This is a genomic window from Stenotrophomonas sp. ZAC14D2_NAIMI4_7 (genome assembly GCF_003086675.1).
GTDB lineage: Bacteria > Pseudomonadota > Gammaproteobacteria > Xanthomonadales > Xanthomonadaceae > Stenotrophomonas.
The window spans coordinates 3,787,980-3,844,517 of the sequence record NZ_CP025995.1; the positions used below are offsets into that span (position 1 = coordinate 3,787,980).

The 56,538-nt window shown below is 66.1% G+C and carries 50 protein-coding genes, 1 tRNA gene and 2 pseudogenes (1 of these 53 cut by a window edge); 23 read left to right on the forward strand and 30 right to left on the reverse strand.

The window, feature by feature from the left end; all coding sequences use genetic code 11:
* Together C1922_RS17275 and C1922_RS17280 are read left to right on the forward strand one after the other, a co-directional pair.
* Window positions 1-20 carry the 3' end of an ATP-binding protein gene (locus C1922_RS17275; protein ID WP_108750895.1) on the forward strand. The gene continues 1,594 nt to the left of window position 1, outside the view, so the window shows 20 of its 1,614 coding nt (coding positions 1,595-1,614); the start codon falls outside the window, past its left edge; its stop codon occupies window positions 18-20.
* A gap of 54 nt (window positions 21-74) precedes the next feature.
* Window positions 75-1,457 (forward strand): sigma-54 dependent transcriptional regulator, encoded by a 1,383-nt coding sequence (locus C1922_RS17280; RefSeq protein WP_108750896.1) that lies wholly within the window; start codon window positions 75-77, stop codon window positions 1,455-1,457.
* Window positions 1,458-1,554: 97 nt separating this feature from the next.
* On the opposite strand, the gene pilB is transcribed toward C1922_RS17280, so the two are convergent.
* From pilB to C1922_RS17295, 3 genes are all read right to left on the reverse strand, one after another.
* Entirely contained in the window at window positions 1,555-3,282 is a 1,728-nt protein-coding gene (gene pilB / locus C1922_RS17285; RefSeq protein ID WP_108750897.1) for a type IV-A pilus assembly ATPase PilB, read from the reverse strand.
* Window positions 3,283-3,372: 90 nt separating this feature from the next.
* The gene (locus C1922_RS17290; RefSeq protein WP_108750898.1) at window positions 3,373-3,783 is read right to left on the reverse strand and encodes a pilin; all 411 of its coding nucleotides are present in this window, start codon (window positions 3,781-3,783) and stop codon (window positions 3,373-3,375) included.
* 135 nt (window positions 3,784-3,918) lie between these two features.
* Window positions 3,919-4,371 carry a pilin gene (locus C1922_RS17295; protein WP_108750899.1) on the reverse strand — a complete coding sequence of 151 codons (453 nt, stop codon included), beginning with the start codon at window positions 4,369-4,371 and terminating at the stop codon, window positions 3,919-3,921.
* A gap of 357 nt (window positions 4,372-4,728) precedes the next feature.
* Between C1922_RS17295 and C1922_RS17300 the strand changes: the two genes are divergently transcribed.
* The 5 genes and pseudogenes from C1922_RS17300 to C1922_RS17320 all read left to right on the forward strand — a co-directional run.
* On the forward strand, window positions 4,729-5,988 hold the full coding sequence (locus C1922_RS17300) for a type II secretion system F family protein (RefSeq protein ID WP_108750900.1): 1,260 nt from the start codon (window positions 4,729-4,731) through the stop codon (window positions 5,986-5,988).
* Between the two features lie 8 nt (window positions 5,989-5,996).
* Entirely contained in the window at window positions 5,997-6,860 is an 864-nt protein-coding gene (locus tag C1922_RS17305) for an A24 family peptidase (RefSeq protein WP_108750901.1), read from the forward strand.
* Window positions 6,861-6,870: 10 nt separating this feature from the next.
* Entirely contained in the window at window positions 6,871-7,479 is a 609-nt protein-coding gene (gene coaE / locus C1922_RS17310; RefSeq protein WP_108750902.1) for a dephospho-CoA kinase, read from the forward strand.
* Window positions 7,480-7,665: 186 nt separating this feature from the next.
* The gene (locus C1922_RS17315) at window positions 7,666-8,151 is read left to right on the forward strand and encodes a tetratricopeptide repeat protein (protein WP_108750903.1); all 486 of its coding nucleotides are present in this window, start codon (window positions 7,666-7,668) and stop codon (window positions 8,149-8,151) included.
* 111 nt (window positions 8,152-8,262) lie between these two features.
* Window positions 8,263-8,493: pseudogene (locus tag C1922_RS17320) on the forward strand (dephospho-CoA kinase); the annotation flags it as partial.
* 165 nt (window positions 8,494-8,658) lie between these two features.
* On the opposite strand, the gene C1922_RS17325 reads toward C1922_RS17320, so the two are convergent.
* From C1922_RS17325 to rimK, 5 genes are all read right to left on the reverse strand, one after another.
* A complete protein-coding gene (locus C1922_RS17325) occupies window positions 8,659-9,045 on the reverse strand; it encodes a hypothetical protein (RefSeq protein ID WP_108750904.1) in 387 nt (128 codons plus the stop codon).
* Between the two features lie 479 nt (window positions 9,046-9,524).
* Window positions 9,525-10,895 (reverse strand): HAMP domain-containing sensor histidine kinase, encoded by a 1,371-nt coding sequence (locus C1922_RS17330; protein WP_108750905.1) that lies wholly within the window; start codon window positions 10,893-10,895, stop codon window positions 9,525-9,527.
* Complete coding sequence (locus tag C1922_RS17335) at window positions 10,858-11,535, reverse strand: response regulator transcription factor (protein ID WP_005410804.1); 678 nt, start codon at window positions 11,533-11,535, stop codon at window positions 10,858-10,860. The genes C1922_RS17330 and C1922_RS17335 overlap by 38 nt, the downstream gene beginning before the upstream one ends.
* A 25-nt stretch (window positions 11,536-11,560) precedes the next feature.
* The gene (locus C1922_RS17340) at window positions 11,561-12,034 is read right to left on the reverse strand and encodes a hypothetical protein (RefSeq protein WP_108750906.1); all 474 of its coding nucleotides are present in this window, start codon (window positions 12,032-12,034) and stop codon (window positions 11,561-11,563) included.
* 248 nt (window positions 12,035-12,282) lie between these two features.
* Complete coding sequence (rimK, locus tag C1922_RS17345) at window positions 12,283-13,161, reverse strand: 30S ribosomal protein S6--L-glutamate ligase (protein ID WP_108750907.1); 879 nt, start codon at window positions 13,159-13,161, stop codon at window positions 12,283-12,285.
* Between the two features lie 314 nt (window positions 13,162-13,475).
* Between rimK and C1922_RS20420 the strand changes: the two genes are divergently transcribed.
* The 3 genes from C1922_RS20420 (at window position 13,476) to C1922_RS20425 (ending at window position 15,120) form a co-directional block, all read left to right on the forward strand.
* Window positions 13,476-13,691 (forward strand): hypothetical protein, encoded by a 216-nt coding sequence (locus tag C1922_RS20420; protein WP_159092011.1) that lies wholly within the window; start codon window positions 13,476-13,478, stop codon window positions 13,689-13,691.
* A 57-nt stretch (window positions 13,692-13,748) separates the two neighbouring features.
* Complete coding sequence (locus C1922_RS17350) at window positions 13,749-14,588, forward strand: hypothetical protein (RefSeq protein ID WP_159092013.1); 840 nt, start codon at window positions 13,749-13,751, stop codon at window positions 14,586-14,588.
* 82 nt (window positions 14,589-14,670) lie between these two features.
* On the forward strand, window positions 14,671-15,120 hold the full coding sequence (locus C1922_RS20425; protein WP_159092015.1) for a hypothetical protein: 450 nt from the start codon (window positions 14,671-14,673) through the stop codon (window positions 15,118-15,120).
* A 508-nt stretch (window positions 15,121-15,628) separates the two neighbouring features.
* Here C1922_RS20425 and C1922_RS17355 read toward each other — a convergent pair.
* Both C1922_RS17355 and C1922_RS17360 read right to left on the reverse strand, forming a co-directional pair.
* Window positions 15,629-15,702: transfer RNA gene (locus tag C1922_RS17355), tRNA-Gly, on the reverse strand.
* Window positions 15,703-15,839: 137 nt separating this feature from the next.
* Entirely contained in the window at window positions 15,840-17,672 is a 1,833-nt protein-coding gene (locus tag C1922_RS17360) for an autotransporter domain-containing protein (protein ID WP_108750909.1), read from the reverse strand.
* Window positions 17,673-17,878: 206 nt separating this feature from the next.
* On the opposite strand from C1922_RS17360, the gene thiS reads away from it, so the two are divergent.
* From thiS to C1922_RS17380, 4 genes are all read left to right on the forward strand, one after another.
* On the forward strand, window positions 17,879-18,079 hold the full coding sequence (gene thiS, locus C1922_RS17365; protein WP_108751643.1) for a sulfur carrier protein ThiS: 201 nt from the start codon (window positions 17,879-17,881) through the stop codon (window positions 18,077-18,079).
* Between the two features lie 94 nt (window positions 18,080-18,173).
* The gene (locus tag C1922_RS17370) at window positions 18,174-18,968 is read left to right on the forward strand and encodes a thiazole synthase (RefSeq protein ID WP_108750910.1); all 795 of its coding nucleotides are present in this window, start codon (window positions 18,174-18,176) and stop codon (window positions 18,966-18,968) included.
* Window positions 18,968-19,702, forward strand: a complete 735-nt coding sequence (gene trmB, locus C1922_RS17375; protein ID WP_108750911.1) for a tRNA (guanosine(46)-N7)-methyltransferase TrmB — start codon at window positions 18,968-18,970, stop codon at window positions 19,700-19,702. Before C1922_RS17370 ends, trmB begins: the two co-directional genes overlap by 1 nt.
* A gap of 27 nt (window positions 19,703-19,729) precedes the next feature.
* Window positions 19,730-21,577 carry an SLC13 family permease gene (locus tag C1922_RS17380; RefSeq protein ID WP_108750912.1) on the forward strand — a complete coding sequence of 616 codons (1,848 nt, stop codon included), beginning with the start codon at window positions 19,730-19,732 and terminating at the stop codon, window positions 21,575-21,577.
* A gap of 198 nt (window positions 21,578-21,775) precedes the next feature.
* Here C1922_RS17380 and C1922_RS17385 read toward each other — a convergent pair whose 3' ends face one another.
* Complete coding sequence (locus tag C1922_RS17385) at window positions 21,776-22,114, reverse strand: Rieske (2Fe-2S) protein (protein WP_108750913.1); 339 nt, start codon at window positions 22,112-22,114, stop codon at window positions 21,776-21,778.
* A 177-nt stretch (window positions 22,115-22,291) separates the two neighbouring features.
* Between C1922_RS17385 and C1922_RS17390 the strand changes: the two genes are divergently transcribed.
* From C1922_RS17390 to C1922_RS17405, 4 genes are all read left to right on the forward strand, one after another.
* Window positions 22,292-22,576, forward strand: a complete 285-nt coding sequence (locus tag C1922_RS17390; protein WP_108750914.1) for a hypothetical protein — start codon at window positions 22,292-22,294, stop codon at window positions 22,574-22,576.
* A 70-nt stretch (window positions 22,577-22,646) separates the two neighbouring features.
* Entirely contained in the window at window positions 22,647-23,363 is a 717-nt protein-coding gene (locus C1922_RS17395; RefSeq protein WP_108750915.1) for a fumarylacetoacetate hydrolase family protein, read from the forward strand.
* 53 nt (window positions 23,364-23,416) lie between these two features.
* On the forward strand, window positions 23,417-23,821 hold the full coding sequence (gene mscL, locus C1922_RS17400) for a large-conductance mechanosensitive channel protein MscL (RefSeq protein WP_108750916.1): 405 nt from the start codon (window positions 23,417-23,419) through the stop codon (window positions 23,819-23,821).
* A gap of 354 nt (window positions 23,822-24,175) precedes the next feature.
* Entirely contained in the window at window positions 24,176-25,597 is a 1,422-nt protein-coding gene (locus tag C1922_RS17405; RefSeq protein ID WP_108750917.1) for a M28 family peptidase, read from the forward strand.
* A 218-nt stretch (window positions 25,598-25,815) separates the two neighbouring features.
* On the opposite strand, the gene C1922_RS17410 is transcribed toward C1922_RS17405, so the two are convergent.
* The 10 genes from C1922_RS17410 to C1922_RS17455 all read right to left on the reverse strand — a co-directional run bounded on the left by C1922_RS17410 (window position 25,816) and on the right by C1922_RS17455 (window position 40,275).
* Complete coding sequence (locus C1922_RS17410; RefSeq protein ID WP_108750918.1) at window positions 25,816-27,267, reverse strand: alanine/glycine:cation symporter family protein; 1,452 nt, start codon at window positions 27,265-27,267, stop codon at window positions 25,816-25,818.
* Between the two features lie 11 nt (window positions 27,268-27,278).
* The gene (locus tag C1922_RS17415; RefSeq protein ID WP_108750919.1) at window positions 27,279-28,265 is read right to left on the reverse strand and encodes a hypothetical protein; all 987 of its coding nucleotides are present in this window, start codon (window positions 28,263-28,265) and stop codon (window positions 27,279-27,281) included.
* Window positions 28,266-28,487: 222 nt separating this feature from the next.
* Entirely contained in the window at window positions 28,488-29,330 is an 843-nt protein-coding gene (locus C1922_RS17420; RefSeq protein WP_108750920.1) for a TrmH family RNA methyltransferase, read from the reverse strand.
* Window positions 29,331-30,839, reverse strand: a complete 1,509-nt coding sequence (locus C1922_RS17425; RefSeq protein ID WP_108750921.1) for an alanine/glycine:cation symporter family protein — start codon at window positions 30,837-30,839, stop codon at window positions 29,331-29,333.
* Between the two features lie 186 nt (window positions 30,840-31,025).
* Window positions 31,026-31,622 carry a GNAT family protein gene (locus C1922_RS17430; protein WP_108750922.1) on the reverse strand — a complete coding sequence of 199 codons (597 nt, stop codon included), beginning with the start codon at window positions 31,620-31,622 and terminating at the stop codon, window positions 31,026-31,028.
* Window positions 31,615-34,740, reverse strand: coding sequence for an efflux RND transporter permease subunit (locus C1922_RS17435; RefSeq protein WP_108750923.1), 3,126 nt, complete (start codon window positions 34,738-34,740; stop codon window positions 31,615-31,617). The genes C1922_RS17430 and C1922_RS17435 overlap by 8 nt, the downstream gene beginning before the upstream one ends.
* Window positions 34,737-35,843, reverse strand: coding sequence for an efflux RND transporter periplasmic adaptor subunit (locus tag C1922_RS17440; protein WP_108750924.1), 1,107 nt, complete (start codon window positions 35,841-35,843; stop codon window positions 34,737-34,739). Before C1922_RS17440 ends, C1922_RS17435 begins: the two co-directional genes overlap by 4 nt.
* A gap of 299 nt (window positions 35,844-36,142) precedes the next feature.
* Entirely contained in the window at window positions 36,143-38,209 is a 2,067-nt protein-coding gene (locus C1922_RS17445) for a TonB-dependent copper receptor (RefSeq protein ID WP_108750925.1), read from the reverse strand.
* A gap of 72 nt (window positions 38,210-38,281) precedes the next feature.
* Window positions 38,282-38,719, reverse strand: coding sequence for a DUF2946 family protein (locus C1922_RS17450; protein ID WP_108750926.1), 438 nt, complete (start codon window positions 38,717-38,719; stop codon window positions 38,282-38,284).
* A gap of 572 nt (window positions 38,720-39,291) precedes the next feature.
* The gene (locus C1922_RS17455; protein WP_108751644.1) at window positions 39,292-40,275 is read right to left on the reverse strand and encodes a LysR family transcriptional regulator; all 984 of its coding nucleotides are present in this window, start codon (window positions 40,273-40,275) and stop codon (window positions 39,292-39,294) included.
* A 206-nt stretch (window positions 40,276-40,481) separates the two neighbouring features.
* On the opposite strand from C1922_RS17455, the gene cysK reads away from it, so the two are divergent.
* Together cysK and C1922_RS17465 are read left to right on the forward strand one after the other, a co-directional pair.
* Window positions 40,482-41,441, forward strand: coding sequence for a cysteine synthase A (gene cysK, locus C1922_RS17460; protein ID WP_108750927.1), 960 nt, complete (start codon window positions 40,482-40,484; stop codon window positions 41,439-41,441).
* A 268-nt stretch (window positions 41,442-41,709) separates the two neighbouring features.
* Window positions 41,710-42,306, forward strand: a complete 597-nt coding sequence (locus tag C1922_RS17465) for an O-acetyl-ADP-ribose deacetylase (protein WP_108750928.1) — start codon at window positions 41,710-41,712, stop codon at window positions 42,304-42,306.
* 62 nt (window positions 42,307-42,368) lie between these two features.
* Here C1922_RS17465 and C1922_RS17470 read toward each other — a convergent pair whose 3' ends face one another.
* Complete coding sequence (locus C1922_RS17470; protein WP_159092017.1) at window positions 42,369-43,004, reverse strand: hypothetical protein; 636 nt, start codon at window positions 43,002-43,004, stop codon at window positions 42,369-42,371.
* 275 nt (window positions 43,005-43,279) lie between these two features.
* On the opposite strand from C1922_RS17470, the gene C1922_RS17475 reads away from it, so the two are divergent.
* Window positions 43,280-43,945: a hypothetical protein gene (locus C1922_RS17475; RefSeq protein ID WP_159092018.1), complete on the forward strand. Its 666-nt coding sequence runs from the start codon at window positions 43,280-43,282 to the stop codon at window positions 43,943-43,945.
* 10 nt (window positions 43,946-43,955) lie between these two features.
* On the opposite strand, the gene C1922_RS17480 is transcribed toward C1922_RS17475, so the two are convergent.
* The 5 genes from C1922_RS17480 to C1922_RS17500 all read right to left on the reverse strand — a co-directional run bounded on the left by C1922_RS17480 (window position 43,956) and on the right by C1922_RS17500 (window position 49,616).
* Window positions 43,956-44,726, reverse strand: a complete 771-nt coding sequence (locus C1922_RS17480; RefSeq protein WP_108750931.1) for a hypothetical protein — start codon at window positions 44,724-44,726, stop codon at window positions 43,956-43,958.
* 128 nt (window positions 44,727-44,854) lie between these two features.
* A complete protein-coding gene (locus tag C1922_RS17485) occupies window positions 44,855-45,859 on the reverse strand; it encodes a class I fructose-bisphosphate aldolase (RefSeq protein ID WP_108750932.1) in 1,005 nt (334 codons plus the stop codon).
* Window positions 45,860-46,044: 185 nt separating this feature from the next.
* The gene (gene pyk, locus C1922_RS17490) at window positions 46,045-47,511 is read right to left on the reverse strand and encodes a pyruvate kinase (protein ID WP_108750933.1); all 1,467 of its coding nucleotides are present in this window, start codon (window positions 47,509-47,511) and stop codon (window positions 46,045-46,047) included.
* A 261-nt stretch (window positions 47,512-47,772) separates the two neighbouring features.
* Window positions 47,773-48,441 (reverse strand): HAD hydrolase-like protein, encoded by a 669-nt coding sequence (locus tag C1922_RS17495; protein ID WP_108750934.1) that lies wholly within the window; start codon window positions 48,439-48,441, stop codon window positions 47,773-47,775.
* A complete protein-coding gene (locus C1922_RS17500; RefSeq protein WP_108750935.1) occupies window positions 48,441-49,616 on the reverse strand; it encodes a phosphoglycerate kinase in 1,176 nt (391 codons plus the stop codon). Before C1922_RS17500 ends, C1922_RS17495 begins: the two co-directional genes overlap by 1 nt.
* Window positions 49,617-49,969: 353 nt before the next feature.
* Between C1922_RS17500 and C1922_RS17505 the strand changes: the two are divergent.
* Window positions 49,970-50,062: pseudogene (locus C1922_RS17505) on the forward strand (IS3 family transposase); the annotation flags it as partial.
* A gap of 456 nt (window positions 50,063-50,518) precedes the next feature.
* Here C1922_RS17505 and C1922_RS17510 read toward each other — a convergent pair.
* From C1922_RS17510 to gap, 3 genes are all read right to left on the reverse strand, one after another.
* A complete protein-coding gene (locus C1922_RS17510) occupies window positions 50,519-51,895 on the reverse strand; it encodes a DUF3999 domain-containing protein (protein ID WP_108750936.1) in 1,377 nt (458 codons plus the stop codon).
* Window positions 51,892-54,540 (reverse strand): DUF2339 domain-containing protein, encoded by a 2,649-nt coding sequence (locus tag C1922_RS17515; RefSeq protein ID WP_108750937.1) that lies wholly within the window; start codon window positions 54,538-54,540, stop codon window positions 51,892-51,894. Before C1922_RS17515 ends, C1922_RS17510 begins: the two co-directional genes overlap by 4 nt.
* 128 nt (window positions 54,541-54,668) lie before the next feature.
* Window positions 54,669-55,673, reverse strand: a complete 1,005-nt coding sequence (gap, locus tag C1922_RS17520) for a type I glyceraldehyde-3-phosphate dehydrogenase (RefSeq protein ID WP_019660012.1) — start codon at window positions 55,671-55,673, stop codon at window positions 54,669-54,671.
* Between the two features lie 193 nt (window positions 55,674-55,866).
* Between gap and C1922_RS17525 the strand changes: the two genes are divergently transcribed.
* Entirely contained in the window at window positions 55,867-56,496 is a 630-nt protein-coding gene (locus C1922_RS17525) for an OmpW family outer membrane protein (protein WP_108750938.1), read from the forward strand.
* Window positions 56,497-56,538 lie beyond the last annotated feature (42 nt).

The window sequence follows — 56,538 nt, forward strand, 5'->3', positions numbered from 1 at the left end:
ACACCCTGCTTCCGACCTGATCCACCGCGTCAAGTATTTGTCGCTTCCGCCCCCCCTCGGCTATCTTTCCGCCCATGAACGAAACCCGCAGCGCTCTCATCGTCGACGATGAACGCGACATCCGCGAACTGCTGGTGCTGACCCTTGGCCGCATGGGCCTGCGCATCAGCACCGCCGCCAACCTTGCCGAAGCGCGCGAGCTGCTGGCCAGCAATCCCTACGATCTGTGCATCACCGACATGCGCCTGCCCGATGGCAACGGCATCGAGCTGGTGAGCGAGATCGCCCACCACTACCCGCGCACCCCGGTGGCGATGATCACCGCCTTCGGCAGCATGGATCTGGCGGTGGAAGCGCTGAAGGCCGGCGCTTTCGATTTCGTCAGCAAGCCGGTGGATATTTCGGTGCTGCGCGGGCTGGTGAAGCACGCGCTGGAACTGAACAACGCCGAGCGCCCCGCCACCGGCCCGGCCGCCGAACAGGCCGCGCGCCTGCTGGGCAGTTCGCCGGCCATGGACGTGCTGCGCACCACCATCGGCAAAGTGGCCCGCAGCCAGGCCCCGGTCTACATCCTGGGCGAATCGGGCGTGGGCAAGGAACTGGTGGCACGCACCATCCACGCCCAGGGCGCCCGCGCGGCCGGCCCGTTCGTGCCGGTGAACTGCGGCGCCATTCCCAGCGAGCTGATGGAAAGCGAGTTCTTCGGCCACCGCAAGGGCAGCTTCAGCGGCGCCCACGCCGACAAGCCGGGCCTGTTCCAGGCCGCCCATGGCGGCACCCTGTTCCTCGATGAGGTGGCCGAACTGCCGCTGCAGATGCAGGTGAAGCTGCTGCGCGCGATCCAGGAAAAATCGGTGCGCGCGGTGGGCGCTTCCAATGAAGAACCGGTGGACGTGCGCATCCTGTCGGCCACCCACAAGGACCTGGCCGAGCTGGTCGAAGACGGCCGCTTCCGCCACGACCTGTATTACCGCATCAACGTGATTGAACTGAGGGTGCCGCCGCTGCGCGAGCGCCGCCAGGACCTGCCGGACCTGGCCGGTTCCATCCTGGCGCGGCTGGCCCGCAGTCACGGCCGCGCGACCCCGCTGCTGGCCCCGTCGGCGCTGGACGCACTGGCCCAGTACGGCTTCCCCGGCAACGTGCGCGAGCTGGAGAACATCCTGGAGCGCGCGCTGGCGCTGGCCGAAGAAGACCGCATTGGCGCCGACGATCTGCGCCTGCCGCAGCACGCCCCGCGCGCCGCCGGCGGCGCCCATCCGGCCGTGGCCGTGGAAGCGGTAGCAGACCTGCAACCCGGCAGCGCCGCCCTGCCCTCGTACATCGAGCAGCTCGAACGCAGCGCCATCCAGCGTGCGCTGGAAGAGAACCGCTGGAACAAGACCCGCACTGCCGCGCAACTGGGCATCACCTTCCGCGCGCTGCGCTACAAGCTGAAAAAGCTGGGCATGGAATAAGGGCCGGAAGGCCCGGGGTCGGATCCCTTTCCGCAGGAAAGGGCTCTGACCCCATCGGGCCGGCGTTATCCACGCATGGCGTGGATCTACAACCGCATCAATCCTTGGTAACGCGGTTGATCTCAGCCAGGCTGGTCACACCCGCCGCTACCTTCTTCAGCGCCGACTGGCGCAGATCATTCACGCCGATCGCCTGCGCGGCTTCGGCAATCTGCAGGGCGTTGCCGCCGGCCAGCACGATGGTGGAAATCTCGTCGGTCATCGGCATCACCTGGTACAGGCCGGTACGGCCCTTGTAGCCCTCGGTGCATTCATCGCAGCCCACCGCTTCGTGCAGCTGGATACCCGCATCCAACTGTGCCTGGGTGAAGCCTTCGGCCAGCAGCGCATGCGCCGGCAGTTCCGCCGGACGCTTGCAGTTGTTGCACAGCCGGCGCGCCAGACGCTGGGCGATCACCAGGGTGACCGAGCTGGTGATGTTGTACGGGGCAATGCCCATGTTCATCAGACGCGCGATGGTCTGCGGCGCATCGTTGGTATGCAGCGTGGACAGCACCATGTGACCGGTCTGCGCCGCCTTGATCGCGATTTCCGCCGTCTCCAGGTCGCGGATTTCGCCCACCATGATGATGTCCGGATCCTGTCGCAGGAACGAGCGCAGCGCCGCCGCAAAGGTCATGCCGCGCTTGTTGTTCTGCTGCACCTGGTTCACGCCGGGCAGACGGATTTCCACCGGGTCTTCGGCGGTGGAAATATTGCGCGTTTCATCGTTCAGGATGCCCAGCGCGGTATAGAGCGAAACGGTCTTGCCCGAACCGGTCGGGCCGGTCACCAGCACCATGCCGTAGGGCTTGTGGATGGCTTCCAGGAACAGCTTCTGCTGGTCCGGTTCGTAGCCCAGCTTGTCGATTCCCAGCTTGGCCGCGCTGCCGTCCAGAATACGCAGCACCACCTTTTCGCCGAACAGGGTCGGCAGCGTGCTGACGCGGAAGTCGATCTGCTTGCTCTTGGACAGGTTCAGCTTGATGCGACCGTCCTGCGGCACGCGCTTTTCGGCGATGTCCAGCTGCGCCATCACCTTCAGGCGGGCCGCGATGCGCTGGTTCAACTTCACCGGCGCGCGCGCCACCATCTTCAGCAGACCATCGATGCGCAGGCGCACGCGGTAGTCGTCTTCGTAGGGCTCGAAGTGGATGTCCGACGCGCCCTTGCGGATCGCATCGACCAGCACCTTGTTGACGAACTTCACCACCGGGGTGTCGTCGCCCTTGGCGTCTACGCCGCTGTCGGAGGACGACATGTCCTCCTCACCGCCGGAGATGTCCAGGTTGGCCATGCCGTCGTCGTCGCCGCCCAGCGCGTCGCCCAAGGTGTCGTGGCTGGAATGCCACTGCTCCAGGGTGCGCCGGATCTGGTCCTCGTCCACCAGGATCGGTTCCACCACCAGGTTGGTGTGGAACTTGATCTCGTCCAGCGAATGGGTGGGGTTGCTGGTGCCGACGAACAGCTTGCCGCCGCGCTTGAACAGCGGCAGCACGTTGTGCTTGCGCAGCAGCTCTTCGCTGACCAGGCTCATGGCGTTCTGGCTGCTGTCGAACGTGGACACGTCGAACAGCGGCATGCCGAACTCAACCGAGTTGGCCGCTGCCAGCTGGGCGGCGCCCACCACCTTGTTCTGTGCGAACCAGGTCGGCAGGGGCTGCTTGGCAGCCGTCGCCTTGGCCATGGCATCGCGGGCGCCGGCTTCGTCCAGCGCACCGTCCTGCACAAGGCGACGGGCCAGACCGGTGATGCCGACGAGGTTGGCGTTAACGACTGTGTTCATCTATGCACTCCTACTCCCCTGCGCAGATTACCGGACTGACCTTGCAGGCGAAAGGACCGACTGACGTCGCAGGCGCTCGAACTGAAACGACTACCTGCATTCCGGCGGGATATGCTTGGGCTGGCCGGAAACCGTGCTGCACTGCCAGCGGACGACCTCGTTCGGGTTGTACGACGGCGTCAAACGCAAGGTCACCGCACCTGCCTTATCGGTCGTCAGGACGGTAAGCACCCCGTTTCCTGAGCAGCTCATGGATGCCACGTTCTCCGTCGCTGTCGTAACCGCGTCAACTCCTGAACACGCTGCTGCGTCCAAGACGTTCTTGTTGTTGACATTTTCAGTAACGGTGACCTTCGCATAAGACATAAGGACCACCGCCTCAGATACGCGCGCCCTGATCGTGTAGTCCTGATAAGCCGGAAGGGCTATTGCAGCAAGGATTGCGATGATTGCTACAACAATCATCAGCTCTATGAGAGTGAAGCCTCGTTGGGCGTCCATGTACAGTGCCTCCCCATGGCACGTAATGAAGTTGTACCGCTAAATGGAACCGATTGCCGATGCAATGATCCATCCAAAAAGAAAATGGGGAGCATTCGCCCCCCATTTCCTCGCTCAATAGGTCAGCAACACCGATTAGCTGTCACCGCCAGCAGCAGCAGCGGTACGGCACTCTGCCGGGTAGTACTTGGCAGCGCTACCGCTACCAACGCACTTCCAGGTGGTACCGACAGCACCAGCCTGCGCGGTCGGGGTATAGGTCAGAACGGTGCTCTTGCCCTTGTCCGAGGTCATGGTCACAGCAATTGCACCAGTGCCTGCAGTGCAGGTCATGGAAGCGACGTTCGGGTTGTTGGCGGGAATCGCCGTATCAACACCAACGCAGGCATCTGCCGGCAGCGCGCCGCCATTGTTGGCGATGTTTTCTGCGACGGTGGTCTTGGCACCCGAAGCCAGCACAGCAGCTTCAGACACACGAGCGCGGACGGTGTAGTCCTGGTAAGCCGGCAGAGCGATGGCGGCCAGGATGGCGATGATCGCAACGACGATCATCAGTTCGATCAGGGTGAAGCCCTTCTGGTTCTTCATGTTTACATCCCCAAGATAGATGGTGGTTGAGTTCAGTACGCAGGATCGGTCCGGCCATCGGCCGGCTGAGCAGGTCCTGCGCCCTGCGGGTGGATCAACGCAGGTTGCGTGCCAACCCCGGCACGCCTCCCCCTGGATTTCCCCGGCGCCAATGATGGCAGCAAATTCCTGTATGTGAAGCCCCCTGGGCAGGAAATGCGACGGACCCATCAATGTGACGCAGTGCGTCACCTACTGCCCCTGCACGCCGAAAACCCTGCGGCACGTCACGTTGGCGGCCCCCACGAATGCCCCGGAACCAGCTAACATCCTCGGTCATGATGCCCGCCTGGGGATGGCGGGCCTTGGGGAGCCAACATGTCTGTCAGTCGCAGTGCGATCAAGAAAGAGCCCGTGGCGCGCGCCACGATGGAGCTGCAGCCGTTTGTCTGGGAGGGGACCGACAAGCGGGGTGTGAAAATGAAGGGCGAGCAGCTGGCAAAAAATGCCAATCTGCTGCGTGCTGAGCTGCGCCGTCAGGGGATCAACCCTGGCCAGATCAAGGTAAAGCCCAAGCCCCTGTTCGGCGGAACAGGCAAAGCCGTGGGCCCCAAGGACATCGCCTTCTTCAGTCGGCAGATGGCAACAATGATGAAGTCCGGCGTGCCAATTGTCTCGGCACTGGAAATCATTGGCAGCGGGCACAAAAACCCGCGCATGAAAAAGATGGTGGATACCATCCGGACCGATATCGAAGGTGGTTCATCGCTCTACGAGGCCGTTAGCAAGCATCCTGTTCAGTTCGATGAGCTGTACCGCAACCTGGTACGTGCCGGTGAAGGCGCTGGCGTGCTTGAGACCGTCCTGGATACGGTTGCCACATACAAGGAAAACATCGAAGCCCTGAAGGGAAAGATCAAGAAGGCGTTGTTCTATCCGGCCATGGTTGTGGTGGTGGCGCTGCTGGTCAGTGCCATCATGCTGGTTTTCGTGGTCCCGCAGTTCGAGGAGGTCTTCCGCGGCTTCGGTGCCGACTTGCCCGCATTCACAATGCTGATCGTGGGCATGTCTCGATTCATGGTTTCCTGGTGGTGGCTGATTGCCATAGTCCTGATCGGTGCGGTTGTCGGCTTTGCCATGGCCTACAAACGCTCACCCAAGATGCAGCACACCATGGATCGCCTGATCCTGAAGGTGCCGGTGATCGGCCAGATCATGCACAACAGCGCCATCGCCCGTTTCGCCCGCACCACCGCTGTCACCTTCAAGGCCGGCGTGCCCTTGGTGGAAGCCCTGGGCATCGTTGCAGGCGCCACAGGCAACAAGGTCTACGAAGAAGCCGTGTTGCGCATGCGTGACGACGTGTCGGTCGGCTATCCGGTCAACATGGCCATGAAGCAGACCAACCTCTTCCCGCATATGGTCATCCAGATGACCGGCATCGGCGAAGAGGCCGGCGCACTGGATACGATGCTGTTCAAGGTTGCAGAGTATTATGAGCAGGAAGTCAACAATGCCGTGGATGCCCTGAGCAGCCTGCTGGAACCGATGATCATGGTCTTCATCGGTGTCGTCGTAGGCGGCATGGTCATCGGCATGTACCTGCCCATCTTCAAGCTGGGCGCCGTCGTCGGATAAGAATAAACATGGCATTTCTCGACCAGCATCCCGGCCTCGGCTACCCCGCCGCGGCCGGTCTGGGGCTGCTGCTGGGCAGTTTCCTGAACGTCGTCATCCTGCGCCTGCCCAAGCGGCTGGAATGGCAGTGGAAGCGCGATGCGCGCGAGGTTCTGGAAGAACCGGACTACTACGAACCGGCCCCGCCGGGCATCGTGGTGGAGCCCTCGCACTGCCCGCACTGCAAGCACAAGCTGTCCTGGTACGAAAACATCCCCCTGTTCAGCTGGCTGATCCAGGGCGGCAAGTGCCGCCACTGCAAGGCCCCCATTTCCATCCAGTACCCGCTGGTGGAAGCACTGACCGCGGTGATGGTGCTGGCCTGCGTCTGGCAGTTCGGATTCGGCTGGCAGGGCTTCGGCGCCATCGTGCTGACCTGCTTCCTGATTGCCCTGTCGGGCATCGACCTGCGCACCCAGCTGCTACCGGACCAGTTGACCCTGCCGCTGATGTGGCTGGGCCTGATAGGCAGCATTGACAACCTGTACATGCCCGCCAAGCCCGCCCTGCTGGGCGCGCTGCTGGGCTACCTGTCGCTGTGGTCGGTGTGGTGGCTGTTCAAACAGCTGACCGGCAAGGAAGGCATGGGCCACGGCGATTTCAAGCTGTTGGCGGCGCTGGGCGCCTGGTGCGGCATGAAGGGCGTACTGCCCATCATCCTGATGTCCTCGGTGCTGGGTGCCCTCATCGGCTCCATCTGGCTGTACAGCCGGGGCCGTGACAAGGCCACCCCCATCCCGTTCGGCCCCTACCTGGCGCTGGCCGGCTGGCTGTTCTTCATGTGGGGCGAGCCGCTGCTGAACCAGTACCTGGTGATGAGCGGGCTGCGCTGACGGCACCGCCATGAGCCGCTACGTGGTGGGCCTGACCGGCGGCATTGCCGCCGGCAAGAGCGAGGTGACCCGGCGCTTCGAGGCGCTGGGGATCGTGGTGGCCGACGCCGATCTGGCCGCCCGCGCCGTGGTCGCCCCCGGTGCGCCGGCCCTGGCCCGCATTGCCGAGCGCTTCGGCGCCAACATGCTGCTGGCCGACGGTACCCTGGACCGGGCGCGGTTGCGCGCCCACATCTTCGCCGACCCGGCCGAACGCACGGCACTGGAAGCCATCACCCATCCGGCCATCCGCCTGCTGATGCAGCAGCAGTGCGAGCAGGCACCCAGCCCGTATGCGATTGCCGCCATCCCCCTGCTGACCGAAGTGGGCGGACGCACGGCCTACCCGTGGTTGGACCGCGTACTGGTGGTGGACGCCCCCGAGGCCGTGCAGCATGCCCGGCTGATGCAGCGCGACGGCATCGATGCCGCGCTGGCCGACCAGATGATTGCCGCCCAGGCCAGCCGCGCACAGCGCTTGGCGCTGGCCGATGACGTGGTAATCAATGATGGGCATCCGGATGCGCTGCAGGCGCAGGTGGAGCGGCTGCATGGGCTGTACCTGGCTTCGGCGGGATAAACCCCTGCGCCAGCGCCAGCGACAGCGACAGCGACAGCGACAGCCCCCAAGCAAGGCTCACACGGATGACGTCCGGCTGGAGGCGTACATGTGTATGGCTTCGTCAATGCCGGCCGCGGCCTTGTGGAAGCGCTCCCGAGCACGCAAGCTCAAACCGCATCTGGGTTACATAGTCTGGAAGGATCCATGAGCAATTTCCCAACTCAATTGTCCAAAGATTTCAGTGAGATTTGCGAGACACAAGGCTTCAGAGAAGCTTACGACTTCGTAAAGTCGCATCCCGCAGCAGGAACCGCAGAGGGCATCTACCTCATGGGAGGCTTCAGCCCAAAGGGCGAGCCCAGAGAGGCGCATGAGGACAGAATGCTGAAGTCTGAACAGACCGCTGCGGAGATGGGATACATTCCAGCGATCTTCGCTCTCGGGATGAGATACCTGTTCGGCGACTGGGTCGAGATCGACGATGTACGTGCGGCGGACTGCTTCAAGATCGGCACGGACGCGGGCGACCCCGCTTCGATGTACGAATACGGTCTTGCCTTGATGCATGGCAACGGAGTCGATCAGGACACGAAACAAGCGCTTTACTGGATCGACAAGGCCGCCGACCTTGGCGACGAAACAGCCCAGGAGTATGTGGCGGCGCACGGCCCAGCCTCCAATGAGCAGTGATTCCTGCAGCCGCGCTCCTGAGCGAAAGCAACGGGGAAAACACACGCATGCACACCCGGCCGGGAGGGAACTGGCCGAGCTTGCAGTGGGCGATGGCGCGCGGCCTCCCGGTGGCTGGACCGCGTGCTGGTGGTGGACGCCCCCGAGGCCGTGCAGCATGCCCGGCTGATGCAGCGCGATGGCATCGATGCCGCGCTGGCCGACCAGATGATTGCCGCCCAGGCCAGCCGCGCACAGCGCTTGGCGCTGGCCGATGACGTGGTGGTCAATAAGGGGCACCCGGATGACCTGCAGGCGCGGGTGGAAGCGCTGCATGAGCAGTACCTGCAGCTAGCGGATTGAACCCACGTAGCGTCGAGCTTGCTCGACTAAACCGCCTTTCCGCGTGCCTGATCGGGGTCAGAGCCCTTTCCAGCGGAAAGGGATCCGACCCTGGGCGGCTGGCTAAGCTGGGGTCAGAGCCCTTTCCGCAGGAAAGGGATCCGACCCCTTCGGGTGCTCTGCCCTTCAGCCCAGCTGGCGGCGGGCGTACTGGGCCAGTTCGCGGGTGGCCAGCAGCAGACCCTCCACCACGTCGGGTGGCAATTGTTGGCCGGTGCTGCCTTGTACGCGGGCGGCTTCGGCGGCGTGCAGCATCTGGATCAGGGCATTCAGGCCGGCCAGGGTGCGGCTCAGGCTGGCCAGGGTGACGGCCTGGGCCGGGGTCAGGCCGGTGGCCTTCTGCGGCTGGCCTTCGGCGGTGTCGCGGCCATCCATGCGGGCCAGCAGGTTCGGCAGCAGGTCGGTGGGTTCAGAGAGTACGTCTTCAATGCGTTCGGCAATCTCGGCCGGAAGCTGGTCGATGGAATCGCCAACCAGGCGATGCAGGTTGGGATAGGCGGTGCGCTGTGACATGACGATGCTCCTCCGCAGACGGCGGGGCCACCTGCGGATGCAAGGTGGCGGACGGTGCGGGTTGGCGTACCGGATCACAACAATCAACGAAACACTCCGGCGGATTCCAATGAATCCCCACGCACCGTCCGCCAGAAGCAGGCACACGGTGCATATTCCATGATGGCCAGCGGCACATCAGAGGTTTGTTGATTGTTGGGTAGATTTCAGGACGCCAATCCCGGCCAAGGCACCTGCCCCGGCCGGGCCATCAGGCCATCGCCCGCCTCGGCAATCACGAGGCAAAAGCGCCACCGCCCCTACTCCGCAGCCCATTCGTGCCGCCACGCACAGCCGCTGCGCGATTCCGATCACATCACCACGGTGTCAGCGCCGCACAGAACGCCGCAACGTCACCCACGCACACGCCAGTCACGACACATCGCGCGCAGTACGCGCGCCGACCAAGGTCGGCGCCTACCGGGTTTCCGTGTGCCCGATTACAGCGGCTTCGGCGAGAACGTCAGCGTGGCGATCACGCCGCGCTGGCCGCCCGGCCGCACGCTTACCTGCCAGCCGTACAGATCGCACAGGCGGCTGACGATCGACAGGCCAATACCGCCGCCCTGCGAATGGCCGGCATGCGTGCCGCGATAACCGCGCTGGAACAGCTTGGCGGCATCTTCTTCGCTCAGGCCCGGGCCGCTGTCGGTTACCGACACCGCATTGCCGCCCACGTGCACGCGCACGTCGCCGTCCTGCGAATACTTCACCGCATTGCCGATCAGATTGCCCAGCGCCACCGACAGCGCGGCCTCGGGCGCGTCGATCACCAGATCGCGCTCGCCTTCCAGCACCAGCTCCAGCGGCTTGCCGCCCAACTGGGCGCGATGTGCATCCAGCAGTTGCTCGGCCACGCGGGCCACGTTGCTGGTGCCCTGCCCGCGCTCGTTGCGAGACAGCAGCAGCAAGGCGCCAATCAGATCGCTGCACTGCTGTTCGGCACGCTGGATGCGCTGCAGACGCTGCAGCACCTTGTCGTCCAGGCCCGGGCGGGTCAGCAGCAGTTCGGTGGCGCCGCGGATCACGGCCAGCGGCGTGCGCAGCTCGTGGCTCACATCGGCATTGAACTCGCGGTCGCGCTGCACCACTTCGGTCAGCCGCGATGAATAATCGTCCAGCGCCTGCGCCAACTGCCCCACTTCGTCATCGGGGAAGCGCGGTGCCAGCGGCTCGGGGTCGCTGCTGCCACCGCGATACGCGCGCAGGCGTGCGGCCAGGTCGGACACCGGCTTCATCACCTTCGATGCCGACCACCAGCCCAGCACCAGCGACAGCAGGCTGAACACCAGCACTGACAGCACCAGCGCGCGGCTGAGCTGCTGCCCGCCGCGCACGCTGTCGGTCATGTCATAGGCCAGGAAGAACCAGGCGTCGTCGGCCTTGCGCACCGCCAGCTTGTAGGCGTACGGCTGGCCCTGCTCGTCGGTGCCGCTCAGGTTGTAGTTGCCATTGGGCAGGGCGGCCCAGTCCGGCTGGTTCTCGCGCACCCGGTCGAACTTGTCGCGCGAGTACGCATACGCCTTGATCTGCTGCACCGGCACTTCCGGGTTGCGCCCGGGGTGTTCGTAGAAGCGACGCGCGTACTCGTTGATGTTGCGGTTCATCACGTCTTCCACCAGCTGGTTTTCCACGCGGATGCGGGCCCAGTTGGTGGCGAACGCGAACAGGGTTGTCAGGCAGAAGCCCAACAACACGAATGACACGATGATGCGGCTGCGCAGGCGCCGCCGATAAGGCGTGCGCCGACGCTCCCCTTTCGCCGCCACCGAATCAGGCTTCCGGTGTGGCGATGCGGTATCCGATGCCATGGCGGGTCTGGATCAGCGGCACTTCAAACGGCTTGTCCACCACCGCACGCAGGCCGTGGATGTGCACGCGCAGCGAGTCGGAATCGGGCAGCTCTTCGCCCCATACGCGGGTTTCCAGTTCCTGGCGGGTGACCACTGCCGGGGCCGCTTCCATCAGTGCCTGCAGGATCTTCAGGGCGGTGGGGTTGAGCTGCAGCAGCTTGCCCTGGCGGCGCACTTCCAGCGTGTCCAGGTTGTATTCCAGATCGCCGGTTTCCAGCACGCGGGTCTGTACGCCCTTGCCGCGGCGCGACAGCGCGTTCAAGCGCACTTCCACTTCCTGCAGCGCGAACGGCTTGATCAGGTAGTCGTCGGCACCCGAATCGAAGCCGGCCAGCTTGTTGTCCAGCGAATCGCGGGCGGTGAGCATGAGTACCGGGGTCTGCTTGCGCGCTTCATTGCGAAGCTTGCGGCAGACCTCGATGCCGTCCATGCCGGGCAGGTTGAGATCCAGCACGATCGCGTCGAACTCATGCACCACGGCCAGGTGCAGCCCGGTCACACCGTCGGCGGCGAAATCGACGGTGTGGCCACGGTCTTCCAGGTAATCACCCAGGTTGGCCGCGATGTCACTGTTGTCTTCGATTACCAGAATTCTCACTGTAGCCTCTTGAATGTTTGGTGTTTTAGCGTTCCGGCAACGGCCGGTTGCGCTGGACGTCGTTCAGGTCGCGCTGGCTGTCGCGGCGCAAAGCGCGGCGCTGGGCCACGGTCATGCACTGCGAGGTCACCATGTTGCTGCCCACCGCGCGGGTGCGCTTGCAGATCATGCGGCTATCATCCTTGGCGCGGGTCAAGACCGTGTTGACGATCTCCTGGTCGTTGAACACAGAGACCTGCTGGCCGCTGGAAAGTTCAGCGCCACCGCTGCGGTCAATGGCGGTCTGGATGCGGGTCAGCGCATCGCTCACCTTGGCCTGTTCGCCGGCAGAAATTTCGGCATAGAGCTCACCCTTGGCCAGATCGGCGCGGATGGTGGAAATCTGGGTGGTGACCAGATCGGCCGGGCGGCTGACATCCAGCGGGCCGGCCGTGCCACTGCTTGCCGCAGCGCTGGCGGAGGCCAGGACGAACAGGACAGCACATGCAACCTTACGCATCACATTCCCCTCCTTAGGTGTGCCGGTAGTGGCCCAAGCATGTTCAGCCAAGACCCCGCCGTGCGCAAGTTGCTGCGCGGCAAGAAAAAAGCCCAGACGGCGCTGCGCCGCCTGGGCTTGAAGTGTCATCCCGATTACCGATCCTGCTGAGAGGCAGAGCTGCGGTGAAATGGAGACTACGCCCCGGCCGATTAAAGCGGTGTTAAACCCGCTCCTGCCAGCTGAACGAATGCGCAAGCCATTGAATTTCAGGGTTTTTTCAGCTTTTCCACGTGCACGATGATGCGCTCGGCCACGTCCACCCCGCAGGCGGCCTCAATGCCCTCCAGCCCCGGGGTCGAGTTCACTTCCAGCACCAGCGGCCCGCGCTGGGAGCGGATCAGGTCCACCCCGCAGACCGACAGGCCCAGCGCCTTGGCCGAGCGCACGGCCACCTGCTGCTCGGCGCGGCTGGCCTTGGCCGGCTGGGCGGTGCCGCCGGCGTGCAGGTTGGAACGGAAGTCGCCCTCGGCGGCCTGGCGCTGCATGGACGCCACCACCTGGTCGCCCACCACGAAGCAGCGCAGGTCGGCGCCCTTGGCCTCGCCAATGAATTCCTGCATGAGAAAGTTGGCGTACAGGCCACGCAGGGCCTCGACGATGCCGCGCGAGGCGCTGGCCTTTTCGGTCAGGATCACGCCCCGCCCCTGGGTGCCTTCGTTGAGCTTCACCACATGCGGGGCCGGGCCCAGCATGGACAGCAGGTCCACGGTGTCGTCGGGGTTGTCGCCGAACACCGTGACCGGCATGTCGATGCCCTTGGCCGCCAGCAACTGATGCGCGCGCAGCTTGTCGCGCGAGCGCAGGATGGCGTCTGACGGGTTGGGCGTGCGCGCGCCCATCAGTTCGAACTGGCGCAGCACGGCGGTGCCGTAACGGGTGATGGAGGCGCCGATGCGCGGAATCACCGCATCCACGCCGGTCATCGGCCGGCCCTTGTAATGCATCGAAAAGCCATCGGCGGCAATGCGCATGTAGCAGCGCAACGGGTCCAGCACGCGCACAGTGTGCCCGCGCGCGCGCGCGGCCTCGACCAGCCGACGGGTGGAATACAGGGAACTGTTGCGGGACAGGATGGCGAGCTTCATCGCGGGGGCATCGGGCGGCAGGCGCGCAGCATAGCGCGGGCGTGTGGCGGCGGGATGATGCTGGTGTGGGTTGCGTTCAAAGCCCCCCCCTGTCCTTCCGAGGGCAGAACCTGACGCTGGTGCCTGCCTGGCAAGGCACGCCCATCGGCGTCCACCCGCACGGACAGGCCAGCGGCGACGCACAGAGGGGCATCTTCGGCCGCCAAATGTCGTGATTCTCCGCCGATGTCTGAGAATTTCATGAAAAGCGGGCCGACGCCTTGCAGTCGTATCGATCACATTCCTACATTGCACTGGCCCAAGGCGCCGGACGAATGGAAGCTCAGCATTTGCCTGTCGCAGTTCCTGCGGCCGCTATCGCGAGCTGGATGAATCACCGCGCGACAGAATTGTCAGGTCTGCGTTGGCAGATTAAAGAAATCGCCAACTTTTTGGACATTCAGCTCGAATTCCGTGAAACGATTAACCAGCGCAATCGCATGCCCCATGAACAGATGCCAGATCAAAAAAAAACAAGGCATTGCGATTAAACCTGCCGCACTGTGCACAGCAACAATGGCGCACTTGGATGGAGCGAAGAAAACAGCATGAGAAACGGCCTGCCTCTCCTTATCGGTACGCTGATGATCGTTGGACTAGGTATTTTGTTCTCAAAGAGCAGAACTGATTTCACTGTAGCTCCGCTCGCTCCAGTGCAACATACAGCCCAATCATCCGCCCGAGTAGATTCCCGCGCTCCCAGCACTCCCTTGCAGGTACATCGAGCAAGCGAAAAGTATGTCGTGATGCCAGGACGCGCGATTGATGTCGAAGCGCAACTTAGGAACGCCGCCTCCGCTGGCGATGCGGAGGCCGCCTTCAAAATCTACCTTAAGCTCAACCAATGCGCTGACCCCATGGTCAATGGAGTGAGTGAGCAGGAACTCGCGATGTATCGCAAAGTCGGCGTTGACACAAGGACCCTTGAAGCGACTGCATCCAAACTTAGAACCGACTGCGAGGATGCACAGCCATTGGTCGCTGAGCGCGGGACGTGGCTGGACCAGGCTGCGTCGGGAGGGCTCGAAGAGGCCCAAAAGCTGTTCGCGGCTGACCCCAATGCAATTCTTGGGACAAATGACTTAGCCAAGATTGATCCAGCAGCAGCAGATGCCTACGCAGAACGAAGCGAAGCATATATGAGTGCACTGGCCCAGAAGGGAGACACTGATGCCATGCTTTCACTCTCGCTGATGTACAAGGCCAGCGCATTCACACCGAGGGATCAAGTGCGATCCGCGGCATATCGCTTGGCAGCCGAGAATATCGCGCCACTACAGATCAGACCTCAGCCAATTGAAATGACCATGAAGGGCTTAAGCTCCCGGGAACAGACTGAGGCAACACGGTTAGCCAGAGAGATTCAATCTCTGTGCTGCAAGAACTAGGCACGTCATGCCTAGGGCGTCCTCGAGCCATCTAAGACACAGATGAAAGGGGACGGCAACTTTCTATCAGAAGGATGTGATTGTGATCAAGAAGATCTCGGCTTTAGCTTGTGTTTTTGTCTCGGGAATCGGCATCGGTATAGCCGGCAACTATGTATTCGGAACTCCCGAAATGTACGGCCCATTCGTATGCGACTCGTGCACGCTTAGAAGCCCCGCTCCGGATGCAGCAACGAAGGCATACATTGACTACCGCGACAACTGGCTCAATGACGGACCGAACTACACCCGACTGGTCGGCGATAAGTTCGTAGTTTGCAATGCGACGCATTGCGCCACCTACACGCGCAGCGCGAGCGGAGACTATATGGGTTCACCAGCGTCGCCGCAAAACAACTCCGGTGGCGGTGGTGGTGGCGGTGGCGGTGGTGGTGGTGGTGGTGGTGGCGGTGGCGGTGGCGGTGGCGGTGGCGTGAATCTTCCCGGCGGCTGCATCGGCAACTGCGGGGTGGTGACCGTAGGCAGCAAATAACCTGCGATTCAAGCGACCGCCTTGAGAAGCACGCGCTCCATGGATGGAAAAATCGAAAGAGTTCTTTGCAAGCGGCCCTCACTTCGCCGTCTATTTTAGGCGACGAAGTGTTATCCGCTCACTGTAAACTCAAGAAGGCGGCGGTGATCCAAGTGGAGTGGCACATGGCGCCACCCGGCTTGCAGCGATGTTCAACCGCCTGGTTGACTGCGTCGCGCCAAGCCACCAAGGCACGCACCTCCAGCCGATAGCATTCGACGCAGCTACGCTGTATCTGAAGCACCATTCGATGGTCTCCTAGCCGCGCGCCATGACCAGGTCGGCCATTCTGTCGACAGCGGTACCGCGGCCCGCCCGGCAATGCTCGGGGGGCGGTGCTGGTCTGGAGAAGATGATTTGAAGTCCAAAGCGTCCCATCAATGACGCCCTTGACCTCTCGAATTGAGGAATTGCGGAGCGGTCTGGGTATTACGGAACGGCTGTAAGTGGCGCAATCCGTTGGGAGACATGGAGCGGGCGATGGGAATCGAACCCACGTCAGTAGCTTGGGAAGCTACAGCTCTACCATTGAGCTACGCCCGCATTGCAGGGTGGAATCTTATGCGCAGCGGCCTGTGTTACGCAATGGTGGCCGCTGCAACCGCCGGGCATGGCCCGGCGCTACCGACAATGGGGTCAGATCCCTTTCCGCCAGGAAAGGGCCCTGACCCCGCGTTGCATCAGAAGCTGCCGCTGAAGCTGGCGAACAGCGTGGCGTCCATTGCACGCTTCTGCAGCGTCGTGGCGCTGATGCCCACGTTGCTCTGCAGGCCGAACAGTTCCATGCGCGCGCCCAGGATGGCGGTGGCATAGTTCTTGTCGAAGTTCATGCCCGGCACGCGGTACATGCCCACGTCCGGCAGGCTCTGCACCCAGGCGCTGGCCTGCTGGGTGTCTTCGAACTCGTGGTCGTAGGTCAGCTGCGCGTACGGCTTGACGGCACCGCCGTCGAAGCGGGCCTGCCAGCCGATACGGCCCACGGTGGAATCGACATCCTGCTGGGCGTAGCCCAGGCCGGTGGCCAGGGTGTTGGCGGTGGCGCTTTCGGTGTAACCGTCGATCTTCACCTTCTGCCAGATGACCGAAGCGATCGGGCCGTGGCGGAAGCCGCCTTCGGTGCCGAATTCGTAGCCGGCGTTCAGCGCCGCGGTCAGGTTGCTGCCGTCCGGCGAGCCGCCGTGTTCACGGGTGGCCGGGCCCAGCTGCACCTTGCGGTTCACGTCGTAGGACAACCAGGTGTAGCTGACCTGGCCGTTCACCCACACGCGCTCGCCGTACCAGCCGGCGAACAGACCGGCAGTGGTGTCCTTCTGGGTGAAGTCGCCACGGTTGTTGCCGAAGTCGGCGTCCATGCGGCCGAAGCCGGCGAAGCCGCCCACGACCATGCCGTCACGCGCCCAGTCGATACCGGCCAGGCCGGCCGGGGCCATGCCGTCGTACACGTCGGCGTGGTCGTAGCGCTGCATGTCACCACGCAGGCCGCCCCACCACGACAGGCCATCGGCCGGACGACCACTCTGGTGCAGGCTGACCTGGTCGGCACGCGAACGGCCGATGGTCTGCGCCGAGTGGGTCAGCACCTGCTGCAGGCGCGGGCCTTCCAGGATGGAAATGGCGTACTGGCCCAGCATCTGGTGGGCAGCACTGGTCGGATGCACATCATCGGCGAACAGATAGGTGCTGGCCGCGTCCGGGCGCGCGTAGGCCAGCGGGCTGCAGCTCAGCGACGAGGCCACCAGGCAGGCGCGGCCGGTGACGTTGCTGAAACCGTACATGCCCGGGTTGGCGATGATTTCGTGCAGCAGGGTGTAGGTATCGAGCGGGATGAAGTCGATGCCGGCCTGCTTCAGGCCGCCGTACAGGGCGCTGTTGTAGGCATTGGACAGCGAGGTGCCCAGGGCCTGGCCAGCGGCGCCGCGGTCGATGAACCCCGGGGTGATGCCGACGTCGGGCAGGTTGGGCACCATCACGTACTCGGCACCGGCCTGCTTCAAGGAGGCCACGATGCCGATCTGGTCGGTCACCGCCGCGCCGATGACGGCCGGGGCCTGCGCCGGGGTGGTGATGGCGAACAGATCGTTGGCGCCGCCCCACACGGTATAGAGCGAATTCGGGTCGGCCTTGCCGCCGTTGGCCGCCAGATAGTTGGCGGTCTGGGTCTTCAGCGACGGCACCGGCACGTTGCCGAACGCCGGCTGGGTCAGGTCGGTGCCCACGCGGGCGCCGCCCACGGCGTAGTTGTCGCCGCTCTGGCCCAGACCGTTCGGGGTGGCGTTGGTGCCGTAGTAGTCGGCCACGAACTGCGCCCATACCCAACCCGGGTTGGTGGTGAACTGGCCCGCCACCGGGCGCGCATCAGCCGGCAGCAGCGGACGGTAGTAGCCGCTGTCGGTCAGGCTGTCACCGAAGAAGACGGTGCTGTTGAATGCGGATTCGCCTGCCATGGCCGGCAGCGCGGCCAGCGCGATCGCGGCCGCCATGAGGGAGCGGATCGGGCGTTTGCTGAGCAGCATGTAAAAACTCCTGGGGGAAAATGTTGGGGACCCGGCACACGTACGCCGGCGCACGGTGAATGGTTTCACCGTACCGCCGATTGCTCACGCTGCGCCGCCGCATGAATTGTCGCCCGGACCACCCCGGAACAACTGTGCCGGAGGTGGCGTTGCGACAGATTTGCAACGGTTCCGATCCGGGCGGGCCATCAGCGACAATGGCGGGCATGAACATCCAGCTCAATGGCGAACCCCGCACCCTGCCCTCCCCGGCCACCATCCACGATCTGCTTGCTGCCGAGCAGCTGCTGCAGCGGCGGGTGGCGGTGGAAGTGAACGGTCAGATCGTCAGCCGCAGCCGCCATGGCGAACACGCCCTTGCCGAAGGCGACGTGGTGGAGATCGTGCACGCCCTGGGCGGTGGTTGAGGCCAAGGAGTCAGAGCCCTTTGCCGCTGGCAAAGGGATCCGACCCTGTTTCCGGCGTGACCCCATCTTCAGGCGGATAGGCGATAATCGCGGCATGAACGTTCATGTCTCCCCCGATTCGCTGGTCATCGCCGGCAAGACCTACGGCTCGCGGCTGCTCACCGGCACCGGCAAGTTCAAGGATCTGCAGGAAACCCGCCTGGCCACCGAGGCTGCTGGCGCCCAGATCGTCACCGTGGCCATCCGCCGCACCAACATCGGCCAGAACCCCGGTGAACCGAACCTGCTGGACGTGCTGCCGCCGGACCGCTTCACCATTCTGCCCAACACCGCCGGCTGCTACACCGCCGAAGACGCCGTGCGCACCTGCCGCCTGGCGCGCGAGCTGCTGGACGGCCACAACCTGACCAAACTGGAAGTGCTGGGCGACCAGAAGACCCTGTACCCGGACGTGGTGCAGACCCTGAAGGCCGCCGAGCAGCTGGTCAAGGATGGCTTCGAAGTGATGGTCTATACCTCCGACGACCCGATCCTGGCCAAGCGCCTGGAGGAGATCGGCTGCGCGGCGGTGATGCCGCTGGCCGCGCCGATCGGCTCGGGCCTGGGCATCCAGAACAAGTACAACCTGCTGCAGATCATCGAAGACGCCAAGGTGCCGATCATTGTCGACGCCGGCGTGGGCACCGCCTCGGATGCGGCCATTGCCATGGAACTGGGCTGCGACGGCGTGCTGATGAACACCGCCATTGCCGGCGCGCGCAACCCGGTGCTGATGGCCAGCGCCATGCGCAAGGCCGTGGAAGCCGGCCGCGAGGCCTTCCTGGCCGGGCGCATTCCGCGCAAGCGCTATGCCAGTGCGTCTTCGCCGGTGGAAGGGGTGATCGGCTGATGACCAATCCCTTCGACAGTGCCGGTTCCAAGGCCCCGCCCAAGCCCTTCACCGTGAGCGAGGGCCGTCGCGAGGTGCGCAGCTTCGTGCTGCGCCAGGGCCGCTTCACCCCGGCCCAGCAGCGCGCGTTCGACGAACGCTGGCCGCGCTTCGGCATCGACTACAACGGCCAGCCGCGCGACCTGGACGCCACCTTCGGCCGCCCGGCGCGCAAAGTGCTGGAAATCGGCTTCGGCAATGGTGCGGCCATGCGCTTCGCCGCCCAGCACGATCCGTCGCGCGACTACATCGGCATTGAAGTGCATGCCCCGGGCGTGGGTCGCCTGCTGAACGCGCTGGCCGATGACAACGCCGACCACGTGCGCCTGTACCACCACGACGCGGTGGAAGTGCTGCAGAACGAGATTGCCGACGGTGCGCTGGACGAAGTGCGCATCTACTTCCCCGACCCGTGGCACAAGAAGCGCCACAACAAGCGCCGCCTGTTGCAGCCGGCGTTTGCCGAACTGATCGTGCGCAAGCTGCGCCCGGGTGGCCGCCTGCACTGCGCCACCGACTGGGAAGACTACGCCGAGCAGATGTGGGACGTGCTGGACGCTACCGCTGGGCTGGTGAACCGTGCCGGCCCGCGTGGCAGCGTGCCGCGCCCGGACTGGCGCCCGCAGACCCATTTCGAGACCCGCGGCCAGAAGCTGGGCCACGGCGTCTGGGATCTGCTGTACGACCGCACCTGACCGCCCACCGAGGACCCTGCGCCCCACATGGATACCGCGCTGACGCTGACCAACGACATGAAGCTCGTGCTCGGGCTGGTTGGTTTCACGATGGCGATGTTCCTGTTCGAGCGCATCCGCGCCGACGTGGTGGCGCTGGTGGTGCTGGTGGTGCTGGGCGTGACCGGCCTGATCGCCCCTGAGGAAATCTTCGGGGGCTTTTCCGGTAACGCGGTGATGAGCATCATCGCCACCACCATCCTGGGCGCGGGCCTGGACCGCACCGGCGCACTGAATCGACTGGCGGCGTGGCTGCTGCGGCGCGGCCACGGCGTCGAGCAGCGCCTGTTGATGATGACCACCGCCATTGCCGGCTTGAACTCCTCGTTCATGCAGAACCCCTCGGTGATGGCCCTGTACCTGCCGGTGGCCTCGCGCCTGGCCGCGCGCACCGGGCTGACCCTGCAGCGCCTGCTGCTGCCCATTTCCGCGGCGATCGTGATGGGCGGCGCGCTGACCATGGTCGGCAATTCGCCGCTGATCCTGCTGAACGATCTGCTGGCCTCGGCCAACAACAACCTGCCGTCCGGCCTGGCCACCATCGAGCCGCTGCGCATGTTCGCGCCGCTGCCGATCGGCGTGGCCCTGCTGATCGCCTCGCTGCTGTACTTCCGTTATTACGGCGACCGCAAGCTGATCGAGGAAGAGAACCTGGTGAACGACGGGGTGACCCCGGCGCGCACCGAAAGCTATTTCGCCAAGACCTACGGCATTGAAGGCGATGTCTTCGAGCTTGTAGTGACCGCCGAGAGCCCGCTGGTGGGCATGACCCTGGGCGAGGCCGAGAACCTGCACGATGCACCGCTGCTGCTGGCCCTGAAAACCGGCAATGACACGCGCCTGGCGCCGCCGGCGGAAATGCGCATCTGGGTGGGCAGCGTGCTGGGCGCGATGGGCCCGCGCGCGCAGATCAACGATTTCGCGCAGAACCAGTTCCTGCGCATGTCTTCGCGCCTGAAGCACCTGGGCGACCTGTTCAACCCCAGCCGCGCCGGCATTTCCGAAGCGGTGGTGCCGCCCACCTCGAACGTGATCGGCAAGAGCGCTGCTGACCTGCGCCTGCGCAAGGAACGCGGCATCAGCCTGCTGGCGATCAACCGCGACAAGCAGGTGATCCGCGAGGACGTGCGCGACGTGCAGTTGCGTGCCGGCGACATGCTGGTGTTCCACAGCATCTGGACCGACCTGGCGCAGGCCGCACGCAGCCGCGACTTCGTGGTGGTGACCGACTACCCGACCGGCGAACAGCGCCCGCACAAATTCAAGATCGCCATGGCGATCTTCGCGCTGACCATCCTGATCGCGCTGACCAGCAAGCTGCCCGTGGCACTGACCCTGATGACCGGCGTGGCCGGCATGCTGCTGACCGGCGTGCTGCGCATGGACGAGGCCTATGCCTCGATCAACTGGAAGACGGTGTTCATGATGGCCGGGCTGATTCCGCTCGGCTGGGCGATGGATTCCAGTGGTGCGGCGGCGTGGGTGGCCGGGCACACCATCGACAAGCTGCCCACCGGCATTCCGCTGTGGGTGCTGGAAGTGGCGCTGGCGCTGCTGACGACCGCGTTTTCACTGGTGATCAGCCATGTGGGCGCGACCATCGTGATGGTGCCCATTGCGGTGAACCTGGCACTGGCAGCGGGCGGCAACCCGACCGCGTTCGCGCTGATCGTAGCGCTGTCGGCGTCCAACAACCTGATGACCGCGTCCAACCCGGTCATTTCGATGATCACCGGCCCGGCCAACTACACCCCGCGCGAAATGTGGCGCGTGGGCGGACCGCTGTCACTGATCTACACCTGCGTGGTGGTGCTGATGATCAACCTGATGTTCTGAAGGGGCACACGGCTCTGGTAGATGTCGACCTTGGTCGACACAGCTCTGGTAGATGTCGACCTTGGTCGACACAGCTCTGGTAGGTGTCGACCTTGGTCGACACAGCTTTTGTAGCGTCGAGCCATGCTCGACTGCTCCCGGTCCGATGGGGTCAGAGCCGTTTTCCTGCGGAAAACGGATCCGACCCCGGACCTGGCCTCAGGCCAGGTAGACCTGCCCGTCGCGCACATCCACCGGCACCGCGCGCAGGCGATCACCCTTGCATGGGCCCGCCACGCAATCGCCACTGTCCAGCGCGAACGATGCGCCATGCGCCGCGCACACCAGGTGGCCTTCGCGGCTTTTCAGGAACTGGCCCGGCGCCCAGTCCAAGCGGCGGCCGGCATGCGGGCAGATGTTCAGGAAGGCACGCACTTGACTGCCGTCGCGGTACAGCACCACCGATTCGGCATCGCCGTCCACCAGCGCTTCAACCTCGGCAAACGCCCCATCAGCAAGAGCTTCCAGAGCAATGAGGGCGGCAGCAGGGGTCGTCATGGCGAAGGCTCGAACGTAAAGCGGCATTGTCGCACGCGCGCTCAGCTCACTGGCTCTCACATGAACACAAGTCATTGATTGGTAATAAGCCAAGGCTATATTTAACGACTTTTTCACTCAATGACAGTGGCGCCTCCGGATACTGGCGGTTCGCTGATTTCAGCCTATCGAGCCGCCATGTTCACTCGCGCATCCGCCGTCCACCACTTCCGTACCCTGTTCGCGCCGCGCAAGCCGCGTAACCCACTGGTGCGCATTGCCGTGGGCCTGCTGGGCCTGGCCATCCTGGCCGCCATGGTGTTCGTGGGCGTGTTCGTGGGCGCAGCGATGATCCTGATCGGCCTGGCGTGGAAGCTGCTGGCCTCGCGCAAGCCGGCCAGCGTTGGCCGTGCCGCCGACCCCAACGTGGTGGAAGGCGAGTACCGCGTGGTGCGCAAATCGGCGCTGTCCTCGCCGCGTTGAAGGCGCGCACCCGCTGACGGCGGGTGGCGTTAAGTTCTAGACTGCGGGCACGCCCTTCCTGGATGTCCGCATGTCCGATGTTTCCGATGTGATTGCCGCACCCGCCGTGCCCCGCGTTCCCGTGGTGGGCGGTGGCAGCTTCCCCGTGCACCGCGTGTACTGCGTGGGCCGCAACTTCGCCGACCACGCGCGCGAAATGGGTGCCGCGGTTCCGGCCGCCGATGATCGCGGCCGGCCGATGTTCTTCACCAAGCCAGCCGATGCCATCGTGGTCGGCCACGACGATGTGATTCCCTACCCGCCGGCCACCGCCAACCTGCACCACGAGGTGGAGCTGGTGGTGGCGATCGGCCGCGACGCGCCGGCCGGTGAGCTGGCCGTGGCCGATGCCGACGCACTGGTGTACGGCTATGCCGTGGGCCTGGACCTGACCCGCCGCGACCTGCAGGCCGCCGCCAAGGAAAAGGGCCACCCGTGGGATTCGGCCAAGGGCTTTGATGCCTCCGCGCCGATCAGCGAAATCGTGCATGCCGGTGAAGTCGGTGATCTGGCCGCACTGAATCTTTCGCTGGAAGTGAACGGCGAAGTGCGCCAGCAATCGCTGCTGGACCAGATGATCTGGAACGTGCCGGAAATCCTGCATGAGCTGTCCAAGCTGTGGCAGCTGCGCGCCGGCGACCTGGTGTTCATGGGCACGCCGTCGGGCGTGGCCGCACTGAAGCCGGGCGACCGTTTCAGCGCACGCCTGGAAAACGTGGCCGAGCGCCACGGCGTCATCGCTGGCTGACATCTGCTGCGTTACCCTGCGCCTGTCCCCTCGCCCTCTGGAGAAGAACAACAATGGGAATGCTTACCGAGTTCAAGGAATTCGCGATGCGCGGCAACGTCATCGACCTCGCCGTGGGCGTGGTGATTGGCGCAGCCTTTGGCAAGATCGTCACCGCGCTAGTGGAAAAAATCATCATGCCGCCGCTGGGCATGCTGATCGGCAAGGTGGATTTCTCTGACCTGGCCTGGGTGCTGTCACCGGCCAGCATCGGCCCGGATGGCAAGGAGATTCCGGCGGTGGTGATCGGCTACGGCGATTTCCTCAACACGCTGGTGCAGTTCGTCATCGTGGCCTTCGCCATCTTCCTGGTGATCAAGGTGATCAACCGCCTGTCGCGCAAGAAGGAAGCCGCCCCGGCCGCGCCGAAGGAAGAAGTGGTGCTGCTGCGCGAAATCCGCGACAGCCTGAAGCGGTAACCTCGAGCTTTGCGTAAAGTCGAGCCATGCTCGACTTCGCTCGTCCGTAGAGTCGAGCCGTGCTCGACTTCGCTCGTCTGTAGAGTCGAGCCGTGCTCGACTTCGCTCGTCTGTAGAGTCGAGCCGTGCTCGACTTCGCTCGTCTGTAGAGTCGAGCCGTGCTCGACTGGGCGTGATGAAGCAGTCGAGCATGGCTCGACTCTACAGAAGCGTGAGAAGGCCCCGCTCCGGCGGGGCTTTCGCTTTGCCGCTCATGGCCGGAAAACAGCATTCGCCCCCGGCATGACCTCCCACCCATGCGCGGCGCTGAACGACTGTTAAGCTCCAAGGCTTCCACCCTTCCCGGAGCTGTCCATGCGTCGCCGCATTCTTGCCATCGCATCGTCCCTCGCCCTGTTGGCCGCGCCTGCGTTTGCGGCGCCCCGCACCACCACCCTGCCCCCGGCCTCGCTGGCCACGGCCGCGCAGCTGCGCGACCAGGCACTGGCCGATGACACCGGCTGGAAGGTGGTCGAATCGCTGACCACCGAAATCGGCCCGCGTATTGCCGGCAGCGAGGCCGATGCCCGCGCCGTGGCCTGGGCCGAAGCCAAGTTCAAGGCGTTGGGCTTTGACAAGGTGTGGAAGGAACCGGTGACCTTCCCCAAGTGGGAACGCCGCAGTGAACACGCCGCGGTGACCGGCAAGAACCCGCAACCGCTGCAGATCACCGCGCTCGGCGGCAGCCCCGGCGGCACCGTGGAAGCCGAGGTGGTGCGCTTTGCCGATCTGGCCGCCCTGCAGGCCGCCCCGGCCGGTTCGCTGAAGGGCAAGATCGCCTTCGTCGATTACCAGATGCTGCCGTTCCGCGATGGCCGTGATTACGGCCGTGGCGGCGCGATCCGCAGCAAGGGCCCGTCCGAGGCCATCCGCAAGGGTGCGGTGGGATTCCTGATGCGCTCGGCCGGTACCGATTCGCACCGCGTGCCGCACACCGGCATCACCCGCTTCGACGATGGCCTGACCCCGGTGCCGTCGGCCGCGCTGTCGGTGCCCGATGCCGACCAGCTGGCCCGCCTGCTGGCCCGCGGCAGCACCACGGTGAAGGTGGCGCTGGACTGCGGTTGGGATGGCAGTGCCACCTCGTACAACGTGATCGGTGAGATCACCGGGCGCAGCCTGCCCAAGGAAGTGGTGGTGATTGGCGGCCACCTGGATTCGTGGGACCTGGGTACCGGCGCGGTGGATGATGGCGCCGGGGTGGGCATCACCATGGCCGCCGGCCATCTGATCGGCCAGCTGAAGCAGGCACCGAAGCGCACGATCCGGGTAATCGCGTTCGCCAACGAAGAACAGGGTCTGTACGGCGGCAAGGCCTATGCCGAAGCACACGCCAAGGACGTGGCCCTGCACCAGCTGGCTGCTGAGAGCGACTTCGGTGCTGGGCGCATCTATGCGTTCAACACCGGTTCGCCGAACCCGGAAGGGTCGCGCGAGGCGACCAAGCAGATTGCCGAGGTGATGAAGCCGCTGGGCATCGAGTACCAGGCCGACAAGGGCGGCCCGGGCCCGGACGTGGGTCCGCTGGCAGCCAAGGGTGGCGCGTGGGCGTGGCTGGCACAGGATGGATCGGACTATTTCCACCTGCACCACACCGCCGACGACACCCTGGACAAGATCGACCCGAAGGCGCTGGCGCAAAACGTGGCCGCGTACACCGTGTTCGCATACCTGGCCGCGGAGGCTGATGGCAGCTTTGGCAGTGAGGCCAAGGCGACGGTTCCGCCGAACGAGTGATGCGGTAGCGCTGGCGCAAGAGCGGTGCGACCCAAGGTTCGCACCTACCAGGCAAGAGCAGCAGCCCGACGGTAGCGCCGGGCCATGCCCGGCGAGCGCCGCGGCAAGAACGGTTCGAACCAAGGTTCGCACCCACCAAGCGGTGCGGTTCGCACCCACCAGGCGATTGCGTGGGGTCAGATCCCTCGCCGTAGGCGAGGGCTCTGACCCCGATCGCGTCAGCCTTCCCATACCCGCGTGTTGCGTACGCCGATCTTCTGCGGGTTGAACAACGGATCGCGCTTGTTGCGCTTCTGCTGCTCGTAATCGCGCAGCGCGGCCAGCGCAGGCTTCTGCAGCAACACGATGGCGATGATGTTCAACCAGCTCATCATGCCCACGCCGATGTCGCCGAGCGACCAGGCCACGGTGGCGCTGTTCATGGCCGAATAACCGGTGGCGGCCAGGAACAGCAGCTGGAATACCCCCGTCACCCACGGGCTGGGCCGGTCGCGGCACAGGTAGCTGACGTTGGTTTCGGCCATGTAGTACAGCGCCAGGATGGTGGTGAACGCGAACGGCAGGATCGCCAGCGCCACGAACGAGCGACCGAAACCCGGCAATGCCGATTCCACCGCGTGCTGCACGAAGCGCGGACCAGCCTCCACGCCCGGCAGATTGCCCAGCAGCAGCCGCGCCTCATCCGGAATGCCGTTCACCGCTGGGTCGTACACGTTGTACAGGCCGGTGGACAGGATCAGGAATGCGGTGGCGCTGCACACCACCAGGGTGTCGATGTAGACCGAGAACGACTGCACCAGGCCCTGCTTCACCGGATGCGAGACCTCTGCGGCGGCGGCCGGATGCGCGCCACTGCCCATGCCCGCCTCATTGGACAGCACGCCACGGCGCACGCCCCACTGGATGGCCGTGCCGATCATCGCGCCGAAGGCGGCATCCACACCGAAGGCGCTGCGCACCACCAGCAGGATGACCTCGGGCAGCTTGTCCGCATTGATGACCATGACCACGGCGGTCACGCCCAGATAGGCCACGGCCATGATCGGCACCACCCATTCGGCCACGCGGGCAATGCGGCGCACGCCGCCGAACAGCACCACGGCCAGCACCACCAGCAGTACGCCCGTGGTCGCGGCCACCGGCACATTCCAGGCTTCGTTCACCGCGCTGGTGATCGCATTGGACTGGGTACCGGCCAGCATCGCCCCGGCCATCACCGTGACCACCGCGAACAGCACCGCGTACCAGCGCTGGCCCAGGCCCTTTTCGATGTAGTACGCCGGCCCGCCGCGGTACTGGCCCTTGCCGTCGCGGTCCTTGTAGATCTGCGCCAGGGTGGATTCGATGAAGGCGCTGGATGCGCCCAGGAACGCCACGATCCACATCCAGAAGATGGCCCCCGGGCCACCGAACGCGATGGCCATGGCCACGCCGGCGATGTTGCCCACGCCCACCCGGCTGGACAACGACAGCGACAAGGCCTGGAACGGCGATACCCCTGCGTCGGAACGTTCATGGCGGAACATCAGGCGCAGCATGTCCGGCAGCGCGCGCAGCTGGATGAAGCGGGTGCGGATGCTGAAGTACAGCCCGGCCAGCAGGCACAGCACCACCAGCAGAGGGCTCCAGACCACGCCCAGCACACTGTTGACGATGGATTCGACAGTCATGGCGTGCCCTCTTAGAAGAACATGCCCAGGGCGACCTGGGGGCTGATGATGCGGCCGCTGTTGCGCCCGGCCACGGTCACTTCCACGCCGGCGATCAGCCCCAGCGACGGGCTGAAGTGGTATTCCACCGCAGGCGCCAGGGTGAGGTTGCGACTGGCCGGGCGACGCTCGTCGATGCGGCGCACCTGACCGTCCGCGCCCGGCGCAAAGCCGGTCAGGCGCTGGCCCGATTCGCGGCTGGCCGCGAACTCCATGACCCCGACCCAGCGCGAATTGAAGCTGTACTCGGCACCGACCGACAGCCCCAGCACCGAGCCGCGCGCGATGTGGCCCTGGAAGCCACGTTCAGTGCCATACACGCTGGCGCCGGAAATGGCCGTTCGCGACGGTGCAGGGCCTGCACTGAACTGCGCACGCCAGCGCAGCGGCCTGTCGTTGCCCATCCATTCCACCTTCTGCATGCCCAGCGCCAGGGTGGTGCGCTGCACGCCATCGCCCTGCGCGTCCAGCGCATTGCCGGTGATGCGGTCGTGGCTGCCGGTGCTGAAGCGCTGCACCAGGGCCAGCGAAACGGCCGGGGTGGTGCCATCGGCACTGGGGGCCTGCAGCAGGTACTGCAGGCGCGCGGTGGTATCGCCGGCGCGGAAGCCGCTGCTGTGGGTGCTGCCCGATTCGGCGCGCGAGGCGCTCAGGTTGACCTGGCCGGTGACCCGTTCGCTGAAGCCGTAGGCAATGGGCACCACCACCGCCCAGGCGCCGCTGCGTCCATCGCTGCGGTGGCGATCGCCGCTGTCGTCGAAGTACGCGGTGCTGTCCACGCGCACCAGATAGGGTTCGATGTACCAGTGCCCGGCCGCCATGCCGGCGGGATTGGGAGTGATCAGCGGGCCGGTGAAGTTGACCCCTTCCAGGCTGTGCTGCTGGGCCAGCGCACTGGCGCTGTGCAGCGTGCAGGCCAGCAGCAGGGCAACGGCAAGGGTTGAACGCGGGTGATGCATGACAGCCACTCCTGGACAACGTGGGTTGGACTTCCACCCTGCGTCGCCGGGAACGGCGGACCAATAAGGAAACTTTCAAAACGTCATGCGTGCTTGACGCATTGACGTGTGGGGCAAATCTGCGGCGTTGGGTCAGAGCCCTTGCCTGTGGCAAGGGATCCGACCCTGCGCGAAGGGGTCGTATCCCTTGCCAAGGGCAAGGGCTATGACCCCGCCACAGCATCACATGCGACGGCTGGCCCACTGCGCCAGCAGCACTGCCGTGGCGGATGCGACATTCAGGCTTTCCACCGCGCCGCTGCCCGGAATCGACACCTGCTGGTCGCACAGACCGGCCAGTTCGCGGTCCATGCCCTCGCCTTCGGCGCCCATCACGTACACCAGGCGCGCCGGCAGCGTGGCACGGAACACGTCTTCACCCCCCTCCACCAAGGTGGCGGCCAGGCCGAAACCGGCCGCACGCAGCTGTGCCATGGCCTGCGCATCGTCGGGCAACTGCACCAGCGGCACGGCTTCGGCACCGCCTTCGGCCACGCGCGCGGCGGCGCCGGACAGGGCCAGCGTGCTGCCGGCCGGCAGCAGCAGCGCCTTCACCCCGAAGTGCGCGGCCGAACGCAGGATCGCGCCCAGGTTGTGCGGGTTGCCCACGCCATCCAGCCACAGCGCCAGCGCCGGGCCATCGCCCACCTGCTGCAGCCACTGCGCCAGTTCCAGCGCGGGTGCGCGCAACACGTCAGCCACCACGCCTTCGTGGTGGGTGGTGCCGGCCAGCTTGTTCAGATCGCCGTCTTCCACCACGCGGTACCCCACGCGGTTGGCCACGCACCACTTCAACAGTGGCTGCAGGCGCGGAATGCGCGCCTCCAGCAGGTACAGCTTGCGCAGTGCCTGCGGGCGGGCTTCGAACGCAGCCAGCACGGCGTTCAGGCCGTACAAGCGCAGTTCGTCATTGCCACGCCCACCGGCGCCTGCACCACCGCCACTGCCCTGCCCTTCCGGGCGCGGCAACGGTGTGGCACGCGGCGGACGGGCGGACGGGCGGCGGTTGTTCCAGGGGTTGTTCACTTACACGGTCTCCTGCTTGCGCTGGCGCCAGAAATCGGCGTTCTTGATCCCCAGTGCATCGGGGTCGAACACCGGGTCCAGGCCCAGCTTCTTCTGTCGTTCGTAGTCGCGCAGTGCCAGCATGGCCGGCTTCTGCACGATGAGGATGGCAATGATGTTCAGCCAGGCCATCAGGCCTACGCCGATGTCACCCAGCGCCCAGGCCAGGGTGGCGTTGTGGAAGGCACCGAACACGACCATGGCGATGATGCCCAGGCGCAGGACCAGCACGGTCAGCGGGCGCTTCTTGTTGTGGTTGACGTAGGTCAGGTTGGTTTCGGCCATGTAGTAATAGGCCATGATGGTGGTGAAGGCGAAGAAGAAGATGGCGATGGACACGAACGCCGACCCCCAGCCCGGCAGCACCGCTTCCACGCCCGCCTGCGCATAGCCGGCGCCTTCGGGAATGCCGGCCAGGCCCTGGAAGATCGGGGCGGCCCCTTCCACCGGCGAATACACGTTGTAGGTGCCGCTGGCCAGGATCAGGAAGGCGGTGGCGGTGCACACCATCATGGTGTCGAAGTAGATGGCGAAGGCCTGCACGTAGCCCTGCTTGGCCGGGTGCGAGACTTCCGAGGCCGCCGCGGCGTGCGGGCCCGACCCTTGGCCGGCTTCGTTGGCGTAGATGCCGCGCTTGATGCCCCACTCGATGGCCAGGCCCATCATGGCGCCGAACGCCGCATGGGTACCGAAGGCACTGTCGAAGATGATGCCGAACATTTCCGGCACGCGGTCGGCGTTGATGATCATGATGACGATGGCCATCAGGATGAAGCCGGCGGCCATGAACGGCACCACCACTTCGGCGAAGTTGGCGATGCGCTTGACGCCACCGAAGATGACCACGCCCAGCAGCAGGGCCACCACGATGCCGATACCCAGCTTCAGCGCCTGCACCTGGTCCATGCCGAAGGCCTGGCCATCCAGCGGACCGCACAGCGCGGTGCCACGACAGGCGTTGATGACGCTGTCAGCGATGGCATTGGCCTGCACGCCCGGCATCAGGAAGCCGGCCGCGATGATCGTGGCGACGGCAAAGGCCAGCGCGTACCACTTCAGGCCCATCGCCTTTTCGATGTAATAGGCCGGGCCACCGCGGTAGCGGCCTTCGGCATCCTTGGTCTTGTAGATCTGCGCCAGGGTGCATTCCACGTACGAGGTGGACGCGCCGAGGAAGCCCATCACCCACATCCAGAAGATCGCACCGGGGCCGCCGAAGGCGATGGCGGTGGCCACGCCGGCGATGTTGCCGATGCCCATGCGGCCGGCCATGGACATGGCCAGGGCCTGGAAGGACGACACGCCGGCGTCGGACTTCTCGCCCTTCACGGTCAAGCGGCACATCTCGAAGAAGCCGCGCAGCTGCATGAAGCGCGTGCGCAGGCTGAAGAACAGGCCGGCGCCCAGGCACACCACGATCAGTGCCTTGCTCCAGATGATGCTGTTGATGAAATGTACGGTTGCTTCCACGCGCGCTCTCTCCAGTCGGCGGGTTGGGGGACGTCCCGTCGGCTGGAAGGGACGACACCGATTCTCCCTGATCGCGGACCGGGGCGATAGCGGCAGAAGCAATACGCCGGGCATGGCCGGGCGGGCGCAGCGGCAAGAGCGGTGCGAACCGAGGTTCGCACCCACCAGACAGTGGCCCCTGGCCGTTCAGGGCAGCTGGGTGCGCACCCGGGCGAAACGGCGCAGGTCGTGCAGCTGGCCGCGCTTGTACACCGCGCAGCGGGCCGTGCCCTCTTCGCTGAAGCCGTTGGCCAGCAGCACGCGGGCCGAGCCATCGTTGAAGTCGAGGACTTCGGCCTGCAGCCTGAACAGGCGCAGCTCGTCCATCACCCAGGGCGTGAACAGGGCGACCACGCGGGTCATTACGCCCTGCCCCCAATGCGCCCTGCCCAGCCAATACCCCAACTCGGCACTGTGCCCGCGTTCTGCGCTGCCCGGCTGGGCGCCCACGCTGCCGCAGGCCTGGCCGTCGATTTCAATGGCCAGGTTCAGGGTGCTGGCCGCCAGCACGCGGCCGGCCAGAAAGGCCAGACCGTCGTCGCGGGTATATGGGTACGGGAAGCGGTCGCGCAGGCCGCGCGATACCTCGGGGTCGTTGGCGTGCTGCAGCAGCGATTCCAGGTCGTTGGGGTGCCAGGGGCGAAGGATGAAGCCTTCGCCCTGCAGCCTGGGGGTCAGAGCCCCTTCCCGTTGGGAAAGGGATCCGACCGCGTCCGGCCCCCCGTCGCCGTGCCGATCAGGCATGGCCGCCGACCGAGGGCGATTCGGCTTCCTGCTTTTCCAGTTCGCGCTTCACCGCTTCGGGCGAACGGGTGTACGGGGCCAGGCGCGCGTAGAACGCCGGCACCACGAACAGCGACAGGAAGGTGGACAGGGTGACGCCGAAGATGATCACGATGCCGATGGTGCCACGGCTGGCCGAGCCGGGGCCACCGGCCACCACCAGCGGAATGGCACCGACCACGGTGGCGATCGAGGTCATCAGGATGGGGCGCAGGCGCACCATGGCCGATTCGATGATGGCCTGCCGCACGGTGCGCCCGTCATCACGCAGCTGGTTGGCGAATTCCACGATCAGGATGCCGTTCTTGGCCGCCAGGCCGACCAGCATGACGATGCCGATCTGACTGAACAGGTTCACCGTGCCGCCGCTCACCCACAGGCCAACCAGCGCGCCGAGCACGCCCAGCGGCACGGTCAGCATGATGGTGAGCGGATGGATGAAGCTTTCAAACTGCGCGGCCAGTACCAGGTACACCACCAGCAGGGCCATGGCGAAGGTGAGCAGCACCGCACCGCCGGCGCTCTGGTACTCGCGCGATTCGCCCTTCCAGTTGATCTGCGCGTACTGCGGCAGTTCTTCGCGGCTGACCTGCTGCGCCCAGGCGATGGCTTCGCCCAGCGGGTAGCCCGGCGCCAGACCGGCGCTGATGGTGATCGAGCGCAGGCGATTGAAACGGTTCAGCGTGCCCGCTTCGGCCACTTCGCTCAGGGTGACCAGGTTGGACAGCGGCACCAGTTCGCCGGAGTTGGCGCGCACGCGGATGGCGGCCAGGTCGGCCGGGCTGGCGCGGCCATCGCGGCCGGCCTGCACCAGCACGTCGTACTCTTCGCCGTTGTCGACGAAGGTGGTGACGCGGCGCGAACCCATCATGGTTTCCAGCGCCGAACCAATGGCGGTGACCGGCACGCCCAGATCGGCCGCACGCTGGCGGTCGATGTTCACCCGCATCTGCGGGCGGGTTTCCTTGTAGTCCGAATCGGGGCCGACCAGGCCGGGGTTGTCGGCCATGCGCAGCAGGATGCGGTCGCGCCACTGGGCGATTTCCGCGTATTCCGGCCCACCCAGCACGATCTGGAACGGCTGCCCGCCACTGCGCACCAGGCCACCACCGACCTGGGTACGCACGCGCACGCCACGCAGGGTGTCCAGTTCCTTCTGCAGTTCGTTGGCCACGTCCACGGTGTTTTCGCTGCGCTGGCGCCACGGCTGCAGGAACACGCTCACCCGGCCGGTGTGCATTTCCTCGCTGGCACCGAAGCCGCCGGGCACGCGCGGGTTGGCGCGGGCGATGGTCTTGTCGGCGCCCACGTGCGGGGCCAGCAGCGCTTCCACCTGTTGCACCTGCTGCACGGTGTAGTCGTAGCCGGCGCCTTCGGGGCCGTCGATCATGATCTGGAACGAACCGCGGTCTTCGGCCGGCGCCAGTTCCGAGGGCAGGATCTTCATCAGCCCCCAGGTGGCCAGCAGCGCAGCGGCCATCACCACCAGGTAGATCCAGGTGCGATCGACGTGGTGGTCCAGCACGCGGCCGTAGCCGGAGGCCAGGCGGTCCAGGTTGCGGTTGATGAAGCCATGCAGGCCGCGCGGTGCCTGCCCGGTATGCGGCTTCAGCAGCTTGGAAGCCATCATCGGGGTAAGCGTGAGGGCCACGAACGCCGACAGCGCCACCGCTGCGGCCAGCGCCACCGCCAGTTCGCGGAACAGGCGCCCGGTATTGCCTTCCAGGAAGCCCACCGGCAGGAACACGGCCACCAGCACGGCGGTGGTGGCGATGACCGCGAAGGCGACCTGGGTGGTGCCGCGCTTGGACGCCACCAGCGGTGGTTCGCCCAGGTCGATGCGGCGCTGCACGTTTTCCACCACCACGATCGCATCGTCCACGACCAGGCCGATACACAGCACCAGCGCCAGCAGGGTGAGCAGGTTGATGGAAAAATCGAAGGCGTACAACGCAATGAACGCAGCCACCAGGCACACCGGCACCGTCACCGCCGGAATCAATGCGGCACGGAAGCTGCCCAGGAACAGCCAGATGACCGCCAGCACCAGCAGCATCGCTTCCACCAGCGTGGCGTACACGCGGTCCACCGCCGCTTCGATGAAGGTGGTGTTGTCGAAGGTGACCACGATCTGGGTGCCTTCGGGCAGCGTGGCGGCGACCTTTTCTGCTTCCGCGCGCGCGGCGCGGGCCACGTCCAGCGAGTTGGCGGTGGAGGTCTTGACGATGCCCAGGCCCACGCCCGGTTCGCCGTTGCTGCGGAAATAGGCGCGGCGTTCGGCCGAGGCCAGTTCGATCCTGGCCACGTCGCCCATGCGCACCACGTAGCCGTCGGCGCCCTTGCCCAGCGGAATGGTAGCGAAGTCATCGGGTTTGACGTAGTTGCGCTCCACGCGCAGGGTGAAATCGCGGTCGGCCGACTCAATGCGGCCGGCGGGCAGTTCCACGTTCTCGTTGCGCAGGGCGGTTTCCACATCACCGGTGGTCAGCCCACGCGCGGCCAGCTGGTCGCGGTCCAGCCAGATGCGCATGGCATAGCGCTGGCGGCCACCGATACGTACCTGGGCCACGCCGTCCAGGCTGGAAAAGCGATCGACCACGTAGCGGTCGGCGTAATCGCTCAGTTCCAGCGTGTCCATGGTGGTGGAGGACATGTTGAACCAGATGATCGGATCGGCATCGCTTTCCACCTTGGCGATTTCCGGTGGGCGCGCCTCTTCGGGCATGCGGTCGGCCACGCGGCTGACCGCGTCGCGCACATCGTTGGCGGCCGCTTCGATATCGCGGTTGGAGGTGAATTCGATGCTGACCTGCGAGCGCCCGTTGGTGCTGCGCGCATTGATGGTGTCGATACCTTCGATACCGGCCAGCGCGTCTTCCAGCACCTGGGTGATGCGGCTTTCGATGACCGCCGCAGAGGCGCCGGTGTAATCCACCGACACCGAGACGATGGGCGGATCGATGGCCGGCAGTTCGCGCAACGTCAGGCGGGTGAAGGACATGATGCCCAGCACCAGCAGCAGCAGGCTCATCACCACGGCAAACACCGGCCGCTGGATGGAGATGTCCGAAAGCTTCATCCGCCCTGGCCCTCGGCGGCGGCCGGGGTGGTTTCAGACGGAGCCTGCGCACCGTTGGCCTCGGCCGCGTTGGACGCCGCCACCTTCAGACCCGGGCGCAGCTTGCCGGTTCCATCCACCACGATGCGCTGCCCAGGCTCCAGACCCTGGCGGATTTCCACCACGCCCGAGCGGCGCGCACCGATCACCACGTCGGCACGTTCCACCGTGTCGTCGCTCTTCAGGCGGTACACATACGAATCGCGCCCGACCTGCACCACGGCGATTTCCGGTACCACCAGCGCCGGGCGCTCGGGGCGGAACAGGCGCACATCCAGCAGCATGCCGGGACGCAGCGCGTGGTCGGCATTGGCGAAATCGGCGCGCACGGTCACCGCACGGGTGGCCGGATCGATGCGCGCATCGATGGTGCTCACCTCGCCTTCGAAGGTGCGGCCGGGCCAGGCCACGCTGGTGGCGCTGACCTTGTCCCCCGTGGACAGCGCGGCCAGTTCCACTTCCGGCACTTGGAAATCGACGTGCATGCGCTCGATGTCATCCAGCGTGGCGATGACCGTGGTGGGCGTGACCAGCGAGCCGGGGCTGACCTGGCGAATGCCGAGCACGCCGGCAAACGGCGCGCGCACGCGGCGATCGCCGATTTCCGACTGCATTTCCGCCACCCGCGCTTCGGCCGAATCGCGGATCGCTTTCTGCGTATCCAACGTGGCGCTGGACACCAGGCGCTGGGTGGCCAGTTCACGCTGGCGCTTGTACAGCTGGTCGGCTTCGGCAAACGTGGCCTGGGCCTGGCTGAGCGCAGCCTGCTGGGCCTGGCCGCGCAGGGTGACGATGGGCGCACCGGCGGCCACCTGCTGGCCGCTTTCGAAATGCACGCGGTCCACGATCTCGCTGACCTTGGCGGTCACGCTGATCGATTCACGTGCCTTGGCCGTGCCCAGTGCCTGCAGCGTGTCATTCCACTGCGTGGGCTGCACCACCTGCGCGGTGACCGGTACGGCTTCACCCTGCCGGCGTGCGGCAGCCTCCGGCTTGCCTGCACAGCCGGCCAGAAGGGCCAGGCCGAGGCCAAGGGCCAGGGGGGAAGCGATACGAGCCAACATGCACAGTCCTGATTGATCCACGGCCGCCGAGTGTAGGCACCGCCCCATGAAATCGGTATGTGCCAAGCGTTTACCGGCGTGAAACCTGCCGCGCGATAGCGCCGGGAACCCGTTCCATGCAAGGGTTGCCGCCGTGGTGTCGGCGTATGTCGGGATGTATCCAGCGCGTCCGCATGTGCCGGTGCCATCGTACAGTCAAACCTGCCTGGCTGAGGGCGCCAGGCAGGGGTCGGCCCTGGCGGGGTCCGACCCCGTTTTTTTGCCCGGTGCATGGGTTGCGCCTGGCCGTGCCCGGCGGATCAATACCGGTAGTTCACCTTCATCCACAGGCTGCGCCCGGGCTCGTTGATGCGTACCGGATCGGCCGGGAAACCGAAGTCGGCGCTGCCGGCCAGGTTCAGGTGTTCGCTGTAGGCGCGATCAAACAGATTGTCCACGCCGGCACTGAGCTGCAATTGCGTGCTGAAGCGATAAGCCGCATTGAGCGCGAAGGTGGCAAAGCCCGCGCTGGGGCCCAGATCCTGCGCCACCACATTGCCCTGCCCTGCGGCCACCCGATGCTGGGCGGTGACCGCGCGCAGCAGGGCACCGGCACTCCAGCGCTGGCCCTGCCAATCGGCGCTCAGGCGCGCTTCCAGCGGCGGCATCTGCGGCAGCGGGCGGTGTGCATCGCGGTTTTCGCCCCAGGCATACGCCAGGGTACTGCCCAGCGACCACTGCTCGTCCAACTGCAGCTTCAGCCCGGCTTCGGCACCGGCAATGCGTGCGTCGATGTTGTCGGCCTGGCTGCTGCTGCCCATCATGCCGCCACTGCGGTAGGTGAACAGGATGTAGTCCTGGATCTGCCCGGCGTAGGCCGACACCCAGGCCTGCACCCGCGGCCCGTTGTACTGCAGGCCCACGTCGAGCTGGGTGGTGCGTTCGGGCTGGATGCCGGCGAAGGCGTTCACGCTGCCAGCCGGCCCGGCATCGGGCGAGAACAGCTCCCAGTAATCCGGCATGCGCTCGCTGTGGCCCAGCCCGGCGTAGGCGGTCAGGCCCTGGGCCAGGTCCTGTTCGTAGCGCAGGAAGCCGCTGCCCAGCCACTGCCGGCGCTGCTGCCCGGCCGTGGGATTGGGCATGCCCATCATCATGCCGCTGATCTGCGCGCGCGTATCGCGCACGCGCGCACGATCGATGCGCAGCCCGCTGATCCAGCGCTGCGCGGTGTCGGCGCCCAGGGTCAGTTCGGTGAACACGCCCTGCCGCTCGAAGTCGGCATCACGGCTCCAGGCCGCGTTCTGGTAGGTGTTGCGGCCCATGCCCACGCGGCCGCGGTGGCGGCTGTCTTCGGCATCCACGCCGGCCACCAGCTGCACATCCTGCCAGCGCCATTCGGAGCTGATGCGCCCGCCCTGGGTACGCCGATCAACATTGGAGGCCATCGGCATGGGCATGCTGCTGTGCGGGTTGGGCGTGCGCAGCGTGTAGTTGTCCATCACGTGGTCGGCTTCGTTGTAGTACACGTTGGCCTGCAACGTGTCCCACGCACCGGGCAGGTTGCGCTTCTCGAAGCGCGCGCCGAACGTGGTGCGTTCGAAGGCGGCACCGTCCATGCCGCGGCCGGCATAGCGCGCGATGGCATCGCCGGCGCCGGCGGACACTTCCAGCAGCGTATCGGCATCGGGCGTCCAGCCCAGCGCCACATCGCCATTCCACTTGCGCCACTTCGAAGGCACGACATCGCCGTGACCGTCCTTGTAGTCGTCGGCTTCGGAACGGTTTCCGCTGGCGCGCACGTAGCCGGTGGGATTGCCCAGTGTCAGGTCCAGCACCTGGTCGTTGCGGTTGCGCGAGCCGACCAACGCACTGGCATCGGCGCGCAGGCCCGGCGCTTCGAAGCGCGGCGTATCACGCTCGAAACGGATGGTGCCGGCCGAGGCGCCCGCGCCCCACCGCACGCTCTGCGGGCCCTTGATGATGGTCAGCCGGTCGAAGCTTTCCGGTGCGATGTAGGACAGCGGATTGTCCATGCGCGAAGGGCACGCGCCGATCAGGTTGCCATCGTTGCTGAGGATGTTCAGGCGCGACCCGAACATGCCGCGCAGCACCGGGTCGCCATTGGTGCCGCCGTTGCGGATGGCGGAAAAACCGGGAACGGTCTTCAGGTAATCGGCACCATCACTGGCCGGCACCGGCTGCCGCGGCAGCCGCGGATCGGTCACCCAGTGCAGTGGCGAAGAGGGTGCAGCGGCGGTCACCACCAGGGTATCGAGGGTGCGCGCTTCATCGGCGGGCGCGGCATGCGCCAGCGACGCGGCCACCGCGAGGCCAAGGGCAACCGGCAGGCGCGCGGATGCGCCCGCGGGGCGGGACAGGTTTTTCATGCAGACAACTCCAGGGTACGCACGCGCGCACGGCGCCCGGTCAGGCGTCGTGCGGCGTATTGAATGGAAAATTCAGCGGACGAGGGAGCGCAGCGGCGGGCCACGCGCGGCATGCGCGGGCCAGTGTTGGGGTGGCAGCAGGGGCAGCAGCGGCGCGAACAGCACGCGTGGCCGCCACAGCAGTGGCACCAGCAGCAGTGCCACGGCCAGCCACGGCAGCAGGCGCAGGGCCAGCACGCAGTACTCGCAGGCTTCGCCGTGCATGGCATGCGGATCGGCCGGCGGGGTTGCATTCCGTTGCGCATGCAGCGCGCCGTGTTCTTCCGCCATGCTGCCGTGGTGCATATGGGCATGCATGGCAGGCGACATCTGATCCATCTGCGCATGCGCAGGAGCGTGATGCTCGGGCGCCTGCAGCGCGCGGCTGACCAGCGGCGCAAGCACCATCAGCAGCGTTGCCACGAAGGCAAGCTGCAGCAGGAGGCGTTGCGGGCGGGACAGGCGGCTCACCGCGCTAGTGTAGAGCCCGGTCCAGGGTTGGCCGTGCGACGAACCGTCGCAGGGGATGGGGGTTTTTCGGCAGGGCTGCGCCCTGCACCCGCCGAATCAACGTCAACGTCAAAAGCGGCATTCCGTGGGATGGCGGGGTGGGGCCGGTTGCGGGGGACGCCGCAAGTACGTCCTTGTAGGCTTGGCCGCGGCATCCATGCCGCGGACACCCCCGCAACCGGACCCACCCCGCCTTCGACAGTTGGCCGCGATCTGGCGGAACGGCACGGCGCTCTGCCCCGGTAGGTGTCGACCTTGGTCGACACGGATGAATCCACTCGATATCTGACGGATGTGTCGACAAGGTCGACACCTACCAAAGCAAGATGCGGTTCCGGCAGATCGCTGGGGACTGTCAGAGGTGGGGCGGTGTCGGAGTGCGGGGTGTCAGCCGCATGGATGCGGCTGCCAAGCCTACACGGACGTACTTGCGGCGTCCCCGCAATTCGACACCGCCCCGCCATCCCACGGAATGCCGCTTTTGACGTTGACGTTGAGCGGGTGCAGGGCGCAGCCCTGCAATGCCCCAACCCTCAGACGGTGATGGTCTGGGTCAGCGATTCCCAGGTGGGGGGCTGCGGCCACGCGGCGGCCTGGTTGCCGTCCAGCACCCGGCGCAGGTCGCGCGGGTCGATCTGCGGGGCCAGCACATGCACCAGCTCCAACGCGTAGTCACGCAGCACGCGATCACGCGGCAGCACCGCCCAGGCAATGCATTCGGTGATCGGCTCCGGCGCAGGCCACGATTTCAGATCTTCGTCGTAGGCACTGACCGCCATCTCCGCCAACAGGCCCACGCCCAGACCGGTGCGCACATAGGTCTTGATCAGGTCCGCATCCAGCGCCGTCAGGGCCAGATCAGGCACCAGTCCCTGGGCGGCGAACGCACGCTGCAGCGACGAGTTCGGACGCGTGGACGATTCGTAACTGATCAACGGCTGGCGCGCCAACGCGGCCAGGTCCGGCGCGCGGCCGGCACGGTCCAGCGGGTGACCCTTGGGCACCACCACCAGCCGGCGCCAGCGGAACAACGGCACGGCAATGCCGTCGGTTGGTTCGCTGCCGGCGGTACTGATGATGGCGATGTCCGCATCACCCTGGTTGAGCCGGTCCAGCGCATCGGCTTCGCCGGCCTGCTGCAGATGCACGCTTACCTGCGGGTACGCCTGCTTGATTGCCGCCACCGCCGGCGGCAGCACGAAGCGCGCCTGGGTGTGGGTGGTGGTCAGGATCAGCTGCCCCTGGCTTTCGCGGCGCTGGTTGGCCGCATAGGTGCGGATGTTGTTGGCCTCGGCCAGCACCGCGCGCGCGCGGGTGATGACCTCGGTCCCGGCCGGGGTGACCGATTCCAGGCTGCGCCCCTTGCGCACGAACAACAGGAAACCCAGCTCGTCCTCCAGCTGCTTGAGCTGCTTGGACAGACCGGGCTGGGTGGCGTGCACGCGCGAGGCGGCGAGCGTGATGTTCAGCTCGGCATCGGCGATGGCGACCAGGTAGCGCAGCTGGGTGAGCGTCATGGCAGGCAGGCGGCGGGGGCGGAGGTCCACTCTAGGGTCAATTCCCGTCACCAGCTTATAACCAAAGGTTGTTTAAGAAAGGTATCTGGTCATTTCCGGGTGTCATATGCCGGCGCTACGGTCAGCCGGCAGCCGCTGGCCCGATGGCCAGCCCTCCCCTCTTCCGCCCGCCGCAGCCCGGCGCGGCCGCCTTCCGGAGCGCTTCCATGGCCCTGTACGACTCCATCCTGGACACCATCGGCAATACCCCCATCGTCAAGCTGCAGCGCCTGGCGCCGCAGGGCGTGACCCTGTACGCCAAGGTCGAATCGTTCAATCCGGGCGGTTCGGTGAAGGACCGCCTGGCCCTGGCCATCATCCTGGACGCCGAAGCGCGCGGGCTGCTCAAGCCCGGCGACACCATCGTGGAAGCCACCTCGGGCAACACCGGCGTGGCCCTGGCCATGGTCGCCGCCGCCCGCGGCTACAAGTTCGTGGCCACCATGGTGGAAACCTTCTCCATCGAGCGCCGCAAGCTGATGCGCGCCTACGGTGCCAAGGTGATCCTGACCCCGGCTGCCGAACGCGGCAGCGGCATGGTGCGCAAGGCGCGCGAGCTGGCCGATCAGCATGGCTGGTTCCTGGCCAGCCAGTTCGCCAACCCGGCCAACCCGGCCTACCACCGCAACACCACCGCCGCGGAGATCCTGCGCGATTTCGCCGGCAAGCGCCTGGACTACTTCGTAAGCGGCTGGGGCACCGGCGGCACGCTCACCGGCGTGGGCGAAGTGCTGAAGGTGGCACGCCCGCAGACGCGCATCGTGGCCACCGAACCGGCCGGCGCCGCGTTGCTGAAGGGCGATGACTGGAAACCGCACAAGATCCAGGGCTGGACCCCGGATTTCGTACCCGATGTGCTGAACCGCGACGTGGTGGATGAACTGCTGACCGTGGAAGACGAACGCGCCATCGCCACCGCGCGCCGCCTGGCTGCCGAGGAAGGTCTGTTCGTGGGCATCTCGGCCGGTGCCACCGTGGCCAGCGCGCTGGATGTGGCCAGCCGTGCCGAAGCGGGCTCGGTCATCCTGGCGATGCTGCCCGATACCGGTGAACGCTACTTCTCCACGCCGCTGTTTGCCGATGTGAACGAAGGCTCCGACGACGACTGGCTGGCTGGCCTGCCGTAAGCGGTGCGGGGTCGGATCCCTTCCCCGCAGGGAAGGGCCCTGACCCCACCAATGTGGCGCAATGATGGGGTCAGAGCCTTTTCCATGCGGAAAAGGATCTGACCCTTTTCTGCTTCAGCCTGCGTGAAGGTAATTGCCGCCATCGTGCGTGAAGGCCGGATCGCAGGTTGTGAGACGGTCATGACGCAGCATCCATGCCCTGTGCCCTACCGTGGGTACAGCCAGCGCGGAGGATGCGCGGAACAACCGACAGGCAGGAGACGGACGCATGAAGATCGAAGTGTGGCAGGGCGACATCACGACCCTGGCGGTGGATGCGATCGTCAACGCGGCCAATGAATCGCTGCTGGGCGGCGGCGGCGTGGACGGTGCGATCCACCGCGCAGCAGGCCCGGGCCTGCTGCAGGAATGCGAACAGCTGCCGCAGCTGCGCCCCGGTGTGCGCTGCCCCACCGGCGAAGTGCGCGCCACCGCCGGCCATGCACTACCGGCCAAGCATGTGTTGCACACCGTGGGCCCGGTCTGGCACGACGGCCAGCGCGACGAACCGGCGCTGCTGGCCAACTGCTACTGGAAATCGCTGCAGCTGGCCGAATCACTGGGCGTGCAATCCATTGCGTTCCCGGCCATCAGTTGCGGCGTGTACGGCTACCCGCTGTACCAGGCCGCGCAGGTGGCGGTGACCGAGACGCTGGCATGGCAGCGCAGCCATGCGCAGCCGATGCGCATCGTGCTGGTGGCGTTCAATACCGCCACCGCCAAGGCCTACCAGCAGGCGTTGGCCGCCGCCGGCCAGGCGGTGGAGGCCGAACGCATCCTGCCGCTGCCGCCGGTGGGTGATGCCGGGTTTGCGGCTGCGCACTGAGGCGTTGCCACGCAGCCGACAGTAGATGACGCCAGCGTAGCCGCTGGCGTCATGGTTCCAACTCAGGGACAGGTCTGGGTGACCCTTGCGGTGCAGCTCAGGCCACCGCCGGACGCCGGGTACTGGCCGCCGCAGGAAAGAGCGACCGTGCCAGGCCCGGTAGATCCGATGATCTGGCCGGCCGTCATCGACGCATTGGCACCCGGCGCCTGGATGCCACAGGTGGTGCCGTTGGTGCCGCCGGTTGCCGATACGCATTGGATGGTCGCGTTGGCTTTCACTGCGGCCAAGCCACGATAGGAACTGCCAGCGCTGGCCGAGCCCGTAATGGTCTGTACGGCGGTGCAGACCGTGTCGTCGATCTGCGCGGCGCAGCTGAGACCGCCATTGGCCGGATAGGTGCCACTGCAGTTGAGGATGACGTTGCCGGCGCCGGTGGTACCGATCGACTTGCCAACTTCCACTACCCCGTTCCAACCCGGCGCCTGGATGCTGCACCTGGGCGTGGTACCCGAAGTGCCGCCCGAGGCCTGGGTGCAGGTGATGCGTGAAGCCGTGGTGGCCAGCGCATTGCCTGACGTCGACCCGCCATTGCTCGTGCTTGCGGTGATGGTCTGGGTTGCCGCCGCAGCCGATCCGGCCAGGAACATGCCGACCAGCAGCACGGCGAGGGAACCTTTCAATCGTCGAATCTTCATCTTTCACTCCTGTGATGAGAACGCTGAAGCAGGACTGCTTGAGTGGTTCACCAGCGCGCACACATCAGGATTGAAAGCAGGACAGCCTGCATGGCCTCCTTGCCGATGGTGCCGTCCGCTGGCGAAGCACGAGCGGGCCATCCGGCCTGCCCCATGCCACGGCGAGCGTACGCGGGTCGGAGAGTGCAGAAAGTGACATCCATTCAATTTACGTCCATGACATCGTCTCTCTGCGTGCCACAATCGCAGACGGCACCAATGGACGGGAGCAGAATGTGGGCAAGCAACGCGCAGGCCTGGTCGCAGCACTTCTCGGGCTGCTGGTGCTGGCTGCAGCCGTACTGCTGCCGATCGGCAGCAATGGCAGCGACGTGCGGCCGTCGGCGCGCGCCGCCCTTCGGCCAGCATCCGCCACGGATGCCCCAGCCCTCCCTGCACAGGCAACCAGCGTGGCGCCCGCGCCATGGCGATGGCAGGCGACGACGTTGAAGGGAGCGGATGCCGCGCTGCCGCAACTGGCGTTCGAAGCACCGTTGGTTCCAGCGGGACAGCTGTCCTACGATCAGGCGCTGCTCGCACTCCGGAACGAGCATTTCGACCGGTACATGCAGACGGTCATCGAACAGTCACAGCGCGATGCGGATGCAGCGTCGGTCACCGCGCTCTATGCCCAGAACCTGCAGCAGGCGCTGCAGAACGCACCGGATGTTTCGCTGCAGCAGTTCGCCTGTGGCCTCAGGATCTGCGTAGGCAGCCTCGGCAAGCGCGACAACGGCGCAGACAACGGCGCGGGAAGGCTGTTGCAGCACGCACTGCGGCTGGAGGGTGTCACCCCGGCCTATTCGATGATCGAGCTGCCCGTGGAAAGCCACGGCGAACACCGCTTCATGTTTTCGCTGGACGAAGGCGTAACCGGCATCGAAGGCCCGTCACTGCCTTGATGGCGTGGGTCTACGGCACGTTGCCGCCATGGCGGTCGGGCGCCGCGGCGGGCGCTTCGCTGCGCTGGACATCCAGCGTGAACGCGCCCGTGTCCTCGTCACTCAAACCGCTGACCCTGAGGGTGTAGCGGCCGGGCTGCAACGCCAGGTGGATGCGCGAATCGGTGCCCTCGCCGTCCTCGTCGTCATCGTTCTCGGCGTCCTGGCCCTCTCCCTCCAGCGACAGCACGGTGTCGAACACATCCGAGCGCAGGTCGATGGTGTACAGGCCGGGGCTGTCCACCTTCAGCGTGTAGTCCTGCGTTTCATCCAGCAGCAGGTCGCTGATGCGGCCGGCGCCGACGATCGGCGTGCCGTCATGGGGTTGCAGGGTTTCGGCCCGCAGCCGGAACGGGCCGAACGCCCCTGCGCCATCGGCGCTCACCGCGACCTGGTAGAGGCCGCGGCCAGGGGCGCGGAATGCCACCACAGCGTCGCTGCTCTCGTAGCCGGTGCGGCTTTGGGCCACCACGTTGCCATCGCTGAAGACCGTGATGGTGCCACTGAGCGTCCCGGTCAGCTTGATGCCGACCCGCTGCTGGTCTTCCAGCGGGATCTGGTAGAGCTGGTAGCGGCTGCCATTGTTGAAATTCATGCCACTGCGCGCGGTGATTTCACCGGACACGGGCGTGTCGAACTGCAGGGCCGGCACCCTGGCCGTCGGCTCAGGCGAGCCGATGCGGTCGCAGCCTGCCACGGACAGCAGCGTGGCCGTGGCCAGCACGATTGCGGTGGTACGCATTGAGAGCCTCCCTGGCCTTCCCGGATCCCCCTTGCGCACAGGCCCTGCGCAAGGAAGCGCAACGATACCCGCAAATGAAGACGCCGGCACAGGGCCGGCGTCCATTACTGCTCAGGCGGTGGTGCGGCTCAGCCGTTCCACTTGCCCAGGGCGGCCTGGCCGTTTTCCTTGGCGCGCTCGAACACGGTCTTCTGCGCGGCGGCGTAGTTGCCCTTCATGTCCTTGGCCCACAGCTTCAGCGCGGCCTGCTGCATGGCGCGGCCGTAGGAGAAGCTGAGCGGCCACGGGAGGTTGCCGAGCTGGTTCATGGCATTGAGGTGGGCGGTGGACTGTTCGTCGCTCTGGCCACCGGACAGGAACACCACGCCCGGCAAGATGGCCGGCACGGTGCTCTTCAGGCACATCACGGTCGATTCGGCCACTTCTTCCACGTCGGCCTGCTCATCGCAGCCCTTGCCGGAGATGACCATCGAGGCCTTCAGGATGGTGCCTTCCAGCAGCACGTTCTGCTGGTACAGCGCGTCGAACAGCGAACGCAGGGTGGCTTCGGTGACTTCGTAGCAGGTCTCGATGTCGTGGTCGCCGTCCATGATCACTTCCGGCTCGACCATCGGCACCAGGCCGCATTCCTGGCACAGGGCGGCGTAACGGGCCAGCGCGTGGGCGTTGGACTCGATGCAGGTGCCCGACGGGGTGTTGTCGCCGATGTTGATGACCGCACGCCACTTGGCGAAACGGGCACCCAGCTTGTAGTACTCCTGCAGGCGCTCGCGCAGGCCGTCCAGGCCTTCGGTGACCAGCTCGCCCGGGCAGCCGGCCAGCGGGTGCGCACCCTTGTCCACCTTGATGCCCGGAATCATGCCGTGGTCGGCCATGTACTTGGCGAACGGCACGCCGTCCTTGGTGGCCTGGCGGATGGTTTCGTCGTACAGGATGGCGCCGGAAATGTGCTCGTTGAGCTTCGGCGTGGTCAGCAGCAGCTCGCGGTAGGCACGACGGTTCTCCTCGGTGTTCTCGATACCCACGCCGGCGAAACGCTTGGCGATGGTAGCGGTGGATTCGTCGATCGCGATGATGCCCTTGCCCGGGGCGACCATGGCCTGGGCGGTTTCAGCCAGCTGTTCGATGCTCATGTATTTCCTGTGGCGGGTGCGGGAAAAACACAAGTATAGCCCCGCTGCCCGTTGCCTCGCCGTGGAGGACAGGATGGAAACGCTTCCATGTCTGCGCAGGACAAAGGATGTCCTGCGGCATGGGGTCGGAGCCCCTGCGGGGGTCCGACCCCGGGCCGGCAGCGCCGACCCGATGCCGTCAGGGCTTACAGGTCGCCCAGGCCGCTGGCGCGGCCGTCTTCGCCCACTTCCAGCAGACGCAGGGTGTTGGTGGCACCCAGGGTTTCCATGTGCTCGCCACTGGTGAACACGACACGATCACCGGCCTGCAGCAGGTTCGATTCCACCAGCAGGCGGATGCTGCCGCGCGCGGCTTCGCGCGGGGTCAGGCCACGGCTGTCGAAGTTGATCGGGTACACGTCGCGCATCAGCGCCATCTGGCGGCGGGCGCCGTCATGGCGGGTGACCGCGAACACCGGGGCCTTGGCGCGGAAACGCGACAGGTAGCGGGCGGTGCCACCGGATTCGGTCATCGCCACGATGGCGCGCACGCCCACGTGCTGGGACAGGAACATGGTGGCCATGGCGATGGCCTGGTCAGCGCGTTCCAGGTTGCGCGGCGAGGCATTGAAGTCGGTTTCGGTCTGGAACTGGCGTTCGGCGCCCAGGCAGATGCGCGCCATGGCCTCCACGGCCTTCACCGGGTAGGCACCGGCGGCGGTTTCGGCCGACAACATCACCGCATCGGTACCGTCGATGACCGAGTTGGCCACGTCCAGCACTTCGGCGCGGGTCGGAATGGGGCTTTCCACCATCGACTGCAGCATCTGCGTGGCGGTGATCACGACCTTGTTCTGCGCCAGCGAGGCCTTGATGATCTTCTTCTGCAGGCCCGGCAGCTCGGCATCGCCGATTTCCACGCCCAGGTCGCCACGGGCCACCATCACCACGTCGCTGGCCTCGACGATCTCTTCCAGGTTCTCGATCGCTTCGGTGCGCTCGATCTTCGACACCAGGGCGGCGTCGCAACCGTGCGAACGGGCGATGTCACGGGCGTCATTCATGTCCTGCGCGTTGCGGCAGAACGAGACCGCGATGAAATCCACGCCGATCTTGGCGACGATGCCGATCAGTTCCTTGTCGCGCTCGGTCAGCGCGCCCAGCGACAGGCCGCCGCCCTGCTTGTTCAGGCCCTTGCGGTCGGACAGGGCGCCGTCGTTGAGCACGGTGTTGATGATGCGCTCGCCCTGCACTTCCACCACCTGCAGCTGCATCAGGCCGTCATCAAGCAGCAGCACGTCGCCGGGGCCCACGTCCTGCGGCAGGCCCAGGTAACTCACGCCCACTTGGCTGGCATCGCCGGGGCCGGCCTTTTCGCTGGCGATCAGGTCGAAACGGTCACCGGCCTTCAGGAAGACCTTGCCTTCGGCGAAGCGCTCAATGCGGATCTTCGGGCCCGGCAGGTCGGCCAGGATGCCCACTTCCACGCCCACGCGGGCGGCAGCGGCGCGCACGTCGGCGGCGCGCTTGGCCTGGCCGGACGGGTCACCGTGGCTGAAGTTGAGGCGCACCACGTTCACGCCGGCGCGGAACAGATCCTCCAGCACGCCCGGCGGGTCGGTCGCCGGACCGAGGGTGGCAAGGATCTTGGTGCGACGCTGACGCTCGAACATGGTGAATGGGCCTCTCCCGTGAAAGGGGGGAAATTAGCACATCCTTCACGCCCCATGTATACGGTTACACCCTTGTGGCGCCTGACTCTTCGGGACATGGAGCGGACATGCTCCGGACAGGGGACGGATGTAATCGGTTCCCGCCCTTGCACTGGCCCGGCCAGGGGGTTCAGAGCCCTCTCCCTTGGAGAGGGGTCCGACCCCTCGCGGGCAGCGGCGGCAGAGCCCTCTCCGCTGGAGAGGGATCCGACCCCTGGTGGGTCAGGCCAGCAGGGTGAGCAGCTGCGCCGGTTCGCGGGCCAGATGCCCGGCGCCAGCCTCGGTCAGCTCGGCTTCGCCGCCGAATCCCCACAGCACGCCCACGTTGCGCACGCCATTGAAGCGCGCACCCTCGATGTCCATGCGGCGGTCACCGATCATCCAGCACTGCGCCGGGTCCAACTGCAGCCGCTGCAGGGCCTCGCCCACCAGTTGCGGCTTGCTGCTGCGCGAGCCATCGGGGGTGGAGCCGATCACATCGTCGAACAGATGGCCAAACGGCAGATGTTCGGCAATACGACGGGCATGTACCTCGTTCTTGGCGGTTACCACGGCCAGGCGATGGCCCCGCGCATGCAGCGCACGCACGGTCGCTTCGATGTCCGGATAGACCGTGTGCTCACGCCAGCCCTGCACATCGAAGCGCTCGCGGTACAGCGCCACCGCCTGCTCCACCCGCTGCGCGTCGCCGAACAGCGGGGTGAAGGTGGTGCGCAGCGATGGGCCGATCCATCCCAGCAGGGTTTCCTGCGGTGGTACCGGCTGATCCATCTTCTGCAGCGCATAGGCAATACAGGTGGTGATGCCTACTTCCGAATCGATGAGCGTGCCATCCATGTCGAAGAAGAGCGTGGCACGCCCTTCCTCGATCTGTTGCGGCTGGATCGACATCAGGCGCCGCGCGCAGCCAGGGCAGCCACCGCTGGCAGGGTCTTGCCTTCCAGGAATTCAAGGAACGCACCGCCGCCGGTCGAGATGTAGCTGACATCGCCGGCGATATCGAACTTGTCCACCGCCGCCAGGGTGTCACCACCACCGGCGATGGAGAACGCCTTGGAGCGGGCGATGGCGCGGGCCAGGGCTTCGGTGCCCTTGCTGAAGGCTTCGAACTCGAACACACCCACCGGGCCGTTCCAGACCACGGTGCCGGCCTGTTCGATCAGCTGCGCGTACTGCGCGGCCGTCTGCGGGCCGATGTCCAGGATCAGATCGTCTTCGGCCACGGCATCGACGGCCTTCACTTCCGCCGCGGCGTCGGGCAGGAACTGCTTGGCGGTGACCACGTCCACCGGCAGCGGAATGGCTGCGCCACGGGCCTGCGCGTCGGCCACGATCTTCCTGGCGGTATCCAGCAGGTCCGGTTCGTACAGCGACTTGCCGACCTTGTGGCCGGCCGCGGCGATGAAGGTGTTGGCGATGCCGCCGCCGACGATCAGCTGGTCCACCTTGTTGACCAGATTCGCCAGCAGTTCCAGCTTGGTGCTGACCTTGCTGCCGGCGACGATGGCCAGCAGCGGCTTGGCCGGAGCATCCAGCGCCTTGGCCAGTGCGTCCAGTTCGGCCATCAGCAGCGGGCCGCCGGCGGCCACCGGGGCGAAGCGGATCACGCCGTGGGTGGAGGCCTGCGCGCGGTGCGCGGTACCAAAGGCATCCATCACGAACACGTCGCACAGGGCGGCGTACTGCTTGGACAGGGCTTCGTCATCCTTGCCTTCGCCGACGTTCATGCGGCAGTTTTCCAGCAGCACCAGCTGGCCCGGCTGCACGTCCACGCCGTCCACCCAGTCGCGCACCAGCGGCACTTCACGGCCCAGCAGCTCGGACAGGCGCGCGGCAACCGGCGCCAGCGAATCGGCTTCGCTCCAGACGCCTTCCTTCGGACGGCCCAGGTGCGAGGTGACCATCACCGCGGCGCCCTGTTCCAGCGCGCGCTTGAGCGTCGGCAGCGAGGCGGTGATGCGCTGTTCGGAGGTGATGCGGCCATTCTCGATCGGCACGTTCAGATCCTGGCGGATCAGCACGCGCTTGCCGGAGAGGTCGAGGTCGGTCATGCGGACGATGGACATGGGCAACTCTTTGGCTCGGGGACAGGATGCCGGTGACGGCAGACGGGCATTGTATCGGCTGCCGGTGGCGGGAGGGCCGATGCCTGCGGCAGGCAGAAGCGCACGGCAACAGCAACGGCCAAAGCCAGAGCCAGAGCCAGAGCAAGAGCCGGAGTGCTGGCGCTTCTTGGTGCTGTGGGTGGGCCGGGGTGGTGTGGGCTGGCAGGGGACGCCGTAAACCCTTCCATGAAGTGACCCCCGGGAGTTGGACACCTGATCCGACCCCGAGGTTTGCATGAATAGATATGAGGTTTGTTTCAAATTGCAGGTCGCCAAGGAGGCCTGTAACACCTCCACATCGGTCAAGGCCGTTGTACATCCGTTACTACAACGAGAATCGTATCCGCCTGAAATTAAAGGGCTTGAGCCCGGTAAAGTACCGGGAGCAGGCCGCGCTGGCCGCCTGATCCCCCACCTGTCCAACTTCAGGGGGTCACTTCACCATGGGGGCTTGGCCGCGGCATCCATGCCGCGGACACCCCTGCCAGCCCACACCGCCCCGGCCTCGACAGGTTCATGGGCGGAGCGGACGGCAACGGCCGAAGCAAGAGCGGTTTCTGATGTCGGTTGGGGAAAGAAGGGGTCAGAGCCGTTTTCCTGCGGAAAACGGATCCGACCCCGCAGCGAGTGCGCGCAGCGCGCGACCCGCTTTTGATTTTCTTTTTTCTTTTCCGTGGGTGGACGCACACGGAAACTGTCAGAGGCCGGGCGGGTGGGTTGGGCAGGGGTGTCCGCGGCATGGATGCCGCGGCCAAGCCTACAGGGACGTACTTGCGGCGTCCCCTGCCCAGCCCACCCGCCCGGCCAAGCGCATGAATCGCGTTTTGCGCCCACCCACGAGGGGCTGCGCCGTTCGCGGGAACCTACGCCGAAGGCGCAGGCTTCTGCCGCAGCAGGCTGACCGCCAAGCCAGCCACTACCAACACGCCCAATCCCAGCAGCGCCCACAACAACCACGCCTTCCAGTCGCGCTGCGGCCTCAACGCCGCATCGCCGGCCAGCGTCTCCGGGCCGCCTTCCAGCCGCGCCAGCGTCGGCTGCCACGACGGGTCGTTGCGCTGCCGCAGCTCTTCGATCAACACGGTGATCGGTGCTTCGGCCCGACGCGCGGTGGCGCTGCCCACCGCCAGCGCATACGGCGCAGCCCCCTGACTCAGGAACACCATCACTTCGGGCTGGTAGCCCAGGCGCAGCGTCGGCGTACCGCCGGTCTGCGCGGGATCGGCCACCAGTTTCCAGTAACGATCGCGGTACGTGCCCGCCAGCGGCTGCGAGGCCGACTGCTGGCGCTGGCCCGCCGCGCCCTGCTGCAACTGGTAGGCGATCCACGGCGCACTGCGGCGCTGCCATTCGGCATCGGCATCGTCGCGGCTGTAGAGAGTCCACTGCACCAGGCTGTTGCCGGTGCTGGCCACATCGGCGCGCGACACCGGGAAACGGCCATCCAGCTCAAAGGTGAATTCGCCCTTGCCCTGCGTGCGCGGCTGCAGCGGTACCCATTCCCACGGTACGGTGGCCGGTGCCGGCGGCAGTTCGGCCAGCACGCTGCGCAGCGCCGGCAGTGCGGCACTGCCCTGCGGCAGGATGCGCAGGTAGCGGGTGGTGCCATCGATCTGCAGGCGACGCTGCAGCAGACGCTTGCCGGCGCGCTGCAGGTCCACCAGCGGCACGTCACGGGCAACCGCGCGCCAGTGCTGCAGATCGTCGCTGGCATCGACCTGTACCTGCGCCTGCAGCGGCTGGCCGCTGTCGGCCCAGTCCAGCACCAGCGCCGCCAGCGGCTGCTGGCCCAGCACGCTGGCATCGACCAGCCAGCCGCCCTGCCCGTTCGCGGCCGCGCTGGCGCCCACGCGGGCTTCCACCCGACGCACGCGGCCATCGGTGTCGCGCTCGGTCAGCAACTGCAGATCGTTGCGCTGTGCGTCGGCCAGCGGCGGCAGCGCGAACCAGGGCAGCTCGCGCTGCACCGGTGCCTGCGCCAGTGGCTGGTCCGGCGCCAGCAGCGCCGACGGCAGTGCCTGGCCGGCGGCGTTGAACACCTGCAGGTCGGCCAGGTCGGCCGTTCCCGCGCGGCGGTAGATGGCCGGCTCCAGCACCACCCGGTAGGCACCGGACTGGGCGCTGGACAGGCTCAACGGCCATTGCTCGGCATAGTGCTGGCGGTAGTCGGTTGCCTGTGCGGCAACGCTGCCGGTGACGGCCATCAGCAGCGGCAGGACCACCGCGCTCCAGGTTTTCATGCGTTTTCCTCCACGGTTGGCGCCGCCGGCGGGGCCGGCGCCAGATAGCCCACGACCGTGCACAGCAGGCCGTAGGCAATGAACGATGCGATGCCCAGCAGGTTGCCCAGGTGCTGGCGGTCGATCAGCACCAGCTTGGCCAGCACCACGCCCATCAGCACCGCGCCCACCATCCACAGCACGCGCTGGCCACGCTTGGAGCCCCACACCCAGGCGATCACGCCGAGCACGCTCCACAGCACGGTCAGGCTGGTCTGGGCCAGGCTGGAACGGGCCATGCTGGCATTCCACGGCAGGCCGCCCCAGTGATGCACGGCGTGCAGCACGGTGCTGGTAAGCGTGACGAAGCCGACCACGGCCAGCAGCGGAACCCGCAGCCTGCGCAGTTCGATCGGCCCTTCGGCGCTGTACAGCCAGCAAGCCCCCAGCAGCAGTGCCAGCCATTGGGTCAGCTCGGCCGGGTTCAGCACAGGCAGCCAGGCCAACGGTGCGGCATCGCCCGGCTGCAGCAGCGCGGCCAGCCAGGCCAGGGCCAGCGCCGCGAACAGCGTGGTCTGCAACGGCGCGCGTGCGGCGGCAAAGCGCTCGCCCAGCGGCCAGCTCACCGCCATCCAGCGCCACAGCGACAGCGCCGCCAGCAGCAGCCACGGCAGGGTGACCAGCAAGGTGGTCCAGCCCTGCGCCAGCGCGGCCGCATCGCCGGCCCACAGGGCCAGCAGGGACAGCAGGCAGGGCCACAGCAGCAGCCACAGGAACTGCGCGATGCTGGCCACCCAGCCGTTGCTGCGGCGCAGGCACAGCAGGGTACGCACGCCCAGCACCGCGAACACCGCCCAGGCCAGCGCACCGTAACCGGCGAACGGCTGGGCATGGGCATCGTTCTGCCACAGCGCCACCGGGAAGGCCAACGCCAGCGTGCCCAACGCGGTCAGCGCCAGCGCGCGCGCGGGGCGGCGGTGCTGCAGTTCGGCGGCCAGCCAGCCGGTCACGGCCACCAGCACCAGCAGCGCATCGGCCTGCGACAGCAGCGGCAGGAAGCGCGCGATGTCATGGGCAAACCCGCCAAACCACCACAGCAGGCCCCACAGGTAGTAGACAAGGGCGACGTCATGGCGGCTGCGCTGCTGGTAGCTCCATGCCGAGGCAAACCCGGCCAGCGCCAGCAGCAGCGCGCCAATGGCCGTGGGGTTCAACAGGAAGCGGCCGTCGTCGTGCCAGTAATCGGCACCCACCACGAAGGCAAAGGCCGCGCCCAGCTGCAGCAGCGCGCCGGCCACCTGCGGCAGCCAACGCTGCTGGCGCAGGCCCAGCCAGGCCAGGCCCGCCCCTTCCAGCGCGAATACCGCGCCGGTGGCACGCGCCGACAGCGCCAGCGGCACCGCCAGCGTGGCAAAGCCCACCGCGAGCACCGCATGGGACTGCGCCAGCACCGTGTACGACGCACGCGCCAGCAGCGCGCGGGCCAGCACCGCATAGATCGCCGCCAGGCCCAGCGCACACAGGGCCAGGGTCATCGGCTGGGTGTGCAGCATGCCAGCCTGCAGCGAGAACGCCACCAGCGGGGTGCCGAACACCAGGCTGCCATCGACCAGATCACGCCGCGCCGCCGGCTGTCGCCGCGCGTACAGCAGCGGAATCAGCAGGTAGAAGGCGAAGAACAGCAGCAGGAACGGTTCGGTACTGGCGAACTGCTCCGGCCGGTACTGCAGCACACCCCAGAACGTGCCGATGCCGAAGGTGAAAGCGAAGCCAAGCAGGTTCAGTGCACGCCAGGGCCGGAACCAGGCAATGGCGAAGATGCCGGCATTGAGTACCGCGTAGTAGCTGAACAAGCCCACGTGGTTGCCGCTGCCGGTGGACAGCCACAGCGGCGCCATGAAGCCGGCCAGGATGCCCAGCACCGCCAGCGTGCGCGAATTCTGCAGCACGGCCAGCACGCACAGCCCGGCCACCAGGGCGATGGAGCTGCCGAAGGCAAAGCCCGCGTTGAGCAGTTCATAGCGCTTGAATGCGGCGAACACGGTCAGCAGCAGTACGCCGATCGCCCCGCCCTGCAGTGCCAGCGCGAACATGCGGCGGCGCTCGCGCTGCTGCCAGCCGAAGCCCAGCAGGCCCAGCGCGGCCACGGTAATGCCGGCCAGGCGCAGTTCGATCGGCACCACCAGCCAGCCCTGGTCGCTGACGTATTTCAGCAGCGCGGCAACGCCGGCCAGCAGCACCAGCATGCCGATCTTCACCGGCACGTTGCCTTCGGTGAACCAGCGTTTGACGGCGGCGGCAGCACGCTCGATGACGTTCGGCAGCGCAGGCTCGGCCGGCAGTGGCGGCAGCACGGGTTCAGGGGGCAGCGGCGGCGGCGGTGCGGGCCTGCGTGGCGGCGGCAGGGGCGCGGCCGTGGCAGCGACCACAGGCGCGGGCGCCGGCGCGGGCACCGGCCCGGTCAGATCGGCCGCAGGTGCGCGCACCGGCACGGCAACGGGCGCGACCTCCGCCGGGGCCGCAGGCGACACCGCGGGCGCCGCAGCCACGGCCTGTTCCAGTGCCGCCACGCGGCGGCGCAGCCCGGCAATCATCACCAGAGCCACCACCAGCAGCAGCGGAACGGCCAGCAGGGCCAGTACCGCCAGAACGATCAAGGCTTCCATTGCGTGTCTTTCCTCCGCACCCGCGCCCCAACGGCAGCGGTCGACCCCGCCCATGCTACGGCATGCCCGGACCCCATAAACGACGAACCCCGGCCAGGCCGGGGTTCGTGCGGCGATCTTCGCAGGCCTTACTTGGCCGCGACGACCTTGGCCATTTCCAGGCACTTGTTGGAATAGCCCCACTCGTTGTCGTACCACGACACGAGCTTGACGAAGGTGCCGTCCAGGGCGATGCCGGCGTCGGCATCGAACACCGAGGTGTGGGTCTCACCGACGAAATCGGTGGCCACCACCTTGTCTTCGGTGTAGCCCAGGATGCCCTTCAGCGCGCCTTCGCTCTGTGCCTTCACTTCGGCGCAGATCTCGGCGTAGGTGGCTTCCTTTTCCAGCTCGACGGTCAGATCGACCACCGACACGTCCGAAGTCGGCACGCGGAAGCTCATGCCGGTCAGCTTCTTGTTCAGTTCCGGAATGACCACGCCCACGGCCTTGGCCGCACCGGTGGACGAGGGAATGATGTTTTCCAGGATGCCACGGCCGCCGCGCCAGTCCTTGTTGGACGGGCCGTCAACGGTCTTCTGGGTGGCGGTTGCCGCGTGCACGGTGGTCATCAGGCCACGCTTGATGCCCCACTTGTCGTTGATGACCTTGGCCAGCGGGGCCAGGCAGTTGGTGGTGCACGACGCGTTGGAAATGATGGCCTGGCCGGCGTAGGTCTTGTCGTTCACGCCGAACACGAACATCGGCGTGTCGTCCTTGGACGGGGCCGACATGATCACCTTCTTCGCGCCCGCATCGATGTGCTTCTGCGCGGTTTCCTTGGTCAGGAACAGGCCGGTGGCTTCCAGCACCACGTCGGCGCCGACTTCGTCCCACTTCAGGTTGGCCGGATCGCGTTCCTGGGTCAGGCGGATCTTCTTGCCGTTCACCAGCAGGTCGTTGCCCTGCACGGCCACGTCGGCCTTGAAGCGGCCGTGCACGGAGTCGTACTTGAGCATGTACGCCAGGTAGTCCGGCTCCAGCAGATCGTTGATGGCCACGATTTCGATGTCGTCGCCGAAGTTCAGCACCGCCGAGCGCAGGACGTTGCGACCGATGCGACCGAAACCGTTGATACCAACCTTGATTGCCATGTTCTCAAGCTCCTGCGGCCGCGACGGGTGCGGCGGGATGGATAGGGCCCCCAAGTCTAGCAAACCGGGCCTGACCACCGTGGGCCAGACCCCATGCTGGCAGGGGCCGCCGGGGGGATTTGATCCGGATCAAAGCGTTAGCGCGGCGTGAGGCCGACACTGGCCCCATCAACCCCGCAACGAGAACACCCCCATGCGCACGCCTTCCCCCCTGATCCTGGCCAGCCTGGCCACCGCCCTGTCGCTGGCTGCTGCCCCGGCCATGGCGCAGTCCAAGGGCGACTGGACCGTTTCGGCCGGCGTCCACCAGGTCGCACCGAAGTCCAACAACGGCTCGCTGGCCGGCGGCACCCTGAAGGTGGACGTGGACAATGACGTGAAGCCGACCATTACCGGCGAATACTTCATTGCCGACAACCTGGGCATTGAAGTGCTGGCCGCGCTGCCGTTCAAGCACGACATCAACATCACTGGCCTGGGCCGGGTGGGCAGCAGCAAGCAGCTGCCGCCAGTGGTCACCCTGCAGTACCACTTCAACAGCACAGGCAAGGTGTCCCCGTTCGTGGGTGCCGGCCTGAACTACACCACCTTCTTCAGCGAGGACACCACCGGCGCGCTGGCGGGCAGCAAGCTGAAGCTGGAAGATTCCTGGGGCCTGGCCGCGCATGCCGGCGTGGACTTCGCCATTGGCGAAAAGGGCGCCCTGCGCGTGGACATGCGCTGGATCGACATCGACAGCAAGGTGAAGCTGGACGGCGAGAAGATCGGCACGGTGAACATCGATCCGCTGGTGTACGGCGTGTCGTACGTCTTCAAGTTCTAAACCACAAACGCTCGCAGCATGTTGCCCCGGTGTGTGTGCCGG

What these genes read in the sequence shown, in the direction of transcription:
- thiS (WP_108751643.1), top strand. Translation starts at nt 17,879, where the DNA reads ATGAACATCCAGCTCAATGGCGAACCCCGCACCCTGCCCTCCCCGGCC.
- C1922_RS17495 (WP_108750934.1), bottom strand. Translation starts at nt 48,441, where the DNA reads ATGTCGATCCAGCCGCAACAGATCGAGGAAGGGCGTGCCACGCTCTTC.
- C1922_RS17525 (WP_108750938.1), top strand. Translation starts at nt 55,867, where the DNA reads ATGCGCACGCCTTCCCCCCTGATCCTGGCCAGCCTGGCCACCGCCCTG.
- C1922_RS17500 (WP_108750935.1), bottom strand. Translation starts at nt 49,616, where the DNA reads ATGTCCATCGTCCGCATGACCGACCTCGACCTCTCCGGCAAGCGCGTG.
- C1922_RS20420 (WP_159092011.1), top strand. Translation starts at nt 13,476, where the DNA reads ATGGAAGCTCAGCATTTGCCTGTCGCAGTTCCTGCGGCCGCTATCGCG.
- C1922_RS17485 (WP_108750932.1), bottom strand. Translation starts at nt 45,859, where the DNA reads ATGAGCATCGAACAGCTGGCTGAAACCGCCCAGGCCATGGTCGCCCCG.
- C1922_RS17405 (WP_108750917.1), top strand. Translation starts at nt 24,176, where the DNA reads ATGCGTCGCCGCATTCTTGCCATCGCATCGTCCCTCGCCCTGTTGGCC.
- pilB (WP_108750897.1), bottom strand. Translation starts at nt 3,282, where the DNA reads ATGAACACAGTCGTTAACGCCAACCTCGTCGGCATCACCGGTCTGGCC.
- C1922_RS17290 (WP_108750898.1), bottom strand. Translation starts at nt 3,783, where the DNA reads ATGGACGCCCAACGAGGCTTCACTCTCATAGAGCTGATGATTGTTGTA.
- C1922_RS17440 (WP_108750924.1), bottom strand. Translation starts at nt 35,843, where the DNA reads ATGTTGGCTCGTATCGCTTCCCCCCTGGCCCTTGGCCTCGGCCTGGCC.
- C1922_RS17455 (WP_108751644.1), bottom strand. Translation starts at nt 40,275, where the DNA reads ATGACGCTCACCCAGCTGCGCTACCTGGTCGCCATCGCCGATGCCGAG.
- C1922_RS17315 (WP_108750903.1), top strand. Translation starts at nt 7,666, where the DNA reads ATGAGCAATTTCCCAACTCAATTGTCCAAAGATTTCAGTGAGATTTGC.
- C1922_RS17480 (WP_108750931.1), bottom strand. Translation starts at nt 44,726, where the DNA reads ATGCGTACCACCGCAATCGTGCTGGCCACGGCCACGCTGCTGTCCGTG.
- C1922_RS17470 (WP_159092017.1), bottom strand. Translation starts at nt 43,004, where the DNA reads ATGAAGATTCGACGATTGAAAGGTTCCCTCGCCGTGCTGCTGGTCGGC.
- C1922_RS17415 (WP_108750919.1), bottom strand. Translation starts at nt 28,265, where the DNA reads ATGCATCACCCGCGTTCAACCCTTGCCGTTGCCCTGCTGCTGGCCTGC.
- C1922_RS17515 (WP_108750937.1), bottom strand. Translation starts at nt 54,540, where the DNA reads ATGGAAGCCTTGATCGTTCTGGCGGTACTGGCCCTGCTGGCCGTTCCG.
- C1922_RS17435 (WP_108750923.1), bottom strand. Translation starts at nt 34,740, where the DNA reads ATGAAGCTTTCGGACATCTCCATCCAGCGGCCGGTGTTTGCCGTGGTG.
- C1922_RS17340 (WP_108750906.1), bottom strand. Translation starts at nt 12,034, where the DNA reads ATGCGTAAGGTTGCATGTGCTGTCCTGTTCGTCCTGGCCTCCGCCAGC.
- C1922_RS17330 (WP_108750905.1), bottom strand. Translation starts at nt 10,895, where the DNA reads ATGGCATCGGATACCGCATCGCCACACCGGAAGCCTGATTCGGTGGCG.
- C1922_RS17385 (WP_108750913.1), bottom strand. Translation starts at nt 22,114, where the DNA reads ATGACGACCCCTGCTGCCGCCCTCATTGCTCTGGAAGCTCTTGCTGAT.
- coaE (WP_108750902.1), top strand. Translation starts at nt 6,871, where the DNA reads ATGAGCCGCTACGTGGTGGGCCTGACCGGCGGCATTGCCGCCGGCAAG.
- C1922_RS17465 (WP_108750928.1), top strand. Translation starts at nt 41,710, where the DNA reads ATGAAGATCGAAGTGTGGCAGGGCGACATCACGACCCTGGCGGTGGAT.
- C1922_RS17510 (WP_108750936.1), bottom strand. Translation starts at nt 51,895, where the DNA reads ATGAAAACCTGGAGCGCGGTGGTCCTGCCGCTGCTGATGGCCGTCACC.
- C1922_RS17325 (WP_108750904.1), bottom strand. Translation starts at nt 9,045, where the DNA reads ATGTCACAGCGCACCGCCTATCCCAACCTGCATCGCCTGGTTGGCGAT.
- C1922_RS17445 (WP_108750925.1), bottom strand. Translation starts at nt 38,209, where the DNA reads ATGAAAAACCTGTCCCGCCCCGCGGGCGCATCCGCGCGCCTGCCGGTT.
- C1922_RS17360 (WP_108750909.1), bottom strand. Translation starts at nt 17,672, where the DNA reads ATGCTGCTCAGCAAACGCCCGATCCGCTCCCTCATGGCGGCCGCGATC.
- mscL (WP_108750916.1), top strand. Translation starts at nt 23,417, where the DNA reads ATGGGAATGCTTACCGAGTTCAAGGAATTCGCGATGCGCGGCAACGTC.
- C1922_RS17300 (WP_108750900.1), top strand. Translation starts at nt 4,729, where the DNA reads ATGTCTGTCAGTCGCAGTGCGATCAAGAAAGAGCCCGTGGCGCGCGCC.
- C1922_RS17430 (WP_108750922.1), bottom strand. Translation starts at nt 31,622, where the DNA reads ATGCCTGATCGGCACGGCGACGGGGGGCCGGACGCGGTCGGATCCCTT.
- cysK (WP_108750927.1), top strand. Translation starts at nt 40,482, where the DNA reads ATGGCCCTGTACGACTCCATCCTGGACACCATCGGCAATACCCCCATC.
- C1922_RS17370 (WP_108750910.1), top strand. Translation starts at nt 18,174, where the DNA reads ATGAACGTTCATGTCTCCCCCGATTCGCTGGTCATCGCCGGCAAGACC.
- trmB (WP_108750911.1), top strand. Translation starts at nt 18,968, where the DNA reads ATGACCAATCCCTTCGACAGTGCCGGTTCCAAGGCCCCGCCCAAGCCC.
- C1922_RS17295 (WP_108750899.1), bottom strand. Translation starts at nt 4,371, where the DNA reads ATGAAGAACCAGAAGGGCTTCACCCTGATCGAACTGATGATCGTCGTT.
- C1922_RS17350 (WP_159092013.1), top strand. Translation starts at nt 13,749, where the DNA reads ATGAGAAACGGCCTGCCTCTCCTTATCGGTACGCTGATGATCGTTGGA.
- C1922_RS17395 (WP_108750915.1), top strand. Translation starts at nt 22,647, where the DNA reads ATGTCCGATGTTTCCGATGTGATTGCCGCACCCGCCGTGCCCCGCGTT.
- C1922_RS17390 (WP_108750914.1), top strand. Translation starts at nt 22,292, where the DNA reads ATGTTCACTCGCGCATCCGCCGTCCACCACTTCCGTACCCTGTTCGCG.
- C1922_RS17410 (WP_108750918.1), bottom strand. Translation starts at nt 27,267, where the DNA reads ATGACTGTCGAATCCATCGTCAACAGTGTGCTGGGCGTGGTCTGGAGC.
- C1922_RS17280 (WP_108750896.1), top strand. Translation starts at nt 75, where the DNA reads ATGAACGAAACCCGCAGCGCTCTCATCGTCGACGATGAACGCGACATC.
- C1922_RS17380 (WP_108750912.1), top strand. Translation starts at nt 19,730, where the DNA reads ATGGATACCGCGCTGACGCTGACCAACGACATGAAGCTCGTGCTCGGG.
- C1922_RS17305 (WP_108750901.1), top strand. Translation starts at nt 5,997, where the DNA reads ATGGCATTTCTCGACCAGCATCCCGGCCTCGGCTACCCCGCCGCGGCC.
- pyk (WP_108750933.1), bottom strand. Translation starts at nt 47,511, where the DNA reads ATGTTCGAGCGTCAGCGTCGCACCAAGATCCTTGCCACCCTCGGTCCG.
- gap (WP_019660012.1), bottom strand. Translation starts at nt 55,673, where the DNA reads ATGGCAATCAAGGTTGGTATCAACGGTTTCGGTCGCATCGGTCGCAAC.
- rimK (WP_108750907.1), bottom strand. Translation starts at nt 13,161, where the DNA reads ATGAAGCTCGCCATCCTGTCCCGCAACAGTTCCCTGTATTCCACCCGT.